General features: G+C 68.8%; 56 protein-coding genes (2 of these 56 only partly in view). 30 read left to right on the forward strand and 26 right to left on the reverse strand.

Going from position 1 to position 55887, the window contains the following annotated elements:
* The 5 genes from WJ12_RS14920 to WJ12_RS14940 form a co-directional block, all read left to right on the forward strand.
* A protein-coding gene (locus tag WJ12_RS14920; protein ID WP_049029326.1) for an EAL domain-containing protein crosses the window boundary here: on the forward strand, positions 1 to 617 show its 3' end. Its footprint begins 1222 nt before the window's first position; only the last 617 of its 1839 coding nucleotides appear in the window; the start codon falls outside the window, past its left edge; it ends in the stop codon at positions 615 to 617.
* A 364-nt stretch (positions 618 to 981) separates the two neighbouring features.
* Positions 982 to 2001 carry a LacI family DNA-binding transcriptional regulator gene (locus WJ12_RS14925; RefSeq protein ID WP_034189125.1) on the forward strand — a complete coding sequence of 340 codons (1020 nt, stop codon included), beginning with the start codon at positions 982 to 984 and terminating at the stop codon, positions 1999 to 2001.
* Complete coding sequence (locus tag WJ12_RS14930) at positions 1998 to 3278, forward strand: AGE family epimerase/isomerase (RefSeq protein ID WP_049031812.1); 1281 nt, start codon at positions 1998 to 2000, stop codon at positions 3276 to 3278. The genes WJ12_RS14925 and WJ12_RS14930 overlap by 4 nt, the downstream gene beginning before the upstream one ends.
* The gene (locus tag WJ12_RS14935; protein ID WP_049031811.1) at positions 3275 to 4183 is read left to right on the forward strand and encodes a carbohydrate kinase family protein; all 909 of its coding nucleotides are present in this window, start codon (positions 3275 to 3277) and stop codon (positions 4181 to 4183) included. The genes WJ12_RS14930 and WJ12_RS14935 overlap by 4 nt, the downstream gene beginning before the upstream one ends.
* A gap of 113 nt (positions 4184 to 4296) precedes the next feature.
* Entirely contained in the window at positions 4297 to 4518 is a 222-nt protein-coding gene (locus tag WJ12_RS14940) for a hypothetical protein (RefSeq protein ID WP_021163760.1), read from the forward strand.
* Positions 4519 to 4544: 26 nt separating this feature from the next.
* Here WJ12_RS14940 and WJ12_RS14945 read toward each other — a convergent pair whose 3' ends face one another.
* The gene (locus tag WJ12_RS14945; RefSeq protein WP_006477606.1) at positions 4545 to 4739 is read right to left on the reverse strand and encodes a DUF2905 domain-containing protein; all 195 of its coding nucleotides are present in this window, start codon (positions 4737 to 4739) and stop codon (positions 4545 to 4547) included.
* A 12-nt stretch (positions 4740 to 4751) separates the two neighbouring features.
* Positions 4752 to 5942: a class I SAM-dependent methyltransferase gene (locus tag WJ12_RS14950; protein WP_034189122.1), complete on the reverse strand. Its 1191-nt coding sequence runs from the start codon at positions 5940 to 5942 to the stop codon at positions 4752 to 4754.
* Positions 5943 to 5955: 13 nt separating this feature from the next.
* Between WJ12_RS14950 and WJ12_RS14955 the strand changes: the two genes are divergently transcribed.
* From WJ12_RS14955 to WJ12_RS14985, 7 genes are all read left to right on the forward strand, one after another.
* A complete protein-coding gene (locus WJ12_RS14955) occupies positions 5956 to 6699 on the forward strand; it encodes an SDR family oxidoreductase (RefSeq protein ID WP_034189121.1) in 744 nt (247 codons plus the stop codon).
* 75 nt (positions 6700 to 6774) lie between these two features.
* Positions 6775 to 7179 (forward strand): dihydroneopterin aldolase, encoded by a 405-nt coding sequence (locus WJ12_RS14960; RefSeq protein ID WP_034189120.1) that lies wholly within the window; start codon positions 6775 to 6777, stop codon positions 7177 to 7179.
* A complete protein-coding gene (gene ttcA, locus WJ12_RS14965) occupies positions 7176 to 8168 on the forward strand; it encodes a tRNA 2-thiocytidine(32) synthetase TtcA (protein WP_034189119.1) in 993 nt (330 codons plus the stop codon). Before WJ12_RS14960 ends, ttcA begins: the two co-directional genes overlap by 4 nt.
* A gap of 135 nt (positions 8169 to 8303) precedes the next feature.
* Entirely contained in the window at positions 8304 to 9665 is a 1362-nt protein-coding gene (gene glmU / locus WJ12_RS14970; protein ID WP_069245718.1) for a bifunctional UDP-N-acetylglucosamine diphosphorylase/glucosamine-1-phosphate N-acetyltransferase GlmU, read from the forward strand.
* A gap of 54 nt (positions 9666 to 9719) precedes the next feature.
* A complete protein-coding gene (glmS, locus tag WJ12_RS14975; protein WP_059558882.1) occupies positions 9720 to 11537 on the forward strand; it encodes a glutamine--fructose-6-phosphate transaminase (isomerizing) in 1818 nt (605 codons plus the stop codon).
* A gap of 91 nt (positions 11538 to 11628) precedes the next feature.
* Positions 11629 to 12081, forward strand: coding sequence for a hypothetical protein (locus tag WJ12_RS14980; protein ID WP_034189116.1), 453 nt, complete (start codon positions 11629 to 11631; stop codon positions 12079 to 12081).
* Positions 12081 to 12299 (forward strand): hypothetical protein, encoded by a 219-nt coding sequence (locus WJ12_RS14985; protein ID WP_034189115.1) that lies wholly within the window; start codon positions 12081 to 12083, stop codon positions 12297 to 12299. The genes WJ12_RS14980 and WJ12_RS14985 overlap by 1 nt, the downstream gene beginning before the upstream one ends.
* A 106-nt stretch (positions 12300 to 12405) precedes the next feature.
* Here WJ12_RS14985 and WJ12_RS14990 read toward each other — a convergent pair whose 3' ends face one another.
* Together WJ12_RS14990 and WJ12_RS14995 are read right to left on the reverse strand one after the other, a co-directional pair.
* Complete coding sequence (locus tag WJ12_RS14990; RefSeq protein ID WP_034189114.1) at positions 12406 to 13242, reverse strand: FTR1 family iron permease; 837 nt, start codon at positions 13240 to 13242, stop codon at positions 12406 to 12408.
* 12 nt (positions 13243 to 13254) lie between these two features.
* The gene (locus tag WJ12_RS14995; protein WP_011353437.1) at positions 13255 to 13587 is read right to left on the reverse strand and encodes a cupredoxin domain-containing protein; all 333 of its coding nucleotides are present in this window, start codon (positions 13585 to 13587) and stop codon (positions 13255 to 13257) included.
* A gap of 334 nt (positions 13588 to 13921) precedes the next feature.
* On the opposite strand from WJ12_RS14995, the gene WJ12_RS15000 reads away from it, so the two are divergent.
* A complete protein-coding gene (locus WJ12_RS15000) occupies positions 13922 to 14122 on the forward strand; it encodes a heavy-metal-associated domain-containing protein (protein WP_011353438.1) in 201 nt (66 codons plus the stop codon).
* Positions 14123 to 14182: 60 nt separating this feature from the next.
* Here the strand turns inward: WJ12_RS15000 and WJ12_RS15005 are convergent, their stop codons facing one another.
* On the reverse strand, positions 14183 to 15673 hold the full coding sequence (locus WJ12_RS15005; RefSeq protein ID WP_059558887.1) for an aldehyde dehydrogenase: 1491 nt from the start codon (positions 15671 to 15673) through the stop codon (positions 14183 to 14185).
* Positions 15674 to 15756: 83 nt separating this feature from the next.
* Complete coding sequence (locus WJ12_RS15010; protein ID WP_034189292.1) at positions 15757 to 16308, reverse strand: cupin domain-containing protein; 552 nt, start codon at positions 16306 to 16308, stop codon at positions 15757 to 15759.
* 413 nt (positions 16309 to 16721) lie between these two features.
* Here WJ12_RS15010 and WJ12_RS36760 point away from each other — a divergent pair, with 413 nt between their 5' ends.
* The 11 genes from WJ12_RS36760 (at position 16722) to WJ12_RS15060 (ending at position 29644) form a co-directional block, all read left to right on the forward strand.
* Positions 16722 to 16946, forward strand: coding sequence for a hypothetical protein (locus WJ12_RS36760; protein WP_072437498.1), 225 nt, complete (start codon positions 16722 to 16724; stop codon positions 16944 to 16946).
* Positions 16947 to 17229: 283 nt separating this feature from the next.
* Positions 17230 to 18015: a gamma-glutamyl-gamma-aminobutyrate hydrolase family protein gene (locus tag WJ12_RS15015; protein WP_059558890.1), complete on the forward strand. Its 786-nt coding sequence runs from the start codon at positions 17230 to 17232 to the stop codon at positions 18013 to 18015.
* A 30-nt stretch (positions 18016 to 18045) separates the two neighbouring features.
* Positions 18046 to 19383, forward strand: a complete 1338-nt coding sequence (locus WJ12_RS15020; RefSeq protein WP_034189111.1) for a glutamine synthetase family protein — start codon at positions 18046 to 18048, stop codon at positions 19381 to 19383.
* Between the two features lie 37 nt (positions 19384 to 19420).
* Positions 19421 to 20854: an aspartate aminotransferase family protein gene (locus tag WJ12_RS15025; RefSeq protein ID WP_069245719.1), complete on the forward strand. Its 1434-nt coding sequence runs from the start codon at positions 19421 to 19423 to the stop codon at positions 20852 to 20854.
* A gap of 61 nt (positions 20855 to 20915) precedes the next feature.
* A complete protein-coding gene (locus tag WJ12_RS15030; RefSeq protein ID WP_034190333.1) occupies positions 20916 to 22031 on the forward strand; it encodes a polyamine ABC transporter substrate-binding protein in 1116 nt (371 codons plus the stop codon).
* Positions 22032 to 22219: 188 nt separating this feature from the next.
* Complete coding sequence (locus WJ12_RS15035; RefSeq protein ID WP_034190332.1) at positions 22220 to 23374, forward strand: ABC transporter ATP-binding protein; 1155 nt, start codon at positions 22220 to 22222, stop codon at positions 23372 to 23374.
* Between the two features lie 10 nt (positions 23375 to 23384).
* Entirely contained in the window at positions 23385 to 24371 is a 987-nt protein-coding gene (locus WJ12_RS15040) for an ABC transporter permease subunit (protein ID WP_034190331.1), read from the forward strand.
* Complete coding sequence (locus WJ12_RS15045) at positions 24368 to 25207, forward strand: ABC transporter permease subunit (protein WP_034190330.1); 840 nt, start codon at positions 24368 to 24370, stop codon at positions 25205 to 25207. Before WJ12_RS15040 ends, WJ12_RS15045 begins: the two co-directional genes overlap by 4 nt.
* A gap of 113 nt (positions 25208 to 25320) precedes the next feature.
* Positions 25321 to 26913: a DUF3138 family protein gene (locus WJ12_RS15050; RefSeq protein WP_034190329.1), complete on the forward strand. Its 1593-nt coding sequence runs from the start codon at positions 25321 to 25323 to the stop codon at positions 26911 to 26913.
* A gap of 99 nt (positions 26914 to 27012) precedes the next feature.
* Entirely contained in the window at positions 27013 to 28317 is a 1305-nt protein-coding gene (locus WJ12_RS15055; RefSeq protein ID WP_049033422.1) for an NAD(P)/FAD-dependent oxidoreductase, read from the forward strand.
* A gap of 25 nt (positions 28318 to 28342) precedes the next feature.
* Entirely contained in the window at positions 28343 to 29644 is a 1302-nt protein-coding gene (locus WJ12_RS15060) for an NAD(P)/FAD-dependent oxidoreductase (protein ID WP_034190327.1), read from the forward strand.
* 81 nt (positions 29645 to 29725) lie between these two features.
* Here WJ12_RS15060 and gor read toward each other — a convergent pair whose 3' ends face one another.
* From gor to WJ12_RS15080, 4 genes are all read right to left on the reverse strand, one after another.
* A complete protein-coding gene (gene gor / locus WJ12_RS15065) occupies positions 29726 to 31081 on the reverse strand; it encodes a glutathione-disulfide reductase (protein WP_059561568.1) in 1356 nt (451 codons plus the stop codon).
* Positions 31082 to 31322: 241 nt separating this feature from the next.
* The gene (locus WJ12_RS15070) at positions 31323 to 31547 is read right to left on the reverse strand and encodes a hypothetical protein (protein ID WP_027788932.1); all 225 of its coding nucleotides are present in this window, start codon (positions 31545 to 31547) and stop codon (positions 31323 to 31325) included.
* A 374-nt stretch (positions 31548 to 31921) separates the two neighbouring features.
* Positions 31922 to 33043, reverse strand: a complete 1122-nt coding sequence (locus WJ12_RS15075) for a porin (RefSeq protein WP_059561566.1) — start codon at positions 33041 to 33043, stop codon at positions 31922 to 31924.
* Positions 33044 to 33358: 315 nt separating this feature from the next.
* A complete protein-coding gene (locus tag WJ12_RS15080) occupies positions 33359 to 34057 on the reverse strand; it encodes a YoaK family protein (protein ID WP_059561563.1) in 699 nt (232 codons plus the stop codon).
* 300 nt (positions 34058 to 34357) lie between these two features.
* On the opposite strand from WJ12_RS15080, the gene WJ12_RS15085 reads away from it, so the two are divergent.
* Positions 34358 to 34696: a hypothetical protein gene (locus WJ12_RS15085; protein ID WP_059561560.1), complete on the forward strand. Its 339-nt coding sequence runs from the start codon at positions 34358 to 34360 to the stop codon at positions 34694 to 34696.
* 19 nt (positions 34697 to 34715) lie between these two features.
* Here the strand turns inward: WJ12_RS15085 and WJ12_RS15090 are convergent, their stop codons facing one another.
* Positions 34716 to 35243, reverse strand: coding sequence for a chromate transporter (locus WJ12_RS15090; RefSeq protein WP_034190322.1), 528 nt, complete (start codon positions 35241 to 35243; stop codon positions 34716 to 34718).
* Positions 35240 to 35896: a chromate transporter gene (locus WJ12_RS15095; RefSeq protein WP_049028234.1), complete on the reverse strand. Its 657-nt coding sequence runs from the start codon at positions 35894 to 35896 to the stop codon at positions 35240 to 35242. The genes WJ12_RS15090 and WJ12_RS15095 overlap by 4 nt, the downstream gene beginning before the upstream one ends.
* Positions 35897 to 35992: 96 nt before the next feature.
* On the opposite strand from WJ12_RS15095, the gene WJ12_RS15100 reads away from it, so the two are divergent.
* Complete coding sequence (locus WJ12_RS15100) at positions 35993 to 36877, forward strand: transcriptional regulator GcvA (protein WP_059561555.1); 885 nt, start codon at positions 35993 to 35995, stop codon at positions 36875 to 36877.
* 39 nt (positions 36878 to 36916) lie between these two features.
* On the opposite strand, the gene WJ12_RS15105 is transcribed toward WJ12_RS15100, so the two are convergent.
* From WJ12_RS15105 to flgB, 13 genes are all read right to left on the reverse strand, one after another.
* Entirely contained in the window at positions 36917 to 38224 is a 1308-nt protein-coding gene (locus WJ12_RS15105) for a solute carrier family 23 protein (RefSeq protein ID WP_049031340.1), read from the reverse strand.
* Between the two features lie 260 nt (positions 38225 to 38484).
* Complete coding sequence (gene flgL, locus WJ12_RS15110) at positions 38485 to 39726, reverse strand: flagellar hook-associated protein FlgL (protein ID WP_034190318.1); 1242 nt, start codon at positions 39724 to 39726, stop codon at positions 38485 to 38487.
* Between the two features lie 22 nt (positions 39727 to 39748).
* Positions 39749 to 41731 (reverse strand): flagellar hook-associated protein FlgK, encoded by a 1983-nt coding sequence (flgK, locus tag WJ12_RS15115; RefSeq protein WP_059561552.1) that lies wholly within the window; start codon positions 41729 to 41731, stop codon positions 39749 to 39751.
* 195 nt (positions 41732 to 41926) lie between these two features.
* Positions 41927 to 42682, reverse strand: a complete 756-nt coding sequence (locus WJ12_RS15120) for a flagellar brake protein (RefSeq protein WP_034190316.1) — start codon at positions 42680 to 42682, stop codon at positions 41927 to 41929.
* A gap of 244 nt (positions 42683 to 42926) precedes the next feature.
* Positions 42927 to 43916, reverse strand: a complete 990-nt coding sequence (gene flgJ, locus WJ12_RS15125; RefSeq protein WP_034190315.1) for a flagellar assembly peptidoglycan hydrolase FlgJ — start codon at positions 43914 to 43916, stop codon at positions 42927 to 42929.
* Complete coding sequence (locus WJ12_RS15130; protein WP_034190346.1) at positions 43917 to 45101, reverse strand: flagellar basal body P-ring protein FlgI; 1185 nt, start codon at positions 45099 to 45101, stop codon at positions 43917 to 43919.
* Between the two features lie 5 nt (positions 45102 to 45106).
* Entirely contained in the window at positions 45107 to 45796 is a 690-nt protein-coding gene (gene flgH, locus WJ12_RS15135) for a flagellar basal body L-ring protein FlgH (protein ID WP_059561548.1), read from the reverse strand.
* Between the two features lie 21 nt (positions 45797 to 45817).
* Entirely contained in the window at positions 45818 to 46606 is a 789-nt protein-coding gene (flgG, locus tag WJ12_RS15140; RefSeq protein WP_006477564.1) for a flagellar basal-body rod protein FlgG, read from the reverse strand.
* A 34-nt stretch (positions 46607 to 46640) separates the two neighbouring features.
* Positions 46641 to 47399 carry a flagellar basal-body rod protein FlgF gene (gene flgF, locus WJ12_RS15145; protein ID WP_034190313.1) on the reverse strand — a complete coding sequence of 253 codons (759 nt, stop codon included), beginning with the start codon at positions 47397 to 47399 and terminating at the stop codon, positions 46641 to 46643.
* 19 nt (positions 47400 to 47418) lie between these two features.
* A complete protein-coding gene (flgE, locus tag WJ12_RS15150; protein WP_034190312.1) occupies positions 47419 to 48663 on the reverse strand; it encodes a flagellar hook protein FlgE in 1245 nt (414 codons plus the stop codon).
* A 27-nt stretch (positions 48664 to 48690) separates the two neighbouring features.
* The gene (locus WJ12_RS15155) at positions 48691 to 49440 is read right to left on the reverse strand and encodes a flagellar hook assembly protein FlgD (RefSeq protein ID WP_034190311.1); all 750 of its coding nucleotides are present in this window, start codon (positions 49438 to 49440) and stop codon (positions 48691 to 48693) included.
* A gap of 46 nt (positions 49441 to 49486) precedes the next feature.
* Positions 49487 to 49912, reverse strand: coding sequence for a flagellar basal body rod protein FlgC (gene flgC, locus WJ12_RS15160; RefSeq protein WP_034190310.1), 426 nt, complete (start codon positions 49910 to 49912; stop codon positions 49487 to 49489).
* Positions 49913 to 49949: 37 nt separating this feature from the next.
* On the reverse strand, positions 49950 to 50438 hold the full coding sequence (flgB, locus tag WJ12_RS15165; RefSeq protein WP_034190309.1) for a flagellar basal body rod protein FlgB: 489 nt from the start codon (positions 50436 to 50438) through the stop codon (positions 49950 to 49952).
* A 204-nt stretch (positions 50439 to 50642) separates the two neighbouring features.
* On the opposite strand from flgB, the gene flgA reads away from it, so the two are divergent.
* From flgA to WJ12_RS15185, 4 genes are all read left to right on the forward strand, one after another.
* Complete coding sequence (gene flgA / locus WJ12_RS15170) at positions 50643 to 51857, forward strand: flagellar basal body P-ring formation chaperone FlgA (RefSeq protein ID WP_059561546.1); 1215 nt, start codon at positions 50643 to 50645, stop codon at positions 51855 to 51857.
* A gap of 118 nt (positions 51858 to 51975) precedes the next feature.
* Complete coding sequence (gene flgM / locus WJ12_RS15175; protein WP_034190307.1) at positions 51976 to 52305, forward strand: flagellar biosynthesis anti-sigma factor FlgM; 330 nt, start codon at positions 51976 to 51978, stop codon at positions 52303 to 52305.
* A gap of 73 nt (positions 52306 to 52378) precedes the next feature.
* Positions 52379 to 52819 (forward strand): flagella synthesis protein FlgN, encoded by a 441-nt coding sequence (locus tag WJ12_RS15180; RefSeq protein ID WP_034190345.1) that lies wholly within the window; start codon positions 52379 to 52381, stop codon positions 52817 to 52819.
* A gap of 161 nt (positions 52820 to 52980) precedes the next feature.
* Entirely contained in the window at positions 52981 to 54336 is a 1356-nt protein-coding gene (locus WJ12_RS15185) for an SGNH/GDSL hydrolase family protein (RefSeq protein ID WP_059561543.1), read from the forward strand.
* A 19-nt stretch (positions 54337 to 54355) separates the two neighbouring features.
* Here WJ12_RS15185 and WJ12_RS15190 read toward each other — a convergent pair whose 3' ends face one another.
* Positions 54356 to 55887, reverse strand: partial view of a M24 family metallopeptidase gene (locus WJ12_RS15190; protein WP_059561587.1) — the 3' portion only. It continues 319 nt past the right edge of the window; only the last 1532 of its 1851 coding nucleotides appear in the window; its start codon lies off the right edge, out of view; it ends in the stop codon at positions 54356 to 54358.

Below are 55887 nucleotides of genomic sequence, written 5' to 3' on the forward strand. Positions count from 1 at the left end.
GCATCGAGGCCGCGCGCTACGCGAATCCGCTGACATTCCTGCCCGGCAACATCCCGATCAGCGCGCACATCGACCGCCTGCTGCAGCGCGATGCCGGCTTTCACGCGTGCTACGTCGACCTGAACCAGTTCAAGCCGTTCAACGACCAGTACGGCTACTGGCAGGGCGACGAGGTGCTGAAGTTCGCCGCGACGGTGCTGGCCGGCGTGTGCGATCCGCAGCGCGACTTTCTGGGCCACGTCGGCGGCGACGATTTCCTCGTGCTGTTCCAGCGCGACGACTGGCGCGAACGCGCGGCCGACGCGATCGCGCGCTTCAACGACGGCGCGCGGCTCTTCTACACGCAGGCCGACCGGCAGGCGGGCGGGCTGCACGGCGAGGACCGCCACGGCAACCCGGCGTTCTTCGGCTTCGTGACGATGGCGATCGGCGCGGTCGGCGTACCGGCCGGCGCGCATGGCGCCAAACGGTACGGCAGCGACGAGATCGCATCGGTCGCGGCGCTCGCGAAGCGGCGCGCGAAACAGCAGCCGGACGGGCTGGCGGTCGTCGATCTCGACGCGGGCCGCGCCGCGCTGCGCCATCGCGGCGAACCGCCGGCCGCGGCGGCAGGCTGAGCGGCACGCGGCCGGCGGTTCGCGGCGGCACGGCCGCGTCTCGGGCGATGGCGACGGAGGTCCGCCCGCCGCCGTTGCACCGACCGTGGCGCACCGGCTGCCGGCCTGGCCGTGCAAGCCGTCGCGCATGCCGCCCGGACGTGCGAAGCCCGTTCGCTTCCGGCCCGCCTCCCGGCCGTGGCGCCTCGCACGCGCGCCTTGCCTTTTGCACGTTTTGTTTAGTATTTTTAGTAACGGCGTTTTCGCAGATTAGCCCTTAAAAACCCGTTATTTGCGGGTATTCCCCGGTTATCCGGCCCGAATTCCGCATCGGGTTTTACTATACAATCGCCCCCACCCTAAACAAACCGGACCCGAACGAACGATGGGTACGACCATTCGCGATGTGGCGCGAGCGGCAGAGGTCTCGATCGGCACCGTCTCGCGCGCGCTGAAGAACCAGCCGGGCCTGTCCGAAGCCACGCGGGCGCGGATCGTCGAGATCGCGCAGCGGCTCGGCTACGATCCCGCGCAGTTGCGGCCGCGCATCCGCCGGCTCACCTTCCTGCTGCATCGCCAGCACAACCGCTTTCCCGCCAGCCCGTTCTTCTCGCACGTGCTGCACGGCGTCGAGGACGCGTGCCGCGAGCGCGGCATCGTGCCGACGCTGCTCACGGTCGGCCCGAACGACGACGTGCTGCGCCAGATGCGCCCGCACGCGCCCGACGCGATCGCGGTGGCCGGCTTCATCGAGCCCGAGACGATCGAGGCGCTCGCCGCGACCGGCCGGCCGCTCGTGCTGATCGACCTGTGGGCGCCCGGGCTGCGCTCGGTCAACATCGACAACGCGACGGGCGCCGCGCTCGCGATGCGCCACCTGCTCGCCACCGGCCGCACGCGGATCGCGTTCATCGGCGGCTCGCCCGCGCACTACAGCATCGCGCAGCGCGCGATCGGCTACCGGCGCGCGTTCTTCGAAGCCGGGCGGCTGTTCGACCCCGCGTACGAAGTGACGATCGACGCGGGGCTCGATCCCGACACGGGCGCCGCGCGCGCGATGGAGCAACTGCTCGACGCGCCGGGCCCGCGCCCCGAAGCCGTGTTCGCGTACAACGACGCGGCCGCGCTCGCCGCGCAGCGCGTGTGCACCGCGCGCGGCCTGCGGATTCCGGACGACATCGCGATCGTCGGCTTCGACAACATCCCGGCCGCCGCGCACGCAAGCCCGCCGCTCACGACGCTGTCGGTCGACAAGGAGGCGCTCGGCCGCCGCGGCGTCGAGCTGCTGCTCGCCGAGTCGCCCGAGCGCACCGAGATCTCCCTGCCCGTCGAGCTGATCGTGCGGGCCAGCAGCCAGCCCGCCGGCTCGCCGGCACTCGATACCGCAACGGTCACCGAATCATGAACATGCCCCCGGTCCAACCCTGCACGGCCGCACCGGCCGCCCACACGCCAGACGCACCGTTCGTCGCGAGCTTCCGCGATCCGTCGTTCCTGCTGTCGCACATCGAGGACACGCTGCGCTTCTACGCGACGAACGCATTCGACCCGACGGGCGGCTTCTACCATTACTTCCGCGACGACGGCAGCATCTACAACCGCACGTCGCGCCACCTCGTCAGCAGCTGCCGGTTCGTCTTCAACTACGCGATGGCGTACCGGCATTTCGGCGACCCGCGCCACCTGGAATACGCGCGCCACGGGCTGCGCTTCCTGCGCGACGCGCACTGGGACGACGAACTGCAGGGCTACGACTGGGAACTCGACTGGCGCGACGGCGGCAAGCGCGCGACGCTCGACGGCACGCGCCACTGCTACGGGCTCGCGTTCGTGCTGCTCGCGGCCGCGCATGCGACGATGGCCGGCATCGACGAGGCGCGCCCGCTGATCGCCGCGACCTACGAACTGGCCGAGCACCGCTTCTGGGATGCGGCCGCGGGCCTGTACGCGGACGATGCGACGCCGAACTGGATCGTGTCGTCGTACCGCGGCCAGAACGCGAACATGCACATGACCGAGGCGCTGCTCGCGGCGTACGAGGCGACCGGCCACCTCACATACCTCGATCGCGCGGAAAAGCTCGCGAGCCACGTCACGCAGCGCCAGGCCGCGCTGTCGGGCGGGCTCGTGTGGGAGCACTACCATGCGGACTGGTCGGTCGACTGGGATTACAACAAGGAAGACAGCTCGAACATCTTCCGCCCGTGGGGCTTCCAGCCCGGACACCAGACCGAATGGGCGAAGCTGCTGCTGATCCTCGAACGGCACCGCCCGCTCGACTGGCTCGTGCCGCGCGCGGCCGAGCTGTTCGACGCGGCGCTCACGCATGCGTGGGACGCCGACCACGGTGGCCTGTACTACGGTTTCGGCCCCGACTTCACGATCTGCGACCACAACAAGTACTTCTGGGTGCAGGCCGAAACCTTCGCGGCGGCCGCGATGCTCGGCGCGCGCACCGGCAGCGAGCGCTTCTGGGACTGGTACGACGAGATCTGGCGCTACAGCTGGGCCCATTTCGTCGATCACCGCTACGGCGCGTGGTACCGGATCCTCACCTGCGACAACCGCAAGTACAGCGACGAAAAGAGCCCGGCCGGCAAGACCGACTATCACACGATGGGCGCGTGCTACGACGTGCTCGCGACGCTCGCGCGCGCGCAACGCGGCGAACCGACGCAATGAGCGGCGGCACGTTTCCGGCTTTCGTGTCGGCGGGCGACATCCTGACCGACATGGTGCGCGCGGGCGATGCGCAATGGACCTCGGTGCCGGGCGGCGCCGGCTGGAACGTCGCACGCGCGGTCGCGCGGCTCGGCGTGCCGAGCGCGCTCGCGGGTTCGATCGGCGAAGACTGCTTCTCCGACGAACTGTGGCGCACGAGCGAAGCGGCCGGGCTCGACCTGCGCTTCCTGCAGCGGGTCGCGCGGCCGCCGCTGCTCGCGATCGTCCACGAGACCCGCCCGCCCGCCTATTTCTTCATCGGCGAAGCGAGTGCCGATCTCGCGTTCGATCCCGCACGGCTGCCGGCCGGCTGGGCCGACCACGTGAAATGGGCGCATTTCGGCTGCATCAGCCTCGTGCGCGAACCGCTCGCGGGCACACTGGCCGCACTGGCAGCCGAGCTGCACGCGCGCGGCGTGAAGATCAGCTTCGATCCGAACGTCCGGAACCTGATGACGGACGCGTACCGGCCGACGCTCGAGAAGATGGCCGCGCTCGCCGACCTGATCAAGGTATCCGACGAGGACCTGCGGCACCTGTTCGGCGGCGACGGCCCCGATGCGATCGCGGCGGTGCGCGCGCTGAACCCGCGCGCGGCCGTGCTCGTCACGCGCGGCGCGCAGGCGGCAACGCTCTACGCGGGCGGCGACGTGCTCGAGGCCAGCCCGCCGCGCGTCGAGGTGGCCGATACCGTCGGCGCGGGCGATGCGTCGATCGGCGGCCTGCTGTTCAGCCTGATGGCCGCCCCGCAGCGGTCGTGGCGCGAGCATCTCGTGTTCGCGCTGGCGGCGGGCGCCGCCGCGTGCCGGCATACGGGCGCGCACGCGCCGACGCTCGACGAGGTCGTCGCGCTGATCGAGCGCTGATAGCGGAACGGTGACCGGCCGCCGCGACCGGACGCCGTTCGGTCACCGATAAGCGACGCTGTACATGCTGCGCCGCAGTGCTACGATGAAGTGTCCTTTTGCGGGAGAGCACGATGGACACGAACACGTTCACGAAAGGCATCTACACGGCCAAGGCGCATACCCAGCATGCGGGCAACGGGCAGTTTCAGGGTTACGTGATCCTCTCGCGCGACGACGGGGACGACACCGAGAACACACGTTACGACGTCCACTCGACGAGCCCCAGCGAGGAAGAAGCGTTCGACGAGGCGAAGGCGCTCGCGCACCGGATCCTCGGCGAGATCGAGCTGTAGCGCGCGCCCCCTCTTTCAGGCGCGGCTCAGAGCAGCCGCGCCACCATCGACAGCAGCATCGTCAGCACCAGCGTCGACATGAACGGGAACGGGTAGCGCCGCCCGCCGAGCGTCAGCGTGACGTCGCCCGGCATCCGCCCGATGCCGAGCTTGCCGAGCCACGGCCAGCAGCGCGTCAGGATCATCACCGCGATGAACGTCGTCAGCAGCCAGCGCAGCATGTCCGCCCTCGCTCAAAGCGCGTGCGAGCGGTCGCCGCGCGCGAACGCGTCGAGCGTGCCGTCGATGCCGCGCGAGAACGCGATCACCTTGAACAGCTCGCCCATCTCGGCTTCCGAGATCAGCTTCTGCACCGCGTTCGCGGCCGGCAGGAACGCGCGGATGTCGGACGGATCGATCGCGGCCAGCGCGTCGGTGATGCCGGCGTTCAGCAGGAAGCGCGCCTGCGACGTGTAGCCGAGCAGGTCGGCGCCGGTCGCGACGGCCGCGTCGTAGATGCCGGTGAATTCGACGTGCGCGGTGATGTCCTGCAGCCCCGGGTACAGGAACGGGTCGTCGTGCGCCTGGTGGCGGTAGTGGCACATCAGCGTGCCGCGGTCGCGCTGCGGATGGTAGTACTCGTGCGCCGGAAAGCCGTAGTCGACCAGCAGCACCGCGCCGCGCGCGAGCATCGTGCAGACGGTGCGCGTGAACGCCAGCGCGGCCTCGTGCGTCTCGGTCACGTAGCCGTCGCCGACGTCGAGCCCCGCGAGCGCCGGCGGCAGGCCGGCCGCGTCGGCGGGCCGGTCGTCGAACACGAACGCCTGGCGCGCGTCGAGCGCGACGCCGCGCTCGTGCCACGCGCCGCCCGCCTTCGCGAACAGCCGCACCGGCATCGCGTCGAGCACCTCGTTGCCGACCACGACGCCGTCGAACCGCTCGGGCAGCGCGTCGAGCCAGCGCACCTTCGCGGCCAGCGCCGGCGCGGCGGCCGCGATCGTGTCGCGCTGCCGTTCGCGCAGCTCGCCGGACAGGTCGACGATCAGGTATTCGTCGAGTTCGACGCGCTGCGCGTCGAGGGCGGCGAGCAGCCCGGCCGCGAGCTTGCCCGTGCCCGCGCCGAATTCCATCACGCGGCGCGTGTCGCTCGCCGCGAGCGCCTGCGCGACCGGTTGCGCGAGCGTTTGCGCGAACAGCGGCGACAGCTCCGGCGCGGTGACGAAGTCGCTGCCATCGTCGGCGCGGCGCCCGAACTTGCGGGCGCCGCCGCTGTAATAGCCGAGGCCGGGCGCATACAGCGCGCGCTCCATGAAACGGTCGAACGGCAGCCAGCCGCCGGCCGCCGCGATCTCGTCGCGCAGTTGCGCGGCAAGGGTTTCGGACTGCGCGAGCGCGTCGGGGCCGGGAGCAGGTAAACTAGCGGGTTCGTGAGCTTTCGGGTTCATCCCGGCATTGTAAATGACCGTTTCAGCCGATACGTCGACCCCGCGCGTGGTGCTCGTCACGGGCGCCCTGGGCAGCGCGGCCGACGCCGCGTCGATCGGCCGCGCGCTCGCGACGGGGTTCGCCCGCCGCGGCTGGGACGTCGCGCTGCAGCGCGGCCAGGGCGCGCCGCGCGCGGCCGCCGATGCGCTCGTCGCCGACGTCGCCGCGCTCGGCCGCCGCGCGGTCGTGCTGGACGCCGATCTGGCCCTGGAAACCGATGCGGCCGCGCTCGTCGCCGCGTGCGGCGAAGCGCTCGGCCGGCCCGCGTGCGCGGTGTTCGTCAGCGCCAGCGCGGGCGCCGACGACGCGCGGACGATCGACGGCGCGTCGCTCGCCGGCGCGCTCGCGCGCAACGTGACGGCGCCGCTCGCGCTGGCCCGCGCGCTCGCCGATGCGACGCCCGACGCCGCGCGCGAGCATGAAGCGCTGCGCGCGTGCGCGATTCACGTGCTGGATCAGGCCCTGTTTCACCCGGCACCGGCGCAGCTGTCGCACGCGCTGATGCAGGCCGCGCTGAACCGCGCGACGTCGGCGCTGGCGCTGGCACTCGCGCCGAAGGTGCGGGTCGCGGCGCTCGTGCGCGGTCACGCGCCGCACGCGGACGACATCGCGGCGGCCGCCTGCTATCTCGCGAGCGCGCCCGGCGTCACGGGCGCGACGCTGACCGTCGACGGCGGCGAGCACCTCGTGCCGCCCGCCGCCGGCCCGAATGAATGAACCGCGCGGGCGCGGCCTGACCGCCGCCACCCGCGCCGCTTTGCGTGCGCGCACGCCAATTTGACTGGGACGACCATGTTTTCCGCTCTCCTGCACCCCCGCCTCGCGGATTGCCGCAGGCTCTACCTGCGCGACTACGAGGTGCACATCAACATCGGGGCCTTCGAACACGAGAAGCGCGGCGAGCAGCGCGTCGTCATCAACGTCGACCTGTTCGTGCCGCTCGCGCTGTCCACCCCCGTCGACGACCGGCTGCATGAAGTCGTCGACTACGATCTGATGAAGCAGAGCGTCGCGCAATGCGTGGCGCGCGGCCACATCCACCTGCAGGAAACGCTGTGCGACGCGATCGCCGCGCACCTGCTGGCGCACGACACCGTGCGCGCGGTACGCGTCTGTACCGAGAAACCGGACGCCTATCCGGACTGCGACGCCGTCGGCGTCGAAGTCTTTCGCATCAAGGACGAGGAGCGCGCATGAACGCCCCCCACACGAATGACACGGCGGCCGCGGCCGCCACCCTCGACGACGCCGCGCCGGCCGGCCGCCAGGCGCTGACGCGCCGCGAGCAGAAGGAAGCGTACGAGAACAACAAGCTGTACAAGCGGATCGTGCGCCAGGTCGGCCAGGCGATCGGCGACTACAACATGATCGAGCACGGCGACAAGGTGATGGTGTGCCTGTCGGGCGGCAAGGACAGCTACGCGATGCTCGACGTGCTGCTGCGCCTGCGCGAGCGCGCGCCGATCGACTTCGACATCGTCGCGGTGAACCTCGACCAGAAGCAGCCGGGCTTCCCCGAGCACGTGCTGCCCGAGTACCTGAAGCAGGTCGGCGTGCCGTTCCACATCGAGAACCAGGACACCTACAGCATCGTCAAGCGGCTCGTCCCCGAAGGCAAGACGACCTGCTCGCTGTGCTCGCGGCTGCGCCGCGGGATCCTGTACCGTGTGGCCGGCGAGCTCGGCGCGACCAAGATCGCGCTCGGCCACCATCGCGACGACATCGTGCAGACGCTGCTGCTCAACATGTTCTACGGCGGCAAGCTGAAGGGGATGCCGCCGAAGCTGCAGTCGGACGACGGCAAGAACATCGTGATCCGCCCGCTCGCGTACGTGAAGGAAACCGATCTCGAGAAATACGCGGAGTTGCGCGAATTTCCGATCATCCCGTGCAACCTGTGCGGCAGCCAGCCGAACCTGAAGCGCGCGGAAATGAAGGCGCTGATCCGCGAATGGGACAAGCGCTTCCCGGGCCGCGTCGACAACATGTTCAACGCGCTCGCGAAGGTCGTGCCGTCGCACCTGATGGACACGACGCTGTACCCGTTCCAGTCGCTGCGCGCGACCGGCGAGGCCGATCCGCAAGGCGACATCGCGTTCGACGAGGAACCGTGCGCATCGGGCGACGATACCGCCGCGCCGGGCGCCGCCCGGCCGATCTCGATCGTCCAGTTCGACGACCTGTAAGCAGGGCCCGAACCCAGCCGGAACAAGGGCTCGCGGCCCCTGTTCCGGCGCTGTCGCCCCGCCGCGACAGGCCCGGAACGGCGGGGGCCGCATGCTAAAATGGACGGCTTCGAACTCCTCAGACAAGCTGGCGCCATGAATATCGTGATTTTGGCGGCAGGCACCGGCAAGCGCATGCGTTCCGCGCTGCCGAAAGTGCTTCACCCCCTGGCCGGCAGGCCGCTTCTCTCCCACGTCATCGACACCGCGCGCACGCTGCAGCCGTCCCGGCTGGTCGTCGTCGTCGGTCACGGTGCCGAGCAGGTCGAAGCCGCCGTCACCGCGCCCGATGTCCAGTTCGCGGTGCAGGCCGAGCAGCTCGGCACCGGCCACGCGGTGCGCCAGGCCCTGCCGCTCCTCGATCCCGCGCAACCGACGCTCGTGCTGTACGGCGACGTGCCGCTCACGCGCGCGTCGACGCTGCAGCACCTCGTCGATGCCGCGCGCGAGGGCCGCTACGGGATTCTGACCGTCACGCTCGACGATCCGACCGGCTATGGCCGCATCGTGCGCGATGCGTCGGGCTTCGTCACGCGCATCGTCGAGCAGAAGGACGCCTCGCCGGACGAGCTGAGGATCGCCGAGATCAACACGGGCATCATCGTCACGCCGACGGCCCAGCTGTCGATGTGGCTCGGCGCGCTGAAGAACGAGAACGCGCAGGGCGAGTACTACCTGACCGACGTCGTCGAACTCGCGATCGAGGCCGGCTTCGAGGTCGTCACGTCGCAGCCCGACGAGGACTGGGAAACGCTCGGCGTCAACAGCAAGGCACAGCTCGCGGAACTCGAGCGGATCCACCAGCGCAACGTCGCGGACGCGCTGCTCGCCGACGGCGTCACGCTCGCCGATCCGGCGCGCCTCGACGTGCGCGGCACGCTGCGCTGCGGCCGCGACGTGTCGATCGACGTGAACTGCGTGTTCGAAGGCAACGTGACGCTCGCCGACAACGTGACGATCGGCGCGAACTGCGTGATCCGCAACGCGTCGGTCGGCACCGGCACGCGCATCGACGCGTTCACGCACATCGACGGCGCCGAGCTCGGCGCGCACACCGTGATCGGCCCGTACGCGCGGCTGCGCCCCGGCGCGCAGCTCGGGGACGAAGCGCACGTCGGCAACTTCGTCGAGGTGAAGAACGCGGTGATCGGCCACGGCTCGAAGGCGAACCACCTCACCTACATCGGCGACGCCGACATCGGCGCGCGCGTGAACATCGGCGCGGGCACGATCACCTGCAACTACGACGGTGCGAACAAGTTCCGCACCGTGATCGAGGACGACGTGTTCGTCGGCTCCGACACGCAGCTCGTCGCGCCCGTGCGCGTCGGCCGCGGCGTGACGATCGCCGCCGGCACGACGATCTGGAAGGACGTGGCCGACGGCCTGCTCGCGTTGAACGAGAAGACCCAGACCGCGAAGAGCGGCTACGTCCGCCCGGTCAAGAAGAAGAGCTGAACCTTTTGCGGGTGCCCCGGCGGCGCCCGCGTCGACTTACAGGATTGACCATTCATGTGCGGCATTGTCGGCGCAGTTGCGCAGCGTAATATCGTTCCGGTGCTGATCGAAGGATTGCGGCGCCTCGAATACCGTGGCTACGACTCGTGCGGCGTCGCCGTGCTCGAGCCGGGCGCGCCGAAGCGCGCGCGCAGCGTCGCGCGCGTCGCCGATCTCGACACGCAGGTGCGCGAGTCGCATCTCGAAGGCACGACGGGCGTCGCGCACACGCGCTGGGCGACGCACGGCGCGCCCGTCACGCACAACGCACACCCGATCTTCTCGTCGAACGCGCTGGCGCTCGTGCACAACGGCATCATCGAGAACTTCGAGCCGCTGCGCGAGGCGCTGCGCGCGAAGGGCTACGAATTCGTGTCGCAGACCGACACCGAGGTGATCGCGCACCTCGTGCACAGCCTGTATCGCGGCAACCTGTTCGACGCCGTGCGCGAAGCCGTGCAGCAGCTGCACGGCGCGTATGCGATCGCCGTGATCCACAAGGACCAGCCGCATACCGTCGTCGGCGCGCGCCAGGGTTCGCCGCTCGTCGTCGGCCACGGCGACGGCGAGAACTTCCTCGCGTCCGATGCGCTCGCGCTCGCGGGCAGCACCGACCGCTTCACGTTCCTCGAGGAAGGCGACGTGTGCGAGCTGTCGCTCGACGGCGTGACGATCGTCGATCGCCACGGCGCCACCGTGCAGCGCGAGATCCGCGTGGTCAGCGCGTACGGCGGCGCGGTCGAGCTCGGCCCCTATCGCCACTTCATGCAGAAGGAAATCTTCGAGCAGCCGCGCGCGATCAGCGATACCGTGCCGCAGACGGAAGCCTTCGACGCGACGCTGTTCGGCGACGCCGCGCCCGCCGCGTTCGCGGAGATCGACAGCCTGCTGATCCTCGCCTGCGGCACGAGCTACTACTCGGGCCTCACCGCGAAGTACTGGCTCGAATCGATCGCGAAGATCCCGACGCAGGTCGAGATCGCGAGCGAATACCGCTACCGCGAATCGGTGCCGAACCCGCGCCAGCTCGTGCTCGTGATCTCGCAGTCGGGCGAGACGGCCGACACGCTCGCGGCGCTCAAGCACGCGCAGTCGCTCGGCCACACGCACACGCTCGCGGTGTGCAACGTCGCGACGAGCGCGATGGTGCGCCTGACGGAAATGCAGTTCCTCACGCATGCGGGCACCGAGATCGGCGTCGCATCGACGAAGGCGTTCACGACGCAGCTCGTCGCGCTGTTCGTGCTGGCCGCGACGCTCGGCAAGCTGCGTGGGCACGTCGACGCCGCGCAGGAAGCGCAATTCCTGAAGGAGCTGCGCCACCTGCCGGCCGCGCTGAACAGCGTGCTCGCGCTCGAGCCGCAGATCATCGCGTGGTCGGAGGAGTTCGCGCGCAAGGAAAACGCGCTGTTCCTCGGCCGCGGGCTGCACTACCCGATCGCGCTGGAAGGCGCGCTGAAGCTGAAGGAAATCTCGTACATCCACGCCGAGGCCTATCCGGCCGGCGAACTGAAGCACGGGCCGCTCGCGCTCGTCACGGAAGCGATGCCGGTCGTCACGGTCGCGCCGAACGACACGCTGCTCGAGAAACTGAAGTCGAACATGCAGGAAGTGCGCGCGCGCGGCGGCGAGCTGTACGTGTTCGCCGATGCCGATACGCAGATCGTCAACGACGACGGCCTGCACGTGATCCGGATGCCGGAACACTACGGGCAGCTGTCGCCGATCCTGCACGTCGTGCCGCTGCAGCTGCTCGCGTATCACACCGCGTGCGCGCGCGGCACCGACGTCGACAAGCCGCGGAACCTCGCGAAATCGGTGACGGTGGAGTAACGCAGGACGACCGGGATGGCCCGCGCCGGGCCACCCTCATCGCGCCGCGGTGCGAAGCAGGCCATTCGGCCAGGTCGAAGACGGAGAGACAATGGTAAGACTGATTGGATGCGGATTGCTGGCGCTGACGTTCGCGTCGACGGGCTGGGCCGCCGAGCATTACGTCGAGGTCTGGAACCCGCCCGAGGCACGACATCCGGCGGCCCGTACGCCGGCCGCGCGCACGGGCGCCGACGCGCGTACCGGCAAGAGCGCGGAGAAGCACGCGAGCGTCACGCCGAAAGCCCCCGCGAAGCCGCACAAGCGCCGTGTCGCGCAAGCCGTGAAAGCCGGCCCGCATCACCCGGCCGCCACCGCGACCGAAACGCCGGCGGCGCCGCGCCCTGTCGCACAACCCGCGCCGGGCCGCCTCACGGTGATGCACCCGGCCGGCTCCGACGAGACGCACGCGCTGGGCTTCTCCAACATCCCGCGTCAATACACGCCGGACGGCAACGTGCTGCAGGTCGGCACGCAGGGCCGCGCCGCGGAGGTGACTCGATAATGGAAGCGCAAACCTACCACGGCTACCAGATCTGGGGCCATGCGATCCTGCAGCAGGAGGAGATCATGCAGCCCGACCGCTTCGCGGCGAGCGGCACGATCACGCAGAACAACAAGCTGGTCGAGGCATCCGGCGTGCTCGGCGTCTTCGATACCGAGGACGAGGCGCGCGAAGCGGGGCTCGAATGGGCCCGCGCCTGGATCGACAGCCACCGCTGACCGGCCGCGCCACCGTACGCGTGCCGTGACGGTCGCGGCGCTCACGCATCGCACATGAAAGAAGGGGCGTCGACGACGCCCCTTCTTTCATTCGAACCCGCAACGCTCAGGCGGTCGCGCGCGGCGGCCTCGCCACCTGCCGCGGCCGGCCGACGAGCCGGGCCAGCACGAGGATCGCCGCCAGCGTCGCGACGTACGCGGCGATCTGGATGCCCGCCGGACGCGCGGTATAGCCGATCAGCGTATGGAGCGCCTTGCCGACGATGCTCGATTCCTTGAGCAGCCACGACGTGTCCCAGATCGCGTCGCCCCACGACGGCACGAGCCCCGCGGCCAGCAGGAAGCCGACGCACTGGCTCGCCATCCCCGCCGCGAGCAGCACGATCAGCGCATTGGTGACGGAGAACAGGCGCTTCAGCGGAATCTGCAGCAGGCCCGCATACATCGCATAGCCGAGCCCGGCGCCACCGAGCACGCCGAGCAGACCGCCGACGATCATCTGCGGCGTCTGTCCCGGATCGCCCGCCGCGATCCCGTAGAGGAACAGCACGGCCTCGGAGCCTTCGCGCAGCACCGCGACGCCGACCACGATGGCGAGACCCGTCAGCGGCCGGCGGCCGGCCGCGACGGCCCGGCCGACTTCGCCCATGTGCAGCGCCATCTCGCGGCCGTGCCGGCTCATCCAGATGCAGTGCCACGCCAGCATCAGCGTCGCGACGAACATCACGCCCGCGTTGAAGACTTCCTGCCCCATGCCGGACGCCCATTGCGAGATCACGTCGGCGAACGCCGCGATCAGGCCGGCACCGATCACGCCGCCGACCAGCCCGCCGCTCACCCACCAGCCGCGCCGCGGCACGCCCTTCGTGGCGGCCATCACGATCGACACCACCAGCGCGGCCTCGAGCACTTCACGAAAGACGATCAGGGCAGTCGACAGCATGTCGGTTTCCGCTTACTTGACGGTCAGGTGCGTCTTCGACTGCGCTTCGTGATACTCGTCGTGGAACTCGTAGGTGCCCGCCTTCAGCGGCCCGACGAGGATCTCGACCGACTTGCCGGCCGGCACGACCTTCTCCGCCTTGAAGTCGTCGCTCTCGAATTCCGCGGGCGTCGCGTCGAGGTTCTTCACGACGAATTTCACCTTCTTGCCGGCGGGGATCGTCACGCCATCGGGCGAAAACTTGTGGTCCTTCAGGGTCAGGTTGACGACGTCGTCGGCAGCGAATGCGGACGTTGCCGATGCGCCCAGCAGGGCCAGCGCGAAGCCGAAAGCAAAACGATTCATGGTCGGAAACGGAGAACGGATCTTGAGGGGAATCGATACTAAGAGCGATTCGCATTTCCACAACGAATGCCCACGTTTTCAATATGGAAATAATGCCCCACATCGTTTCACGGCATGTTGTCCGGAAAGGCTTTTCCCGACGCGCGACGCCGCGCGGCCACGGTCAATCGGGCCAAACACCGACCGGCATGCGCGGCGCCGCGCCGATTCGTCCGACCACCGCCTGACGCGTCATCCATCGGCCGCGCGGTATCCTGCACACAGTGCTTGACCTTCCCACCATGGCAAACTTCATGTTGACGGTGTTCGTCAATCATCCATTCAGGAGAACACGATGGAATTCGAAGTGCAGGACATGACCTGCGGCGGCTGCGCCAATGCGATCACGCGTGCGGTGACGGCCGCCGATCCCGCCGCGAAGCTCGACATCGACGTCGCGGCGAAAATCGTCAAGGTCGAATCGGCGCAAGGCGCCGAGCGCGTGCAGTCGATCATCGAGGCCGCCGGCTTCCATCCCGCGCTGCGCGCCGCCTGACGCGCCCTCGGAAAGGCGGGCGCACCGCCGCACGGCGATGCGCCCGCACACGGCAGCGCGTCAGCGCAGCCGGATCAGCGTCGACTTCAGCTCGGTGTATTTCTCGAGCGCGTGCAGCGACTTGTCGCGGCCGTTGCCCGACTGCTTGTAGCCGCCGAACGGGAAGTTCATGTCGCCGCCCTCGTCGTAGCAGTTCACCCACACGGTACCCGCACGCAGCCGGCGCGACACGTCGTGCGCGGTCGTCAGGTTCGACGTCCACACGGCCGCGGCCAGCCCGTATTCGGTGTCGTTCGCGATCCGCACGGCCTCGTCGACGTCGTCGAACACGATCACCGACAGCACGGGCCCGAAGATTTCCTCGCGCGCGATCCTCGCATCGGGCGTCACCTCGAACACCGTCGGCTCGACGTAAAAGCCGCCCGTCTCCTCCTTCACGCGCGCCCCGCCCGTGACGAGCCGGCCTTCGCCGCGCCCCGCCTCGATGTATCCGAGCACGCGTTCGAGCTGGATGCCGTCGACGATCGCGCCCATCGACACCGACGGGTCGAGCGGGTTGCCCGGCACGTACGCGCGGGCGGCCGCGACGAGCTTCTCGATGAAGGCGTCCTTGATGTCGCGATGCACGAGCAGCCGCGACCCGGCCGTACACATCTCGCCCATGTTGTAGAAGATCGCGCCGGCCGCCGTTTGCGCGGCACGGTCGAGATCGGGGCAATCGGGCAGCACGATGTTCGGCGACTTGCCGCCGAGCTCGAGCCATGCGCGCTTCAGGTTCGACTGCGCCGCGTACTGCATGATCAGCTTGCCGACGGCCGTCGAGCCCGTGAACGCGATGCAGTCGACGTCGCGATGCAGCGCGAGCAGCTTGCCCGGTTCGCCAGCGCCCGGCACGACGTTGAACACGCCGGCCGGGATGCCGGCTTCGAACGCGAGCTGCGCGACGCGGATCGCGGTCAGCGGCGATTTCTCCGACGGCTTCAGCACGACGCTGTTGCCGGCCGCGAGCGCGGGGCCGAATTTCCACGCGGCCATCAGGATCGGGAAATTCCACGGCACGACGGCCGCCACCACGCCGACCGGCTCGCGCGTGACGAGACCGACCAGATGATGATCGGCCGGCGCGACCTCGCCGCCGACCTTGTCGATCGCTTCCGCGAACCATTCGACGCAGTACGCGGCGCCCGGCACGTCGACCGTCGTCGTGTCGCCGATCGGCTTGCCCGCGTCGAGCGTCTCGAGCAGCGACAGTTCGTCGAGATGCTCGCGCATCAGCGCGGCCCAGCGCAGCAGCACGGCCTTGCGTGCGCGCGGGTTCAGGCCGGCCCATACGCCTGCGTCGAACGCCCGGCGTGCCGCCGCGACGGCTGCGTTCACGTCGGCTTCGCCGCAGTCGGCGACCTTCGCGAGCACGCGGCCGTCGATCGGGCTCACGCAGTCGAACGTCTTGCCGCCGTGCGCGTCGCGCGACGCGCCGTCGATGAATGCGCGCCCTTCGATCCGGAGCGACGCCGCCTTGTCCTGCCAGTCAGCCAAAGTCAACTTGTTCATCAGGATGCCTCAATGTTTTGACATTCGCGGTGCGCCGCGCGCCTGACGCGCGGCCGGCCTGCAGCGAATGCGATGACGCGCGGTCAGAAGGTCGCCGGCGAATTGGCCGAGACGACCTCGCAGATCAGTTCCGCGCTGGGATTGCGAAAACGGTGCGGCAAACGGCTTTCGAAGTAGTAGCCGTCTCCGGGGTCGAGCAGCCACGTCGCGCCGTCGACGGTCAGCTCGAGCCGGCCCGACACGACGACACCGCCCTCGTGCCCCGCATGCACGAGCATCTCGGGGCCCGTGTCGGCGTGCGGCTGATAGATCTCGCGCAGGATGCACATGTTGCGGTCCTTCACGCTCGCGCCGACCAGATGAAACGCGAGCGTGTCGTTGCCGAGGTTCGGCATCTCGTCACGACGCGACACGACCGAGCGCGACTCGACGAGCTCGAACGTGAAGAACTCCGCCAGACTCATCGGTATGCATTCGAGCAACTTCTTCAGCGATCCGACCGACGGGCTCACGCGCCCCTGTTCGATCAGCGAGATCGTGCCGTTGGTCACGCCGGCCCGCTTCGCGAGTTCGCGCTGCGACAGGCCATGCTTGTTGCGCACGAAGCGCAGGCGCTCGGCGACTTCGGTGGACATCGATTCGGTTTCGGACACGATAGGTGCGATGACAAAGTGAAACGACGCAGTGGACAGCCGTTGAATATTCTAATCACTTTATGCCGCAGATCAGCGGGGAAAACCCTGAAAGGCGTTCGAAATAATGAACACCTCGCCGACTATTCCGTTTGCGAATCTTTTGTTCGCACTGCTCGGGAAAGCCCTGATGCAGGACCGTTAAAAAACATTTGACGCCGTTTTTGGCTCGTATATGCTGGCTCTCAGGTCAGCGTCATTTTGTTTTCACAGGCAGCAAAAAGCGTTATTGCAACGCAAAAATTGATGCCCATCAATGTAAATGACGCATAACCGGCGCCTTGATTATTTTAAACGCCCAGCGCGTTGAAAAGATCGGGTGTTCAATACTTTCAACAACCCAGTCGAGTGTAATCGTGAGAGTCCGTGGCCCTCTGGTGAGGTGGGATCGTAGCGTGGCGCGAAGTTCGCGCAGCGCGGCATCCCCTTCCGATGGCAGTTGCGGCTGGCATAGTCCTCGCCTGCAGCATCTGTCGATCTACACCATCCTGTCTCGTCGTTCCGTTCGGCGCCACAACGCCGTATCCGCACGCGCATTCGTCGCCGTCGATACCGACGAAGTGGCGTCGCTGCTGCCGTAGCGCCTCTCCTTTCTTTACGCCGTTCGTTTCATCCGCTGATTCGCCAACCGCATGGTCCGTGCGGTGACGGAACGCGTTCGCGCATTCGTTGCCGCGTCGCGTGTCGCAATGAAACGAACGACGGCCTGATCGTCGCGCGCAGCGCGGATCGCCACGCCATCCCGTTGCGCCCATTCACCAGCGGCCTTGCGCCTTGCGCCAGGCTGCGGGGCTGTTGCACGCCCGCGTTTCGCGCCGTCCGGCGAGCCGCACGCAACAACCCTCTGGATAGCTGATAGACGTCATGGAAAGGAAACCCCTCGTCGGCATCACCGCCGACCTCACGCAAATCGGCGCACACGCGTCGCACACGGTCGGCGACAAATACGTCGCCGCGATCGTCGACGGCGCGCACGCGTTCGCGATGGTGCTGCCTGCACTCGGCGAGCGCCAGTCGGTCGACGACGTGCTCGCCACGGTCGACGGGCTGCTGTTTACCGGCAGCTATTCGAACGTCGAGCCGCACCGGTACGGCGGCGAACCGAGCGCACCCGGCACGAAGCACGACCCGGCACGCGACGCGACGACGCTGCCGCTGCTGCGCGCGGCGATCGCCGCGGGCGTACCCGTGCTCGCCGTCTGCCGCGGCTTCCAGGAGCTGAACGTCGTCTGCGGTGGCACGCTGCACCAGCGCGTGCATGAAGTGCCGGGCCTCGCCGATCACCGCGAGGACGACGACGCGCCGATGGACACGCAATACGGCCCCGCGCACGTCGTGCGCCTGACGCCCGGCGGCCGGTTGCATGCACTCGCCGGCGGCCGCGACGAAGTGCACGTGAACTCGCTGCACAAGCAGGGCATCGCGCAGCTCGGCTCCGGCCTCGCCGTCGAAGCCGTCGCGCCGGACGGCCTGATCGAGGCCGTCAGCGTCGTCGACGCACCGGCTTTCGCCCTCGCCGTGCAATGGCACCCCGAATGGCGCCATGCGCAGGACCCGCTGTCGAGCGAGATCTTCCGCGCCTTCGGCGATGCCTGCCGCGCCCGCCGCACTGCCCGCACGCGCGCCATGGCCGCCGCCGCGCTCGCCTGAGCGCGCCGCCCCAAACCCACGAGAACAGACATGCAAGACATCGAAGATTTCCTGAAGCAGCACCGGATCACCGAGATCGAAGCGATCATCCCCGACATGGCCGGCATCGCGCGCGGCAAGATCACGCCGCGCAACAAGTTCACGTCCGGCGAATCGATGCGCCTGCCGCAGGCCGTGATGGTGCAGACCGTCACCGGCGAATATCCGGAAGACGGCTCGCTGACCGGCGTGACCGACCCCGACATGGTGTGCGTGCCCGACACGTCGACGATCCGCCTGATCCCGTGGGCCGTCGACCCGACCGCGCAGGTGATCCACGACTGCGTGCACTTCGACGGCTCGCCGGTCGAGATCTCGCCGCGCTACGTGCTGCGCCGCGTGCTCGACCTGTACAAGGCGAAGGGCTGGAAACCCGTCGTCGCGCCGGAGCTCGAGTTCTATCTCGTCGACATGAACAAGGACCCGGACCTGCCGCTGCGTCCGCCGGTCGGCCGCACGGGCCGCCCCGAAACGGGCCGCCAGTCGTATTCGATCGAGGCCGTCAACGAGTTCGATCCGCTGTTCGAGGACATCTACGAGTACTGCGAATCGCAGAACCTCGACATCGACACGCTGATCCACGAAGTCGGCGCCGCGCAGATGGAGATCAACTTCATGCACGGCGACGCGCTGTCGCTGGCCGACCAGGTGTTCCTGTTCAAGCGCACGGTGCGCGAGGCCGCGCTGCGTCACAACATGTACGCGACCTTCATGGCCAAGCCGATGGAGGACGAACCGGGTTCAGCGATGCATGTGCACCAGAGCATCGTCGACGAGGAAACGGGCCAGAACCTGTTCACGTCGCCGGAAACCGGCGGCGCGACGTCGATGTTCTACAACTACCTCGCGGGCCTGCAGAAGTACACGCCGGCGCTGATGCCGATCTTCGCGCCGTACATCAACTCGTACCGCCGCCTGTCGCGCTTCATGGCCGCGCCGATCAACGTGCAGTGGGGCTACGACAACCGCACGGTCGGCTTCCGCATCCCGCACTCGGGCCCGTCGGCACGGCGCATCGAGAACCGCATCCCGGGCGTCGACTGCAACCCGTACCTCGCGCTCGCCGCGACGCTCGCGGCCGGCTATCTCGGCATGACGCAGCGCCTGGAGCCGACCGAGCCGCTCGTCAGCGACGGCTACGACCTGCCGTACCAGTTGCCGCGCAACCTCGAGGAAGGGCTGACGCTGATGGCCGCGTGCGAACCGCTCGGCGAGATCCTCGGCCACAAGTTCCTGAAGGCGTATTTCGCGTTGAAGGAAACCGAATACGAAGCGTTCTTCCGCGTGATCAGCTCGTGGGAACGCCGCCATCTGCTGCTGCACGTCTGAACGTGCGCGCAACCGAATACGGAATCACGGAGGAAACATGACTTACCGCAACGAATCTGCCTGGATCCAGCCGGCCGCGCCGGCCGCCGCGCCGCGCGCGACGCAGGCACGCTCGACCGCCGAATACCGCGCGCTCGACGCCGCGCACCACATCCACCCGTTCTCGGACATGGGCGCGCTGAACCGCGCCGGCAGCCGCGTGATCGTGAAGGCCGACGGCGTCTACCTGTGGGATTCGGACGGCAACAAGGTGATCGACGGGATGGCCGGCCTGTGGTGCGTGAACGTCGGCTACGGCCGCAAGGAACTCGCCGACGCCGCGTATCGCCAGCTGCAGGAACTGCCGTTCTACAACACCTTCTTCAAGACCACGCACCCGCCGGTGATCGAGCTGTCCGCGCTGCTCGCGGAACTGACGCCGGCCGGCTTCAACCACTTCTTCTACTGCAACAGCGGCTCGGAAGGCAACGACACCGTGCTGCGCCTCGTGCACCAGTACTGGCGCGTGCAGGGCAAGCCGCAGAAGAAGTTCGTGATCTCGCGCAAGAACGGCTACCACGGCTCGACCATCGCGGGCGGCACGCTCGGCGGGATGGGCTACATGCACGAGCAGATGCCGTCGAAGGTCGAGCACATCGTGCATATCGACCAGCCGTATTTCTTCGGCGAAGCGCAGCCGGGCGAGACGCCGGAAGCGTTCGGCCTCGCGCGCGCGCAGCAGCTCGAGGCGAAGATCCTCGAACTCGGCGCGGAGAACGTTGCCGCGTTCATCGGCGAGCCGTTCCAGGGCGCGGGCGGCGTGATCTTCCCGCCGTCGACGTACTGGCCGGAAATCCAGCGGATCTGTCGCAAGTACGACATCCTGCTCGTCGCCGACGAGGTGATCGGTGGCTTCGGGCGCACCGGCGAATGGTTCGCGCATCAGCACTTCGGTTTCGAGCCGGACCTGATCACGATGGCCAAGGGCCTCACGTCGGGTTATGTGCCGATGGGGGCGGTCGGCATTCACGAGCGCGTGGCGCGGCCGATCATCGACAACGGCGAATTCAATCACGGCCTCACGTACTCGGGCCATCCGGTCGCGGCGGCCGTCGCGGTCGCGAACCTGAAGCTGCTGCGCGACGAAGGCATCGTCGAGCGCGTGAAGACCGACACGGGCCCGTACTTCCAGGCGCTGATGCGCGAGACCTTCGCGCGTCACCCGATCGTCGGCGAGGTGCATGGTCACGGCCTCGTCGCGAGCCTCCAGCTCGCCGAATCGCCGGCCGATCGCCGCCGCTTCGCGAACGGCGGCGACGTCGGCACGATCTGCCGCGACTTCTGCTTCAACGGCAACCTGATCATGCGCGCGACCGGCGACCGGATGCTGCTGTCGCCGCCGCTCGTGATCACGCGCCAGGAAATCGATGAACTCGTGTCGAAGGCGAAGAAAGCCGTCGATGCAACCGCCCAGCAACTGGGTATTTCGTAACGGCTTTGCCTACAGGCGTGCGGCGGGCGCCGCACGCCGCCATAACCAGGGGAATTCCACCATGCGTGCCAGCTTTCTTCGCCAAGCCTGTTCTGTTGCCGCCCTTGCCGCCGCGGCCGCGTTCACGTCGGTCGCCAGCCCGACGGCGCGTGCCGACGAGCTGAATGTCTACAACTGGTCCGACTACATCGCACCGGACACGATCCCGAACTTCCAGAAGCAGACGGGCATCCACGTCAAGTACGACAACTACGACAGCGACGACACGCTTCAGGCGAAGCTGCTGGCCGGCAGCTCGGGCTACGACATCGTCGTGCCGACGTCGAACTACATGGCCAAGCAGATCCAGGCCGGCGTGTACCAGAAGCTCGACAAGTCGAAGATTCCGAACCTCGCGAACCTCGACCCGCTGCTGATGAAGATGATTGCCGACGCCGATCCGGGCAACCAGTACGGCGTGCCCTGGGCCTACGGCACGGACGGCATCGGCTACAACGCGCAGGCGGTGAAGAAGGCGCTCGGCGACAAGGCGCCGGTCGACAGCTGGGCGCTGGTGTTCGACCCGGCCAACATGGAAAAGCTGAAGAGCTGCGGCGTGTCGTTCCTCGACCAGGCCGTCGACGTGTTCGCCGCCACGCTGCAATACATGGGCAAGAACCCGAACAGCACGAACCCCGGCGACTACCAGGCCGCATTCGAAGTCCTGAAGAAAGTCCGCCCGTACATCACCCAGTTCAACTCGTCCGGCTACATCAACGACCTCGCGAACAACGACGTGTGCGTCGTGCTCGGCTGGTCGGGCGACGTCGGCATCGCGCACCGCCGTTCGGCGGAAGCGAAGCGTTCGTACGACATCAAGTTCTCGAACCCGAAGGAAGGCGGCCTGCTGTGGTTCGACGTGATGGTGATCCCGAAGGATGCGCCGCACCCCGAGGCCGCACTGAAGTGGATCAACTACGTGTCCGATCCGAAGGTCAACGCGGCGATCACCAACACGGTGTTCTACCCGACCGCGAACAAGGCGGCGCACCAGTTCGTCACGCCGGCCGTCGCGCAGGATCCGACCGTCTACCCGCCGGAAGACGTGCTGAAGAAGATGGTGCTGATGAAGCCGATGCCGGCCGACATCCTGCGCCTCGAGAACCGTCTGTGGGCCCAGCTGAAGACGGGCCACTGATCGTCATGCATTACGGCGGCGCAGGCATCGCATCACGCCTGCCCGCCTGAGATTCGCGGACCTCCGTCCGCCCGCGCGCGCCGCGCGCACTGTTCCATCCGGCACGAGCCGTTGTCCGCGAGTCGCGTTGCGCGCCTCGTGCGGGGACGCTCACGCCTGCAATCCGTGAAGAACGAATGGTGACTCCCATGCAATCGATACCCTCTTCCGCTGCTGCACGACAGACCCAACCGGCCGCCGCGGCCCGTCCGCAAAACGACGCGTTCGTACGCATCGAAAACGTCGTGAAGAAGTTCGGCGACAGCACGGCCGTCGACAACGTGAACCTGACGATCGCGAAGAACGAATTGTTCGCACTGCTCGGCAGCTCGGGCTGCGGCAAGTCGACGCTGCTGCGCATGCTCGCCGGGCTGGAAACGGCGACCTCCGGCAAGATCTTCGTCGACGGCGAGGACCTCGCGTCGCTGCCGCCGTACCGCCGCCCGGTCAACATGATGTTCCAGTCGTACGCGCTGTTCCCGCACATGACGGTCGAATCGAACGTCGCGTTCGGCCTGAAGCAGGAAGGCACGCCGAAAAACGAGATCAAGGAGCGCGTGGCCGATGCGCTCGCGCTCGTGCAGATGGGCAAGTACGCGCAGCGCAAGCCGCACCAGCTCTCCGGCGGCCAGCAGCAGCGCGTCGCGCTGGCCCGCTCGCTGGTCAAGCGCCCGAAGCTGCTGCTGCTCGACGAGCCGATGTCCGCGCTCGACAAGAAGATCCGCCAGAAGACCCAGCTCGAACTCGTGAACATCATCGAGAAGGTCGACGTGACCTGCGTGATGGTCACGCACGACCAGGAAGAGGCGATGACGATGGCCAGCCGCCTCGCGGTGATGAGCGAAGGCAAGATCGTGCAGATCGGCGCGCCGGGCGAGGTGTACGAGTTCCCGAACAGCCGCTTCTCGGCCGAATTCATCGGCTCGACCAACCTGTTCGAGGGCCGCGTCGTCGAGGACGAACCCGATCACATCTTCGTCGAGAGCGACGACCTCGAGGCGCGCATGTACGTGAGCCACGGCGTCACGGGCCCGCTCGGCATGCCGGTCGGCATCTCGGTGCGCCCGGAGCGCATCCACGTGTCGCGCGAGAAGCCGGGCTCGAAGCACAACTGGGCGCGCGGCGTCGTGACCGACATCGCGTACATGGGCAGCTACTCGCTGTACCACGTGCGCTTGCCGAGCGGCAAGACGGTCGTGTCGAACCTGTCGAGCTCGCACCTGATGAACGACAACGCGCCGGCGTGGAACGACGACGTGTTCGTGTCGTGGTCGCCGGCCAGCGGCGTCGTGCTGACGCAATGAGGGCGACGCGATGAGAACCTCTGCTTCCACGCCTTCCACGCCGGTGTCGGCCGGCGCCTCGAGCATGGCCGCCGGCCGCTCGCGCCCGGGCCGCTTCGCCGCGCTGTCGCGCTTCCTGCCGTCGGGCCGCAGCGTCGCGATCGGCGTGCCGTTCCTGTGGCTCGCGGTGTTCTTCGCGCTGCCGTTCGTGCTGGTGCTGAAGATCAGCTTCGCCGACCAGGTGATGGGCATTCCGCCGTACACGTCGCTCGTCGAAATCAAGGACGGCGTCGTGCACTTCGCGCTGCAGCTGTCGCACTACGCGTTCCTGCTGCAGGACGACCTGTATATCGCGACCTACCTCAGCTCGCTGAAGATGGCCGCCGTGTCGACGGTGCTGTGCCTGCTGATCGGGTACCCGATGGCGTACTACATCGCGCGCTCGGAGCCGAACCGCCGCAACGTGCTGATGATGGCCGTGATGCTGCCGTTCTGGACGTCGTTCCTGATCCGCGTGTACGCGTGGATCGGGATCCTGAAGGACGACGGCCTCCTGAACCACACGCTGATCGCGCTCGGCATCATCCACACGCCGCTGCGGCTGTACCACAGCGACGCGGGCGTCTACATCGGGATGGTCTATTCGTACCTGCCGTTCATGGTGATGCCGCTGTACGCGCACCTCGTGAAGATGGACCTGACGCTGCTCGAAGCCGCATACGACCTGGGCGCGAAGCCGTGGGTCGCGTTCACGCGGATCACGCTGCCGCTGTCGAAGAACGGGATCATCGCCGGCAGCCTGCTGGTGTTCATCCCGGCGGTGGGCGAGTACGTGATTCCGGAGCTGCTCGGCGGCGCCGACACGCTGATGATCGGCCGCGTGATGTGGGATGAATTCTTCAACAACATGGACTGGCCGATGGCGTCCGCGGTGACGGTCGCGATGGTGCTGCTGTTGCTGGTGCCGATGGCGCTGTTCCAGTACTACCAGGTCAAGGAACTGGAGGAAGCGAAATGATCAAGCCGAGCAAACCGCTGTCGACGGGCGTCCTCGCCTTCGGCTTCCTGTTCCTGTACATCCCGATCATCAGCCTGATCGTGTACTCGTTCAACGAGTCGAAGCTGGTGACGGTGTGGTCGGGCTTCTCGCTGAAGTGGTACGCGGCGCTGCTGGAGGACGACGAGCTGCTGACGGCCGCGTGGCTGTCGCTGAAGATCGGCCTCCTGACGGCGACCGCGTCGGTCGTGATCGGCACGTGGGCGGGCTTCGTGCTCGCGCGCTTCGGCCGCTTCAAGGGCTTCACGCTGTACACGGGGATGATCAACGCGCCGCTGGTGATTCCGGAAGTGATCCAGGGCATCTCGCTGCTGCTGCTGTTCGTGGCGCTGGAGCAGATGTTCGGCTGGCCGAAGGGCCGCGGGATGCTGACGATCTGGATCGGTCACGTGATGCTGTGCGTGTCGTACGTGGCGATCATCGTGCAGTCGCGCGTGAAGGAGATGAACAAGTCGCTGGAAGAAGCGGCGCTCGATCTCGGGGCAACGCCGCTGAAGGTGTTCTTCGTGGTGACGCTGCCGCTGATCTCGCAGGCGCTGCTGTCGGGCTGGCTGCTGTCGTTCACGCTGTCGATCGACGACCTGGTGCTGTCGGCGTTCCTGTCCGGGCCGGGCTCGACGACGCTGCCGCTGGTGGTGTTCTCGCGCGTGCGGCTGGGGCTGAACCCGGAGATGAATGCGCTGGCGACGCTGTTCATCACGGCCGTGACGATCGGCGTGATCGTCGTGAACCGGATGATGATCGCCCGCGAGCGGCGCCGCATGGCCGACCTGAAGGCGGCGTTCGCGGCGGCATGACGGCCCACCCGCTTCGAGGATAACAAGCACGGCAGACAAGCAAGACGCGCTGCCCCAGGGGGGGCGCGCGATTCGATCCCGATTTGACAGGCGCACGACAAGGAGAATCCGCAATGAAGAAGAAACTGATCTGCCTGCTGGTGGCCGGCGCGTTGCCGGGCATCGCGCTGGCCGGTTCCACATCCGCCGAGATCAAGGCGCTGCAGGCGCAGGTCGCGGCACTGCAGAAACAGATGAAGGCGATGCAGGCGCAGCTCGCCGCGAAGCCGGGCGGCACGGCGGTCGCGACTGCCGGCGCGGGTGCAGGCGCCGGCACGGGCGGCGGCGGCAAGGTCGTCGCGGTGGCCGCCGATCCGGGCTCGCCGGATTACGGCAAGGCACAGGCCACGCTGACCAACGACGAGGTCAGCGAAATGAAGCAGCAGATCGCGAACCAGCAGCTGAAGGTCGATTCGCTGACCGACGCGGCCAACACGGGCCCGCTGGCCGGCCTGTCGGTCACGGGCTACATCGACCCGACCTACATCTACAACCGCGCGGCCGGCACGTCGTCGTTCCTGTTCGCGAACCACGAGAACGCGTACAACTACTTCAACAGCACGTTCGGCGATCTCTACCTCGACATCAAGAAGACGTTCGGCGTCGGCCCGATGGCGCCGTCGGCCGAGATCACGCTGATGCCGAACCGCGGCAACGGCATCACGCTGCTGCAGAACTCGCGCGGCTCGATCACCGACAACCTGCTGAACACGGCGGTCGTCAACGTGCCGATCACCGCCACGACGACACTGGTCGCCGGCCTGATCCCGAGCTTCGGCGGCTACGAGGTGCAGCAGTCGAACCAGATGCTCACGCTCACGCACAACCTGCTGTACGATTTCTCCGATCCGGGCAGCTACGTCGGTGTCGGCGCGAACTACACGAAGGGCAACTGGGCGTGGAAGTTCTTCCTCGGCAACGAGCAGTACCGCACGTACGGTTCGGTCACGCAGACGGGCACCAATGCGCTCGGCGATCCGATCACCACCAGCAACAAGGTGCCGACCTTCACCGCGCGCGCGGACTACACGTGGTCGAGCGCGCTCGATATCGGCGGTTCGTTCAACATCGGGCGGCAGACGCTGTCGAGCGCGATCGATGACAACGGCGTCGTCCACTACGGCCCGGGCGGGGCGGCACCGAGCGCATACGGTTCGTTCTTCTTCGGCGAACTCGACGCGACCTACACGCTCGCCGATATTCAGTACAACGCGGAAGTCGACTACGGCCGGCAGCAGCACGCGGCGTTCAACGGCGGGCTCGCGCAGTGGTACGGCCTGTCGCTGCTCGCGCACCGCAAGTTCAACGCGCCGGTGGTCGGCCGCATGGGCGTGACGCTGCGCTACGACCTGCTCGCCAACTCGAAGAACGGCGGCGGCGGCGGCGGCATCGCGCTGAACGGCAACGGGATGGATCCGAGCAACGGCTTCGGCGTCGACGCGGACTGCCTCGCGCAGTCGAAGGCCGGCGGCGGCCTCGGCTTCGAGTGCAAGGGGGCGGTACGCCAGGACGTCGCGCTCGACCTGCTGTTCTATCCGACCCAGCAGATCACCGTGAAGGTCGAATACCGGCACGACTGGGCGAACAACAAGGTGTTCCTGCGCAACGACGGTTCGTACGGCAAGTCCAACGACCTGCTCGCCACGCAGTTCATCTATTCGTTCTGACGCACCACACGCGGGACGCCGTGCCGCGCGCACGGCGTCCCGTGCCGTTTTCAGGGGTGGCTGCGCGCAGCTTGCCGCCTTTTCGAAGGAGACGTTTTGATGACGCAGTCTTTCACCCGCCGCGCGGATGCGCTCGCGCGCGACTCGTACTACGAAGCAACGGTCGCACGCCCGGTGGCGGACGATCCGGTGCTCGAGGACGCGATCGACGTCGACGTGTGCGTGATCGGCGCCGGCTTCGCGGGCCTGTCGACGGCGCTCGATTGCCGCGCGCGCGGGCTGTCCGTCGCCGTGATCGATGCGCACCGGCCCGGCTGGGGCGCGTCGGGCCGCAACGGCGGCCAGGCGATCACGGGCTTCGCGAAGGACGAGGTGATCGAGCGGCAGCTCGGCGCCGACGGCGCGCGTGCCGCGTGGTCGCTGTCGCTCGACGGCGTCGCGCTGATCGCCGAACGGATCGCGCGCTACGGGATCGACTGCGACTTCACGCGCGGCTACCTGACGGTCGCGACGAAACCCCGCCGCATCGACGACCTGCGCGCGTGGATGGAAGCCGCGACGTCGCGATGGGGCCATCCGTCGCTCGCATGGCTCGATACCGGCGAGATCCGCGCACGCATCGCATCGACACGCTACCTGGCCGGCGTGCACGATCCGCTGTCGGGCCACCTGCATCCGCTCAAGTACTGCCTCGGCCTCGCCGACGCGGCGCGCCGCGAAGGCATCGCGCTGCATGCGCACACGCCGGCGCTCGACATCGTGCGCGGTGCGCGGCCCGTCGTGCGCACGCCGTCGGGCGAGGTGCGCTGCCGCTTCGTCGTGGCGTGCTGCAACGCGGGGCCCGGCGGCATTCTCCCGGCCGCGACCGCCGCCCGCATCGCGCCGATCGCGTCGTACATCATCGCGACCGAGCCGCTCGGGCAGACGCGCGCCGACGCGCTGATCGCCCGCCGCGAAGCCGTGTGCGACAACAACTTCTTCCTCGACTACTTCCGGCTGTCGGCCGACCACCGGATGCTGTTCGGCGGCCGCGCGAACTCGGCCGGCGCCTCGCCCGCCGCGCTCGCCGAAGCGATCCGGCAGCGCATGGTCGGCGTGTTCCCGCAGCTCGGCGACGTACGCGTCGACCACGCGTGGGGCGGCTTCGTCGACGTCACGCGCAACCGCGCGCCGGACTTCGGCGCACTCGATCCGAACTTCTTCTACGTCCAGGGCTTCAGCGGCCACGGCGTCGCGCTCACCGGCATCGCCGGACGCGCGATCGCTGGCGCGATCGCGGGCGACACGCACGCGTTCGACCTGTTCGCACGCTTGCGTCACCGGCGCTTTCCCGGGGGCGACGCATGGCGGCAACCCGCGCTCGAACTCGGGATGCTGTACCACCGCGTGCGCGAGCTGTTCTGAACTCCTTTTCTCCGTACTCCCGATCATGCAGACCTTCGCCAACCAGCCGCACGTCGCGTCGTACTACGCGGCAACCGCCAACGATACGACCCGCCACCCGCCGCTCGCCGGCACGATCGACGCCGACGTGTGCGTGATCGGCGCGGGCCTCACGGGCCTCTCCGCCGCGCTCAACCTCGCCGAGCGCGGCCATTCGGTGGCCGTGCTCGAAGCGTCGCGGGTCGGATGGGCGGCGAGCGGCCGCAACGGCGGCCAGCTGATCGGCGGCTTTGCGTGCGACATCGACACGTTCGGCCAGTTCATGCCGGAAAGCGACGTGAAGCGCATCTGGGACATGGGGCTCGAAACGCTGTCGCTCGTGAAGTCGCGTATCGCGCAGCACGACATCGACTGCGCGCTGGTGCCCGGCTACCTGACCGCCGCGAACACCGAGCGCGACGCCGATTCGCTCAAGCGCTGGCGCGACGACGCCGCGAAGCGCTTCGGCTACGACCGCTTCCACTTCGTCGAAGCCGACGAACTCGGCGACTACGTGCAGTCGGCCCGCTATTGCGGCGGGCTGTACGACCCCGACAGCGGCCACCTGCATCCGCTCAACTACACGCTCGGCCTCGCGCGGGCGGCGACCGGCGCGGGCGTGCGCATCCACGAGGACAGTTGCGTGACGCGCGTGCGCGACGTAGCGGGCGGCCACGTCGTCGAGACGCGCGGCGGCAACGTGCGCGCGCGCTTCGTCGTGCTCGCGTGCAACACCTACGTCGGCACGCTCGCGCCCGCGCTGGCGAGGAAGATCATGCCGGTCGGCACCTACGTGATCGCGACCGAGCCGCTCGGCGAAGCGCGCGCCGCCGCGCTGATGCCCGCCCGCGCGGCGATCTGCGACAGCCGCTTCGTGCTCGACTATTTCCGGCCGGCGCCCGACACGCGGCTCGTGTGGGGCGGCAAGGTCAGCTATTCGACGCGGGAACCGCGCGACCTGGCCGCGGCGATGCGTGCGGACATGCTGAAGACGTTCCCGCAGCTCGCGGACGTGAAGGTCGACTACGCGTGGGGCGGCTTCGTCGACATCACGATGAACCGCGCGCCGCACTTCGGCCGCATCGCGCCGACGATGTACTTCGCGCAGGGGTTTTCGGGGCACGGCGTCAACACGACCGCGCTCGCGGGCAAGCTGATCGCCGAAGCGATCGACGGACAGGCGAGCCGCTTCGACCTGTTCGACAAGATCCGGCATCGCGACTTCCCCGGCGGCGAAGCGCTGCGCACGCCGGCGCTGGTGCTCGCGATGAGCTGGTACCGGCTGCTCGACGCGTTCGGCGTGCATTGAGCGGCATGCGCGCCCGCGACGAACGGCTGCGCGCGGACGCCGCCGGTGCCCACGCGCCGGTATAAATGCGCGCCGGGCCCGCTACTCGGCCACCTTCTGCCGCATCGTCACGAATTCCTCCGCCGCGGTCGGGTGAATGCCGATCGTGTCGTCGAACTGCGCCTTCGTCGCGCCCGCGCGAATCGCGATCGCGATGCCCTGGATGATCTCGCCCGCGTCGCGGCCGACCATGTGCGCGCCGACCACGCGCTGGCTGTCGCGCGCGACGACGAGCTTCATCATCGTGCGCTCGTCGCGCCCCGACAGCGTATGGCGCAGCGCCTTGAACGACGTGCGGTAGACGTCGACCTCGCCGTGCGCGTGACGCGCATCGGCCTCGGTCAGACCGACCGTCGCGACCTCGGGCTGACTGAAGACGGCCGACGGCACGCAGGCATGATCGGCCGCGACGCGCGACCCGCCGAACAGCGTGCGCGCGAGCAGCCCGCCGTCGCGCGTCGCGACCGGCGTGAGCTGCGGCCGCGACGTGACGTCGCCGATCGCGTGGATCGACGGCACCGATGTCGCCGAATACGCATCGACGGCGATCGCGCCGCGCGCGTCGAGCATCACGCCCGCCTGCTCGAGCCCGAGCCCGTCGACGTTCGGCACGCGGCCGGTCGCATAGAGCACCTGGTCGTACGGCCCGTGCCATGCATCGCCGACGCGCACGCTCAACGTGCCGTCGTCCGCGCGCTCGATCGACTCGACCACCGCGCGCGCGTGGATCGCGACGCCCTGCTTCGTCATCTCGTCGGTCAGGAACTGGCGCACGTCGTCATCGAAGCCGCGCAGGATCTTCTCGCCGCGATAGAACAGGTCGACCTGGCTGCCGAAGCCGTTGAAGATGCCCGCGAACTCGACCGCGATATAGCCGCCGCCGACCACCGCGATGCGCGCGGGCAGCGCCGGGAGCGACAGCGCCTCGCGCGACGTGATCGCGTGCTCGATGCCGGGACGCGGCGGCAACGACGGACGCGAGCCGGTCGCGATCGCGATGTGGCGCGCGCGGAGCGTGCGGCCGCCGATCGCGACGGTATGCGCATCGACGAGCGTCGCGCGCCCCGCGTGCATGTCGACCCCCGACTGCGTCAGCAGGTTGATGTAGATGCCGCTGAGCCGGTTGATCTCGCGATCCTTCGCGGCGATCAGCGCGGGCCAGTCGAGCGTGCCGGCGCCGAAGGTCCAGCCGAAGCCCTTCGCGTCCTCGACTTCCTGCGGATAGTGCGATGCGTAGACGAGCAGCTTCTTCGGGATGCAGCCGCGCAGCACGCAGGTGCCGCCGATCTGCTCTTCTTCCGCTATGCCGACGCGTGCGCCGTATGACGCGGACATCCGCGCGAGCCTCACGCCGCCGGAGCCGGCGCCGATGACGAACAGGTCGTAGTCGAAATCCATCGCATTGCCTCATCGCAGTTCGGATGAACGGACGATAGCAAGATTCGGGGATGCGTGCGGCGCGCGGCGCCGGGCGCGCGCCCAATAAAAAACGGCGAGAGACGTGGCCTCTCGCCGATCAAACCGGCTGCCGGGTGTGCCATGCGTCACCGATCGACCGCATGCCCGACCCGCCGGCCGCGCGGCACCGGTCCGCCCGGGCGCGCGAAGGGCGCGCCCGCGGCCGGACCGGCCGCCATGCTCATGCCTGCGACGTGTCGCTGCCGTCCGTCGCCTGCGTGTCGTCTGCCTGCTGCGGCTGCTCTTCCTTCTTCTCGAGCATGCCTTCGATCGCTTCGGCGCCCTTGAAGCCGGCCACGGCCGCGGCCGCCTTGGTCAGCAGGCCCGCATCCGGATCGAGCTTCTCCGCGCCTTCCACGGCTGCGATTGCGCCGGCGATTTCACCCACGGTGTTCAGGATACCCATCGTCGTCCCCTTCAAGAAAATCGTGAGCGCACCGTCCCACGAAAAAAACCGGCGGACCGCGATTGTCATCGCCGGATACACAAGTTACGCACCTGGCCGGCCGCGCTCGACGCGCGCCACCGGAACGACGCACGCGCGGGCCTGACGGCACGCAACGGGCGATGCACGCAGCGTAGCGGAAAGCCTGCGCGCGTACTGTAAAAGTATGTTCTGGAATGCCGACGGATCGCTTACGGCGCGGGAGTTCGGCAATGGAGCGATTACCGAATAGTCGTGCGCGCGTATGAAGGTCGCGGATCGAAAAAAAAGAGGCGCCTCGCGGCGCCTCTTCGATGCGCGCCGGGCGAATGCCGGCGCATGCGTTCCGACGTTCGTCAGAAGATATTGCGCAGGCCGATCGCGATGCCCGTCTGGTTGCTGCGCCCCGGCAGCTCGACGTTCGCCGCGCCGTTCGTCTTGTTGAAGTCGACGGTGCCGTAGACTTCGGTGCGCTTGCTCAGCGCGTACTCGGCGATGCCGACGATCGCATAGCGGTTGCCGCTCGCGAGCGTGCCGTTCGTGGTCATCGCGTTGCGCATGTGGTCGTAGTAGAACGCGCCCGTCAGCGTCAGCGGTGCGCTGACCTGCCAGCTCACGCCCGCGAACGGACCGTCGTCGATCCGGCCCGTGCCCTTCGCGACCGGAATCGTCTGCTGCGCGAGCAGGCTGTCGACGAAGCCGGTGTCGTCCTTCGAACGCAGGTAGCCCGCGTAGATCTTCGCCTTGCTGAACGCATACACGATGTTCGCGTGGTAGATCGTCTGCTTGCGTGCCGAGTTGTCGCTGTTCTGCTGCGCGCCGGCCGCGATGCTGAGCGGCCCCATCACGTACGACAGCGACACGCCCCACGCATTGCCCTTGCCGAGCGAGCCCGGAATCTGGCCCGAGAAGCCGCCGGCGCCGGTCGATTCGTAGTTGGTGCCCGTCGAGTACATCGCCTTCGCGGTCAGGCCGTCGAACTTGCCGGTGTACTTGATCTGGTTGTCCGCATACAGGCCGCCGCCGAGTGCCACCGGCAGCCATGCGTTTTCGAGGTAGTTGCCGACCGTGAGCGGATCGTAGGTGTCCGACAGCAGGTCGAACAGCGGCGTCTTCTGGCGGCCGAGGGTCACCGTGCCGTACGGGCTCTGCAGGCCGACGTACGCTGCGCGGTTGAACAGGCGGCCGCTGTCGGCGAATGCGCCGTTCTGCAGGTTCACGCCGCTTTCGAGGTTGAACACGGCCTTCAGGCCGCCGCCGAGGTCTTCCGTGCCGTAGATGCCGAAGCGGCTGTTCGTGATCGCGCCGTTGGTCATCGACAGCAGGCCGTCGTTCTTGGCGTTGGCGTTGGTCAGGTAACGGATGCTGGCGTCGGCGACGCCCCAGAGCGTGACCGAGCTTTGCGCGGCCGCGTACTGGCTGGCAAATGCGAGCGCGGCGCCCCCTGCGATGGCTGCGAGTCGGGTGGTCTGCTTCATGAGCTTTCCTGTTTGTTGGAGTCTCCATTCATGGCCGGCCGCGTGCGCAGCCGGGTGGCGATCGCTCGCGTTTTTGGCGCGCGCGATGTGGCCTGAATCATATGACGAGTGCAATCGCTGAAAGAAATTGAAATGCGCGGTAATCGCGGAACTGTCGCCCGCGCACAACGTTACGGGCGTGATGCTTGTCCGGCGGGCGGCGAGCGTCGCGCGGCGGCAACCGGCCGCGAGTTTACGGTGCGTCGGGTTTGTTAGGATCGCGTGACAGGCGCCCCGGAACGGATCGGCGCACGCAAGCGTGCGCCGTGTACGGGGTCACGCCGCCGCCGGCCCGCCGTCGGCCGTATGCCGGCGCCACGCGCGCCGCACGATTTCCGCGAACGCGCCGACGAGCAGCAGCACCGCGCCCCACAGCGCGAGGTCCGGCATGAGCCGCGTCACGAGGCCGCCGGCCACCGCGCCGGCCAGGAAGCAGAAGCTGATCGTCGCGAGCAGCGCCGAGTCGTGCAGCGCGCCCGCGTCGTAGCGCGGGATCAGCCCGACGAACAGCTTCTGCGCGGCGCGCCGCAGGTTGCCGGTCGTCATCACCGACGTGTACGACAGTTCCTCGAGATGGGTGAACGACAGCGTCTGCAGCGTCGCGACGAACGAGATGCCCGGAATCAGCCACGCGCTCGACGCGCCGACGAGCCCGCTCGCGGCGATGCCGAGAAACGCGATCTCGACGAGCAGGCTCGTGAACGCCGTGTGCCGCATCCAGCCGCGCTGCGCGGCAAGGCCGAGCAGGTGCGCGACGAACACCGCGATCACGAAGCCGACGAGCGGCGGCACGTGATGCAGCGCGGCGGCCCATTCGCCGGCCGACAGGTTGATGCCGAGCAGCGCGACGTTGCCGGTCATCGTGTTCGCGAACACGTGGCCGTGGCCGACGTACGTGTACGCGTCGAGGTAGCCGCCGGACAGCGTGAGCAATGCGGCGACGGTGAGATTGCGGCTGGCGCCGTCGAGATCCATCGATCCTCCCGTGGTGCGCGCCGCCCGGCCACGCGCGGCGGGCGGTGCGAAATTCAGTCCTGCCGGCCGGCGCGAACGCCGCCGGCGCCGCGCGGCCGGGCCTCGCCCGCGTGCCGCGCGCCAATATGATGCTGGCCGTCGGGGGGCCGATTCCCGGCGCGCATCGTCGCGCGCCGGAGCCTCGCGACCGGGCGGGTTGCGTCGCCGGAAGACCGGCCGAGTATACCGGGCCGACCGGCTCCGATCGCGCCACGACTGCCCCCCCGAGCGCCGCCCCGCGCCGCTTCACCGAGCCTTCGAATGACACTCGCGAAGTTCTTCCTGCGCCATACCGTGATCCCGTTCGCCGCGATCGTGCTGGTGGCCGTCCGGGCGTTCCACCGCGAATCGGGCGAGATCGATGCGCGCCAGTACGCGGCGCGGGTGGCCGCCTATCCGTCGTTCACACCGAAGCTGAAGCACGAGGTGGCCGACGCGTTGCGCGGCGGCAAGGTCGGCAAGGCCGATTACGGCGCGATCATGCGCGACGCGCTCGACGCGGGTTTCGTGGTCGACTGGCCGGCGGTGACGGACGACGTCGGCAGCGCACGCGGCCGGCTGCTCGGCCTCGTGAACGGCGACCTGCCGGCGTCGCGCTAGCCGGCCGGCCGCGGGCCGCTCACTGCCCGATGCCCGTGAGGCCGATCAGCGCGCCGCCGGCGAGCAGCCACAGCGGATGGATGCGCGTGCGCCACGCCAGCACCGCGCACGCGGCCGTGATGCCCCACTGGATCGCCGTGCGGTTCGACGCCTCGGAGATCAGCAGCGCGCTCGCCGCGACGAGCCCGGCCGTGACGGGCATCATCCCCTGCTGCACGTAGCGGCGCCACGGCCGGTCGCGAAAGCGCTCCCACGCATGCAGCGCGAGCACGGTGACGATCGACGACGGCCCGAACTTCGCGAGCGACGCGACCAGCAGCCCCGCCCAGCCGGCCACGTGCCAGCCGACCAGCGACACGATCATCATGTTCGGCCCGGGCGCCGCCTGGGCCAGCGCGAACAGCGCGGTGAACTCGTGCGCGCTCATCCAGTGATGCACGTCGACGACCTGCCGCTGCATCTCCGGCAGGATCGTGTTGCCGCCGCCGAATGCGAGCAGCGACAACTGGCTGAAGATCGTCGCGATGGCGATCAGCGTGTCGTTCATGGCCGGCGCTCCGGTTGCGAGTCGGGCGTGCCCTGCGAATCGTGCGCGCCCCGCGCGGCGGCCGGCGCCGGCTGTGGCGTGCCCGCGTCGCGGCGGCGCGACGCGAGCCACACGCTGACGGGCGTCAGCACGAGCATCGTGGTCAGCAGCGGCAGGCGCACCACCGCGATCGCGACGAACGCCAGCGCCGCGATCGCGGCCGCCGAGCGCGGCGCCCGCAGCAGCGGCTTCGCGACCTTCACGGCCATCGCGACGAGCAGCCCGGCGGCCGCGGCCGCGAGCCCCGCGAACAGGTGCTGCACGTGCGGATCGTTCTGCGTCTTCGCGTACAGCACGCCGAGCGCGACGACGACGAGCGTCGGGCCCGCGATCAGCCCGAGAATGCCGGCGAACGCGCCGGCAACGCCGCGAAAGCGCATGCCGACCGCGACCGACAGGTTGATCACGTTGCCGCCCGGCAGGAACTGGCACAGGCCGAGCAGATCGGTGAATTCGTCGGCGGAGAGCCACTTGCGCTCGTCGACGATGGTGCGCCGCGCGAACGGCAACGCGCCGCCGAACGACATCAGGCCGAGCGACAGGAAACCGGTGAACAGCTCGGCGAGGCCGACGCGGCGGGGCGTCGCGGCGGACGGCGGGGAAACGGATTGCATGGTGCTCCTCACTAAACGGTGAACCGAGGTTACCGCCGTTCGGGAGGATGGCAAAACGATTTTATCGGTGCGCCCTTGTGATCTAGAATCACAAGCATGGCACGCGATCTCCCGCCCTTTTCCGCGCTTCGGGCCTTTGAAGCCGCGGCACGACATGAAAGCTTCAGCGCCGCCGGCGACGAGCTGCATGTGACCCATGGTGCCATCAGCCGGCAGATCGCCGGATTCGAGGCGTGGCTCGGCAAGCCGGTGTTCCACCGCTACGGCAAGCGCGTGAAGCTCACCGACGAAGGCCGCCGCTACCTGGACACCGTGCGGGCGGCGTTCGACAGCATCGCGCACGCGACCGAGCAGTTGCGCCATACCGGCGCGGCGCGCGTGCTGCGCATCAACGCGCTGCCGACCTTCGCGATGAAATGGCTGCTGCCGCGCCTGTCGCGGTTCCAGCGCGACGTGCCGAACGTCGAGCTGAAGCTGTCGACGTCGAATGCGCCGCTCGACACGCTGAACGGCTTCGACGTCGCGATCCGCCGCGGCCCCGGCCACTGGCCGACCTGCACGAGCGGCCACTTCCTCGACGAAAGCGTGATCCCGGTCTGCAGCCCGGCGCTGCTCAGGCGCGCGCCGATTACCCGCGCGGACGATCTCGCGCGGCACGTGCTGCTGCATTCGGATACGCGGCCGGAAGGCTGGCGCGACTGGTTCGCGGCGGCCGGCGTGACGATGAAGGGGCGCAAGCGGCAGTCGTTCGACCACTTCTACCTGGCGCTGCAGGCCGCCGTCGACGGGCTCGGCGTCGCGCTCGGCCCGCTGCCGCTGATCGACGACGAGCTCGCGAGCGGACGGCTCGTGATGCCGCTGGCCGGGCCGCGCATCGCGACGCGCAGCTACTGGTGGATCACGCCGCACGCGCCGGCCGACGATCCGCTCGTCGCGCAGTTCTGCGCGTGGCTGCAGGCGCAGTCGAATACCGGCGCGTGAAGGCGCGCCGGCGGGCGGCAGCGCGCCGCCCGTCCCCGGTCAGACCACCGGGCCCGGTTCCTTTTCCTTGCGCAGGATCGCATACAGGATGATCGCGCCGAACGTCGCGGTGCCGATCCCGCCGAGGCCGAAGCCGCCGAACTTCAGCGAGAAGTCGCCGGCGCCGAGCACGAGCGTGACGGCCGCGACGATCAGGTTGCGGTTGTCGGAAAAGTCGACCTTGTTGACGACCCAGATCCGCGCGCCCGTCACCGCGATCAGCCCGAACACGACGATCGACACGCCGCCGAGCACGGGGCCCGGGATCGTCTGGATCACCGCGCCGAATTTCGGCGAGAAGCCGAGCCCGATCGCGATCAGGGCGGCGAGCGCGAACACCAGCGTCGAGTAGATCCGCGTGACGGCCATCACGCCGATGTTCTCCGCGTACGTCGTGACGCCCGTGCCGCCGACGCTGCCCGACACGATCGTCGCGAGGCCGTCGCCGATGAACGCGCGGCCGACGTAGCGGTCGAGGTTGTGCCCCGTCATCGCGCTGACGGCCTTGATGTGGCCGAGGTTCTCGGCGACGAGGATCACCGCGATCGGCGCGAGCATCAGCATCGCGTGCGGGTCGAACACCGGGGCGCGGAAGGCCGGCACGCCGAACCACGCGGCCTGCCCGACGATCGAGAAGTCGATCGGCTTGCCGAGGCCCATCCCGTTGGTCGCGATCGCATGGATCGCGTAGGCAATCGCGAGCCCGACGAGGATCAGCAGGCGCTGCATCATCCCGCGCGCGAACACCGCGACGCCGCCGACGCACAGCACCGTGACGAGCGCCATCACCGAATCGAAGGTCGACGCCGAGACGCCCTTGACCGCGATCGGCGCGAGGTTCAGCCCGATCACCGCGACCACCGCGCCGGTCACGACCGGCGGCATCAGCGTCTCGATCCAGCGCGTGCCGATCGCCTGCACCAGCGCGCCAAGCGCGACGTAGACGACGCCGCACGCGACGATCCCGCCGAGCGCGACCGGAATGTTCGGGTTCGGGCCGCTGCCGCCGTAGCCCGTCACCGCGATCACGAGGCCGATGAACGCGAAGCTCGAGCCGAGGTAGCTCGGCACGCGGCCGCCGACCAGCACGAAGAACAGCAGCGTGCCGATGCCCGACATGAAGATGCACAGATTCGGGTCGAAGCCCATCAGCAGCGGCGCGAGCACGGTCGAGCCGAACATCGCGACCACGTGCTGCACGCCCATCGCGATCATCTGCGGCCACGCCAGGCGTTCGTCGGGGCCGACCACGCGCGATGCCGCGCCGGTCGATTGGACCCGCCAGCGCGGGAAGTAGGAATCGGACATGGGGAAAGGGCTCCTGTCGGTCGCCGGCTGCCTGGGATGCGCCGGTCTGGAATCTGGCGCGAGTTTACGGAGCGGAGATGGGGCTGGCAAGCGCGCCGGCACGCGCGGCTGACGGGCGTGGGACGGGGTGTCCCGCCCGCGCGGACCGGTGCGCGGCCGCGCGGCCCGGCGAAGCGGCCGCCCGCGCGGGGCACGCGGGCGGCGGAGGGCGCCGGCGCGGACGTAAGCGTGCGCTCACATCGCCGCCGGCGCGCGGTGCATCAGGGGTTGATGTACTGGAACAGCGACATGTTCTGCAGTTGCACGTAGGCCTTCTGCGCGCCGGTCAGCGCGTTCTGCACCTGCAGGTACTGGCTGATCGTCGTGACCATGTTGGTGCTGGTCAGGTCCGACAGGTTGCTGGTCGTCTGCAGCGACGCCGTCTGGTTGACGGCCTGCATCGCCTTGACTTCCTGCTCGCGGCCGCCGACCGATGCCTGGATCGTCGTGACGTTGCGCATCGTGTTGCCGAGCTTGGTCGAGCCGGTCATCAGCGCGTTCTTCAGCGCCGCGCCCGCCACCGCATTCGCCGTCACGGGCGTCTTCAGCGCCGAGATCATCGCGTCGAGCGTCGAGAACACGTCGGAGCCGCCGCTCGCCTGCGGCGCGGGCGAGACCGCGAACGTGTCGCCGGCGGCCGGCGTGCCCGATACGGCCACCGTCATCCCGCCGCCGAGCGAGATCGCCGAGCCCGCCGAATAGGCCTGCGCCGGCGTGGTGGTCGGCGGGCTGGCCGAATTGTCGGTCACCGTGTAGGTCGGCGCGGCGGCCGTGCCGCCGAACGTGATCGAGAACTGATGGCCGTTCGTCGCGATCGACGGGTTCGTCACCGTGACCGCGCCGATCGTGCCGGTGCCCGTGTTGCCCGCGCCGGCCGACGGCACCGGCGAGCTGCCGATCGCCGGCACCGACATGAAGACGGCCGCGCCCGTGTCGCCCTGCGCCACGGTGCTCGAATCGGCGATCTGCACCTGGCGCGTCCCCGTGTCGCCGACATAGGTGACGCTGCCGCTCGGCGTCGTCGAAAACGGCGCCGCCGAATTCTTCGTGCCGGCGAACAGGTAGTTGCCCGCGCCGTCGTTGGTGTTCGCGAGCGTCATCAACTGGTCGCGGTAACCCTGCAGCTGCGTCGCGAGCGCCGAGCGGTCGCTGTCGGACAACGAACCGTCGCCGGCGCGCACGAGCAGCGTCTGCGCGCTCGTCAGCACGCTGCTCACGCTCTGCAGCGTCTGGTCCTCGGCCTGCAGCGACGCGAGCGCGGTGTTCTGGTTGGTCGCGTACTGCGACAGCGTCGCCGACGTCATCGACAGCTGCACGGCCTGCGCCGCGCCGGCCGGGTTGTCGGCCGCCGTCTGCAGGCTCACGCCGCTCGAGATCTGCTGATACAGCTGCGCGAGCTGGGCCTGCTGATCGTTCATTTGGGAAACGTTCAGCTGGAAGAACTGGGCGCTGGAAATCCGCATCGCTTCTATTCCTCGAATCCGGTCAGTTGAACAGGCCGAGCACGGTCTGGAACAGCGTCGCCGCCGTCTGGATCACCTTCGCGTTCGCCTGGTAGAGCTGCTGGTACTGCATCAGGTTGGCCGCTTCCTCGTTCTGATTCACGCCCGACACCGACTGCTGCGCCTCGGTGATCTGGCCGATCAGCCCGGTCTGCGCGGCGCTCGACGATTTCAGCTGGGTCGTCGTGTTGCCGATGCCGTTCACGTAGCTCGCATACGCGCCCGTGAGCGTCGTCGTGCCGTTGCCGAGCGCCTTCGCGTTGACCAGCTTCGACAGCGCGAGCGCGTTGGAGCCGTCGCTGGTGCCGCCCGCGTACGGCCCGATCGTGAACGAGTCGCCGGTCGCCGGTGCGCCGGACAGCGTGACGCTCACGCCGTTGAGCGCGCCCGCGGCCGTCCCCGACATCGTCAGCGTCGCGCCGGCCGCCGGGTCGTACGGCACGGTGTCCGTCGGGTTGTTGATCGTGACCGACGTCGGCGGCGTGGTGCCGATCGTCACCGTGGTGCCGACCGGGAAGCCCGTCAGCGTCTTCGCCGTCGCGTCGTAGGTCAGCTTGGTCGTCGGCACCTGGTAGCCCGCGGTCACGCCGCCGAGCGTGATCTTGCCGGTGCCGGTGTTGGTGCTCGCCGCCGACGTGACGGCCGGCGACGCGGCCGCGATCGCCGACGCGCTCGTCGTCGCGAGGCCGAAGCCGTTCAACGCGCCGCGCGTCGGCAGCACGGTGAACTTGTCGCCGGCGTTCATCGTGCCGGACGGGGTCGAGAAATTCAGCCCGCCGAGCGAGACCGGCATCGGCCCCGCCTTCTGGTCGACCACCGCGCCGCTCGCGCGGTCGGTCAGCGTGTAGTTCGTGCCGTCGAACGAGAGCGTGTAGTCGCTCGTCGTCGGCTGCGACGCGTTCGCGAACGATACGGACAACGACGCGTTGCCGGTATTGCCCTGGTTCGAGTACACGGTCGGCGACGGCATCGTGAACAGGTTGCCGCCCGGGTTGCCCGACAGGTCGATGCCGAGCGCGTTCTGCGCGTTGACCTGCGCGGCGAAGCTGGTCGCGATCGCGCCGAGCTGGGCCTGCGCGGGATCGAGCGTCTGGCTGCGGAACGCGAGCAGGCCGCCGAGCGTGCCGCCCGACAGCGACGAATCGGGCAACGCCTGGTTCGGCCCCTGCGGGTTCGCGCCGGCGATCCCCTGCGACACGACGGTCAGCTCGCTCGGATCGGACGACGACGTGACGGCCGCGAGCTGGTAGCTCTTGTCGGCGACGACGAGCGGCTGGCCGCCCGACAGGAACACGCTGTAGCCGCTGTCGTTGCGCACGACCTGGATGCCGGCGAGGCCCGACAGGTTCGACACCGCGAGGTCGCGCTGGTCCATCAACTGGTTCGGCGGCTGCCCCTGGCTGCTCGCCGCCGCGATCTGCTGGTTCAGCTGCGCGATCTGCGCGGTGTACGTGTTGATCTGCGACACGGTGCTGGTGAGCTGCGTGTTCACGCTCTGGCGCAGCGCGTCGTACTGCTGGCCGGCCGCGTTGATCTGGTTGGCCAGCGTCTGCGCGTTGCTGATCGCGGTCTGGCGCACCGACGGGTCGGACGCGTTGTTCGCGACGTTCTGCAGCCCGGTGAAGTAGCTCGTGATCCCGGTCGAGATCCCCGCCGTCGGGCTGCCGATGTAGTTGTTCAGCTGCGCGACGAGCGTGTACCACGTCGACAGCGCGCCGCCCTGCGTCTGCGCGGTGTTCAGCTGGTCGCTCAGGTACTGGCTGTACTGGCGCTGCACGGTGACGGTGCTCACGCCTTGCGGCATGTAGCCGCTGCCCGTGTACTGGCCGCTCGTTTCGGCATAGACCGGCCGCTCGACCGAATAGCCGGGCGTCGCGGCGTTGCTGATGTTGTTGCCGGTCGTCGTGAGGCCCCAGAGCGCGGCATTCAGGCCGCTGACGCCGAGGTTCATGAGTGTGTTGGACATGCGCGATCCTGATGAGCCGGCCGCGCTGCGGCCGCCGGGTTGCGTGACTCCCGGTATAACGGCCGCCGATCGAAAAAATTGAGGAAAAAATGCACGCGCGACGCGCGCGTGCGCGTCGCCGGTCGAAGCGTCCGGCGGGCAGGGCCGGCGGCGGGTCGCGGGGCGCGCCGGGCAAGGCCGGCGGCCGCGGGCGCGTCAGGCCCGCGCGAGCGAGCGGCGCTTCATTTCGAGCTGCGTGATCAGCCGTTGCAGCGTGTTTTCCGCGCTGCCCGGCAGCGACATGTAGCGAAAGCCGAGCTGGTAGCGCCGCGACCCGTTCGGCATCTGCGTCGAGCGCTGCGACACCAGCTGCAGGTCGAGCGACAGCTTGCCGTGGCCGGTCAGCTCGAGCTCGACGTCCGGCAGCAGCGTGCCGACCTCGAGCGCCTCGACGCGTTCGTCGGCCGTGCGCAGCCCCACGCCGCCGAGCGACAGGTTATGCACCTCGAACAGGAAGCTCTCGCCGTCCGGCAGCTTGCCGCGGCACAGGAACGGATCGACGATCGGCGCGTCGACGCGGAAATATTCGCGGCGCTGGATGCAGACCAGCACGTCGGGGAAATCGGCGACGAACGCGGGCAGCCCCTCGAAGCGCGTCTCGCGCGGCGTGCCCGTGGTGAATTCGACGCGCACGCCTTCCGGCGAGGCCGCGAACGTGCAATGCGACGCGCCGAGGATGCCGGCGTTCTGCTCGGACAGCGCACCCCAGTCGAACGTGAACGTCCGCGCACCGACGTCGACCTCGAGCAGGCGCGTGACGAGCTGGCCGCCCGGGTACTGGACGGTCAGGAAATCGCCGCGGTTCACGAGGTTGCGCAGCTGCACGCCGATTTCCAGCGGATTGCGGCGGGCATAGTCGGGCCCGGAGTGGCCTGCATCCAGGCTGGGGTCCGTCGACGTTTCGATATTCATGGCTAGCCGGTCTTTCTTGTCATGAGCGCCCGGACAACCGGTGCGCAGTAAAACCGGGCCAGATCACGAGCCCGGTCACAGGTCTCTCACACTTAGCGGCAGTGCTGACCGAAAGTTTAGATCGAATTGGCGAATTTTTTCGCGCAAACGTTGAAACCGCGCGCGGCGAGTTGCCGGGCGCGGTCCGAAAGGGGCGAGCGGAGGGCGGCGGGCGCCCGTTTCCGGCGCAACCGGGCGCGGGCCGTCAGCCGATCTGCTGCATGATCGAGATCAGCTTTTTCGCGTAGTTCGGGTCGGTCGCGTAACCGGCCTTCTGCATCCCGTGCGCGAAGCCTTCGACGCTGCGGCTCGCGCTGAGCACGCCCGAGTAGCGCGGGTTGTTCTTCAGCAGGTTCGCGTAGTCGGTCATCGCGTGCTCGTACGAGTCGTACGCCCGGAACTTCGCGACCACGCGGCGCGGCGTGCCGTTCACGTATTCGGTCGTCAGCGCCGACACCGTGCGGCCCGTCCAGCTCTTGTTCGCCTTGATGCCGAACACGTTGTAGCTGGTCGAGCCGTCGGCCGCGCGGATCTCGCGCTTGCCCCAGCCCGACTCGAGCGCGGCCTGGCCGACGATGAAGCGCGCCGGGATGCCGGTCGTCGCGCTGGCCGCCTGCGCGGGGCCCGCGAGCCGGTCGACGAACGCGTCGGCGTCCTGCACGCCGCTCGCGCCCTTCAGCGGCGGCGTCAGCGCGCTGCCGGCCGAATAGCCGCGCGCGCCGGCGAGCCCGCCGTTGTTCGCCGCGTTCGCATAAGCCTTCGCCATCGCGTTCATCGCGGCGAGGCTGCCTTCGTTGCCGGCCGTGCCGAAGCCGGCCGCCCCCAGGCCGCCCGCGCCGGCGCCCACGTCGGCCGCCGTGTCGCTGCCGGCACCGGCGCCGGCGTTACGCAGCAGCTGCTTCATCAGCGCGTCGGCGACGCCCATCCCGCGCGTCGACATCTGCTGCGCGAGCTGCTGGTCGAGCATCGACGTGTACATCTTCGACGTATGCGAATCGAACAGGCCGCCGTCCGGCGACGCGTCGCGCATGCTCTTGAGCATCATCTGCGTGAACATCGCGTCGAACTGGCCCGCGACCGCCTTCGCGCCGGCCTGCGGCGACTGCCTCGCCTGCGCGCGCAGCGCATCGAAACCCTGCACGTCGAGCGCGAAGCGCTGCGTGAGGTCGTTCGCGTTCGGAAGGTTCGCCGCCATTTAGATGACCTCCAGGTCGGCGCGCAACGCGCCGGCCGCCTTCATCGCCTGCAGGATCGACATCAGGTCCGCGGGCGTCGCGCCGAGCGTGTTCAGCGCCTTCACGACGTCGGCGAGGTTCGCGCCGGCCGTCACCATCTTCAGCGCGCCGTTGTCCTGCTTCAGCTGGATCTGCGACTGCTGCGCCACCACGGTCTGCCCGTTCGAGAACGGCCCCGGCTGCGACACGACCGGCTGCGTATTGACGACGACCGACAGGTTGCCGTGCGCGACCGCGCAGCTCTGCAGCGTGACCATCTGGTTCATCACGATCGAACCGGTGCGCGCGTTCAGGATCACCTTCGCCGCGGCCTTGTCCGGACTCACGTCGAGGTTCTGCAGCCGCGCCATGAACGCGACCTGCTGCGCCGAATCGGCCGGCGCCGCGAGCTGGATCGTGCGGCCGTCGAGCGCCGTCGCGGTGCCCGGGCCGAAGCTCGAGTTGACCGCGGACACGATCCGCTGCGCGGTGCCGTAGTCCATGTCGTTCAGCTGCAGCTGCAGCACGCCGTTCATCTGCGCGATCGCGTTCGGCACCGCGCGTTCGACGATCGCGCCGCCGACGATCCGGCCGGCCGCGAGCTGGTTCACCTGCACGCGGCTGCCGTTCGCGCTGGCGCCCGCGCCGCCGACCGCCATGTTGCCCTGCGCGAGCGCGTACACCTGCCCGTCCGCGCCCTTCAGCGGCGTGAGCAGCAGCGTGCCGCCGCGCAGGCTCTTCGCGTTGCCGAGCGACGATACCGTCACGTCGAGCGCCTCGCCCGGCCGCGCGAACGGCGGCAGCGTGGCCGTCACCATCACGGCCGCGACGTTCTTCAGCTGCATGTTGTTCAGCGACGACGGGCCGCCGTTCGCCGAACCGTTGTTGATCGAGATGCCGAGGTTCGCGAGCATGTTCGCGAGCGTCTGCGTCGTGAACGGCGTCTGCATCGTCTGGTCGCCCGTGCCGTCGAGGCCGACGACGAGGCCGTAGCCGATCAGCGGGTTGTCGCGCACGCCCTGGATCTGCGCGAGGTCCTTCAGGCGTTCCGCCTGCGCGGGCGCCGCGCCGAACACGCAGGCCGCGGCCACGGCCGCGAACGCGACGGCGAGCCGCGCGGCGGCTTGCACGCGGGCCGACAGGCGGCGGATCGGGGTCGTCTGCATCGTCATCACCACGGCGCGATGTTGAGGAAGAAGCGCTGCAGCCAGCCCATCGTCTCGGCTTCGTTGATGTAGCCCTTCGACGAGTATTCGATCTTCGCGTCGGCGACCTGCGTCGAGTAGACGGAGTTGGCGCCCGAGATCGTGTTCGGGTTGACGACGCCCGAGAAGCGCACGAATTCGTTACCCTGGTTGATCAGCATCTGCTTCTCGCCGCTGACCACGAGGTTGCCGTTCGGCAGCACGTTGGTGACGGTCACCGTGATCGTGCCGTTGAACGTGTTCGCCGCGCTCGCGCCGCCGGTCGCCGCGAACTTGTTGGTGCCGGTGGCCGACAGGTTCGCCTTCGCGAACAGCCCGCCGAGGAAGCCGGCCGTCGGCACGTTGAAGTCGGTGTTGCCCTGCCGGTTCGTGTTCGCGCCCGACGACTTGGTCGCGTTGATGTTCTCCGCGATCATGATCGTCAGGATGTCGCCGACGTTGCGCGGCCGCTGATCCTCGAAGAGCGGCCGCCCCGCGTAGCCCGGGTTGTAGATCGAGCCGGGCGCCTGCATCGACATCGGCATCGGCGGCTGCGCCGTCATCGGCTGCTGGATGATCGGATCGCGCGGAATCTGCGCGCAACCGGCGAGCGCCGCCACCGCGACCGCGCAGGCTGCGCGGACGGGGGCTGACGGGAGGAGGCGGACCTGCTTCATGGCGACGGCGGGACTTTCCGGTTAGCTCTTCATCTGCGTGACGGTCTGCAGCATCTGGTCGGACGTCGTCACGGCCTTGCTGTTGATCTCGTAGGCACGCTGCGTCTGGATCATGTTGACGAGTTCCTGCACGACGTTCACGTTCGACGCCTCGACGTAGCCCTGGTTGAGCACGCCCGCGCCGTTCAGCCCCGGCTGCGACACGTTCGGCGCGCCCGACGACGTCGTTTCCGCGAACAGGTTCTCGCCCTTCGCCTCGAGGCCGGTCGGGTTGATGAAGGTCGCGATCTGCAGCGAGCCGATCTGTACCGCGTTGCTCGAGCCCGGCTGCGTGACCGACACGACACCGTCCTTGCCGATCGTCAGCGACTGCGCGTTCTGCGGCACGGTGATCGCCGGCAGCACCTGGTAGCCGCTCGACGTGACGAGCTGGCCCTGCGCGTTGGTCTGGAACGAGCCGTCGCGCGTGTACGCGTTGGTGCCGTCCGGCATCAGCACCTGGAAGAAGCCCGCGCCGTTGATCGCGACGTCCTTCGAGTTGCCGGTCTGCGTGAGGCCGCCCTGCGTGTACAGGCGCTCGGTCGCGACCTGCTGCACGCCGGTGCCGAGTTGCAGGCCCGACGGCAGCTCGGTCTGCTGCGTCGAATTCGCGCCGGGCTGGCGAATGGTCTGGTACAGCAGATCCTCGAATACCGCGCGCGACGCCTTGAAGCCGTTCGTGCTGGTGTTCGCGAGGTTGTTCGAAATCACGTCCATCTGCGCCTGCTGCGCATTCATGCCGGTGGCGGCGATGTAGAGCGAACGGTTCACTTGTCGATTCTCCTGCGTGGGCTGGCGCGGGCGCTCAGCTGAAGTTGAGCAGCTGGTTCGCCGACTGCTCGTTCTGGTCGGCCGTCTGGATCAGCTTCGACTGAAGCTGGAACGCGCGCGCGTTGTCGATCATCGCGACCATCGCGGTCACCGGGTTGACGTTGCTGCCTTCGAGCGAATTCGGCGTGACGACCACGTTCGGGTCGGCGTCGGCCGGATTGCCGTCGGCGGTGCGGAACAGCCCGTCGTTGCCGCGCGTGAGCGTGGCCGGATCGGGATTGACGAGCTTCATCTGGTCGACGATCGCGACGGCCGTCGGCGGATCGCCCGGCATCAGCGCGGACACCGTGCCGTCCTTGCCGATCGTCACTTCCGCGTTCGGCGGCACCGAGATCGGGCCGCCGTTGCCGATCACCGGCAGGTTGCTCGCGTTGACGAGCTGGCCGTTCTCGTCGACGTGCAGGTTGCCGGCGCGCGTGTACGCCTCGCTGCCGTCGGCCACCTGCACCGACAGCCAGCCGGCGCCCTGCACGGCGACGTCGAGCGGGTTGCCGGTGCGCGTGATCGGGCCCGGTGCGTAATCCGCGCCGGGCGTCGATGCGAGCACGTAGGTGCGCGTCGTCGTCGGGTCGACGTTGCTGCCGTCGCCGAAATTCATCGGCACCGCGCGATACGTCGCGAGCTGCGCGCGAAAGCCCGTCGTCGACGCGTTCGCGAGGTTGTTCGCGACGATCGCCTGCTGGTCGAGCGACTGCGACGCGCCCGTCATCGCCGTGTAGATCAGTCGGTCCATGGCTGCCGGTTATCCGCGCTTACAGGTTGATGAGCGTCTGGTCGACGGTCTGCTGCGTCTTGATCGTCTGCGCGTTGGCCTGGTAGTTGCGCTGCGCGGTGATCAGGTTGACGAGCTGCGACGTGAGGTCGACGTTCGAGTTTTCGAGCGCGCTGCCCTGCAGCGTGCCGTGGTTCGTGCTGCCCGGCGCGGAGATCTGCGGCACGCCCGATGCGGAGGTTTCCGCGTACTGGTTGCCGCCGAGGTTCACCAGCCCGTTCGGGTTGTTGAAGTTCGCGAGCGCGATCTGGCCGAGCACGGCGGTCTGGCCGTTCGAGTAGTTGCCGGTCAGCTTGCCGTCGGCGCCGATCGAGTAGGTCGTCAGCGTGCCGCTCGCATAGCCGTTCTGCGCGAGGTTGTTCACGCCGTCCTTGCCGCCGTACTGCGTGGTGCCGGTCAGGTCGAGCGTGAGGCTTTGCGGCGTCGCCGAGCCGTCGGTGTTCGGCACGGTGAACTGGAACTGGCCGAGCGACGTGGTCGGCGTCGGCGGCGTGCCCGTCGTCGTGCTCTTGATCGCGCCCGACGTATCGAACGTGACCGTGCCGAGGTCGGTCGCCGTCGCGGCGCCCTGCACGCCCGCGTACGCTTCCCACGTCCCGGCCGACGACTTCACGAAGTACATGTTGACCGCCTGCGAACCGCCGAGCGAGTCGTACACCTGGATCGACGTCGAGTAGTTGTACGTCGTGTTGTCGGTCGGGTCGAACGGCGTCTTGGTCGGCGTCTTGTCCTGCGAGTTCAGGTTGAACTGGCCGGTGATCTTGGTCGTCGCGGTCGGTGCGATGTTGGTCGTCGGCGCCTGCAGCGCCACGGTCTGCGCGGTGTTGATCACGCCGCCCGCGTTGGCCGCGTAGCCCATCAGGTTGCGGCCCTGCGAGTCGACGATGAAGCCGTTCTTGTCGCGCTGGAACGTGCCGTCGCGCGAGTACGTCGTCACGCCGTTGTTCGACATCTGGAAGAAGCCGTTGCCGTTGATCGCGACGTCGAGCGACGAGTTCGTCGTATTGATCGTGCCCTGGCCGAACTGCTGCTGCACGGCATTCAGCGACGTGCCGATGCCGATCTGCGTGTTGACCGACGTCGCGACCGAGTTCGCGTACATGTCGGCGAACTGCGCGGTGCTCGACTTGAAGCCGACCGTGTTCGCGTTCGCGATGTTGTTGCCGATCACGTCGAGTGCGTTCGAGGCACCGGCGAGGCCGCTCAGACCCTGTTGATAACCCATTTCGATCTCCGTTTCGTGAAAGCTCGATCAGTTGGTGGTGGTGTCGCCGGCCGTGGACGACGTCTTGACGTTCGGGAAGATCGACGCGACCTGGGTGAGCCCGACCGTCGTACCGTTCGACAGCACCAGCCCCGCGGTGCCGTCCGCCTGCTTGATCACGCTCTGCACCGTGGCGGCCGCCAGCACGGTCGGCGCGTAGTTCTTGCCGTCGGTGCCCGTGTACTGCGCGCTGACCGTGTACGCGCCGTCCGGCAGCGCGTTGCCGGCCGCGTCGGTCGGCGTCCAGTTGAACGGCACGGTGCCGGCCGACTGCTTGCCCGCGTTGATCGTGTTGACGACGACGCCCGCGCTGTTCTTCACGGTGATCGTCAGGTTCGACACGTCGCTCGTGAGCGACACGCCGAACGGCGACGCCGCGCCGCTCTTCACCGCGACCGAATTGCCCGGCGCGAGCACGTTCGTGCCGATCAGCAGCGCGGCCTGCGTCTGCTGGCCGGCCGTGAGCTGCGTCGACAGCGACGTCAGCGACGTGTTCAGCTGCGCGATGCCGCTCACCGTGTTGATCTGCGCGAGCTGCGACGTCATCTGCGAGCTGTCGACCGGGCTCGTCGGATCCTGGTTCTGCAGCTGCGTGACGAGCAGCTTCAGGAACGTCGCCTGCAGGTCGCTCGCCGACGTGCCGTTGGTCGACGACACGTTGTTGGTGTTCATCGTGTCGGTCGGCAGGTTCGACACGTTCGTGCCGTTGCTGCCGATCGTCGTGCTGGAGGAAGTCATCCTGGTTGGCCTTCTGTCGGGTCTGTGAGGTCGGCGGGCGAACGGCTTACGAGCCGATCGTCAGCGTCTTGAGCATCAGCGTCTTCGCGGTGTTCAGCGTCTCGACGTTGGCCTGGTACGAGCGCGACGCCGAGATCATGTTCACCATCTCCTGCACCGGATCGACGTTCGGCATCTGTACGTAACCGTTCGCGTCGGCGGCCGGGTTCGCCGGGTCGTAGGTCGACTTCATCGGCGACGGGTCGTCCATCACCTTCGTCACGCGCACGCCGCCCACGCCCTGGCCGGACGCGGTGCGCGCGCCGCCGATCGGGTCGGTCGCGAACACGACCTGCTTGGCCTTGTACGGCTTGCCGTCGGGGCCGGTGGCGCTGTCGGCGTTCGCGAGGTTCGACGCGGTGACGTTCAGGCGCTGCGATTGCGCGGACAGCGCCGAACCGGCGACGCCGAAGATGTTCATCAACGAAGGCATGGTGGCTCCTGGTGCGTGTGCTCGGGTACGGTTGCGCTTACGAGTTCGTCGAGATCGCGGCGATCATCGCCTTGATCTGCTGGGTCATCACGGTCATCCCGGTCTCGTAGTGCAGCGCGTTGTTCGCGAACTGCACGCGTTCGACGTCGAGATCGACCGTGTTGCCGTCGAGCGACGGCTGCAGCGGCATCCGGTATTGCGCGCGGCCGTAGTCGTCCGACGGGCCGCCGGTCGGGATCAGCTTCGCGGTGCCGGCCATGTGGCCGGCCGCCGTCGACACCATCGACATGCCGCTCGTCACGCCGGCCGGCTGCGTCATCGGCAACTGCGCGGCGTTGCTCGGCGCCAGGCCGCCGCTCGTCTGCTTCAGCGAGCGCGCGAGCGTCGACGCGAAATCGACGTCGCGGGCCTGGTAGCCCGGCGTGTCGGCGTTCGCGATGTTCGACGACAGCAGTTCCTGCCGGTAGGCGCGCACGTCGAGCGCCTGTCGGCCGAACGCGAATTCCGCATCGAGTTTGTCCAGCATGTGTGCGTCTCTCCGTATGAAGCGCTGCACGCCCCTCGCGCCGGATGGCGACCCGAGAGGCTTTTTTCCATGACAGCGATGGTAGGCGTCGGACGCAACCGGCAATCGGGCGAATAACGCGGCAAAGGCCCCCTCTATTCATCGTTTGCGCGACGGCCCGGCTCCCTAGAATGCAACTCGGATCAACGGATCGAGGACACGGCGATGACGGACAGCGCACTTCGCGGCGGGAACGGGCGGCTCACGCGCGTCCGGCGTGCGTGCGTGCTCGCCGCGGCGCTGTGGATCGCCGCACCGGCCGTGCACGCGGAAGACGGGATGATCGTGATTCCCGGCCGCGGCGAGACGGCGGAAGCCGCGCTCGCGCACGCCAACGCGGCGAACGGCGGCCAGTTCGGCGGGCCAACGGGAATGGCCTCGGGTGCGGGCATCGCGCCGGAAGCGGGCCGCGCGGTTTCGGGTGCGGGTGCCGCGGCCGGCTACGCGGCGCAACCGGCCGGCGCGATGGTCGTGACGACCGTCCCGCCGCCGGCGCCCGCGCCCGTTCGTGCAGCCGCCCGTGCGAACGCCGGCTACGGCGCGCAGCCGCGCGCCGCCGACCCGACCGCGATCGCGACGGTCGTCGCCGGCACGGCCGAATCCGCGTCGAATCCCGTGCGGCCGGCGCCCGCGCCTGCCGCCGCCGCCCGTTTCGCAGCGGCCCGCGCCGCGTCAGCCGCACCGGCGCCGCGCGCAGCAGCGGCTTCCGCGCCTCCGGCCCCGGCCGCCGCCGCGGCGCAGCCCGCGACGACGCCCGGCCAGCAGGATCCCGAGACGATCCGCCGCGCGGCCCTCGCGTTCCTGCAGCAGCAGATCGCCGGCCTGCCCGGCAAGACCACCGCGACGGTCACGACCGCGTTTCCGCGCGGGCTCGCCGCGTGCACGACGCTCGAGCCGTTCCTGCCGACCGGCGCGCGCCTGTGGGGCCGCACGACGGTCGGCGTGCGCTGCGCGGGCGAGCGGCCGTGGACCGTCTACCTGCAGGCGAAGGTCGCCGTGCAGGCCACCTATTACGTCGCCGCGCGCCAGATCGCGCCCGGCGAGCCGCTCTCCGCGGCCGACCTGGTCGCCCGCGACGGCGACCTGACGGTCATGCCGCTCGCGGTGATCACCGATCCCGCGCAGGCGATCGGCGCGACCGCGCTCGCGCGCATCTCGGCCGGCCTGCCGCTGCGGCAGGACATGCTGAAGAGCGCGGCGTCGGTATCCGCCGGCCAGACGGTGCGGGTCGTCGCGGCCGGGCCCGGCTTCACGATTTCGGCCGAAGGCAGCGTGCTCGCGAACGCGGCGCCGGGCCAGTCGGTGCGGGTGCGGATGGCGGCGGGCCAGATCGTCACGGCGATCGTCAAGGACGCCGGCACCGTGGAAATTCCGCTATAGGGACGGATCAAACGGCAAGAGTGTAAAGAATTGTTTATTCGGAGCATTTCGGGCTCGCGATGCTAAAGTTCGGGCCGACCCGGCCGTTATCTGGGTCAAACCGTACAGGAAACCCATCGTGAAGATCGATTCCACTCCGAACCCGAGCCCCCTGGCGCCGACCGGCAACGGCGCGTCCCGTGCGCAATCCGGCACGGCCCAGTCGTCCGCGCCGGCGGCCGACGCCGGATCGACCGGCGGCGACACGAGCGTGAACCTGTCGGGTCTGTCCGGCCAGCTGCGCTCGGTATCCGCGTCGGGCGACGCCGATATCGACACGGGCCTGGTCCAGTCGATCAAGGACGCGCTGAACAACGGCACGTTGACGATCGACGCGAGCAAGATTGCCGACGGCGTATTGAACACCGCCCGCGAGCTGCTGCAGCAGCAGCGCCCGCAGGGTAACTAAGCCGGCCCAGGCCGGTTCCACCGGTTTGCCGGCGCGCGCCCACCGCGCGCACCGGCGCGACGAGCATGACGCGATGAGAGAAGAGCTGCTGGCCACGGTCAACGACGAACACGCGACGGTCGAAGCGTTCGCGTCCCTGCTCGTCTACGAGGAAAAGGCGCTGACGACGGCCGAGCCGCTCGAGATGCTGCCCGGCATCGTCGAAAGGAAAAGCGCGCTGATCGACCGGCTCGCGCAGCTCGAACGCACGCGCGACACGCAGCTTTCCGCGCTCGGTTTTCCGGCCGGCAAGAAGGGCATGGACCAGGCCGCCGAGCGCGATGCGCGCCTCGCGGGCCGCTGGCAGTTGCTGCAGCAGGCCGCCGAACGCGCGCGCCAGGCCAATGCGAACAACGGAATGCTGATCCGCATCCGGATGGACTACAACGAGCGCGCGCTCGCGGTGCTGCGCTCGGCGCCCGCACCCACCGGCGTCTACGGCCCGGACGGGCGCGTCTCGGCGCTGGCCCGCTGACCGGCCGCCGCCGCACTCACCGCCTCTCACCGCCTCTCGCCGCCGTTCGCGGCCACTCACGATTCGACAGACCGGGCCCGAGCCCGGCACCCACGGTCCCTTCCGATACACGGCCACGCAACCGCGCCGCCGTCCCGTCACAACAATCAGAAGAGGGCCGCATGCCGTATTTCCGTATTCCGTTGTTTTCCCGTATCGTCGCCGTTTCCGCTGCCGCGGCGCTGGGCGCCGCGCTGACGCTCCCCGCCGCGCGCGCCGCCGGCCCCGCGCCGCTGCCCACGCCGACGGGCGACATGTCGTTGTCGCCGGCCGGCCCCGACGTCGCGCCGCCGGCCGCGTCGGGCACGCCCGGCGCGACGGCGCGCGCCGCGCGCCGCGGGTCCGACACCTACACGTACCTGCGCTGCTGGTACCGGATCGACGCGGATCCGCTGAAGCCGGCCGCGACCTACGAATGGGCGCGCGACCCGGCCGGCGGCGACTGGTATCGCGTGCCCGGCTACTGGTGGGCCGACGGCGTCACGCAGTGGAAGAACATGTTCTACAGCACGACGCCGCAGGACACGCTCGCCGACGTGTGCCGCAAGACGCTGGCCGCGAAAGGCATCCAGGCCGGCCTCACGCAGGCGGTCGCGGCCAACAACGCGCTGTCGTTCAACTACACGGTGTGGACCCTCGACGACGCGCGGCAGGATGCGCGCGTCAACAAGCTGATCGTGTTCGGCGACAGCCTGTCCGACACCCAGAACATGTTCAACGCGAGCCAGTGGAAGCTGCCGAACGGCACGAGCTGGCATGCGGGGCGCTTCAGCAACGGCCCGGTGTGGGCCGAATATCTCGCCAACGCGCTGCGGCTGCCGTTCTACAACTGGGCGATCGGCGGCGCGGCGACCGACCAGCACCTCGTCGTGCCGGGCCTCGTGCAGCAGATCGACTCGTGGCGCGAATACATGGATCGCGCGCCGGACTACCGGCCCGCCAACACGCTGTTCGCGGTGTTCGCGGGCGGCAACGATCTCGTGAACTACGGGCGCTCGCCCGAGCAGGCGGCGAATGCGGTGCGCGACAGCCTCGAGCAGCTCGCCGCGGCCGGCGCGACGCGGATCATGCTCGTCACGCTGCCGGACGTGTCGCGCGCGCCGGTGTTCGCGACCCGCGCCGACACGGCGAGCGTCGCCGCGCAGGTCAGGGACTACAACCGGCGGCTCGTCGACGCGGCCGCCGCGCTGCGCGATCGCTACGGCGCGGCGCTGCGGCTCGAGGTGTTCGACGCCTATGCGCCGTTCGACGACCTGCTGAGCCACCCGGCCCGGTACGGCTTCGACGACGCGACGCGCGCGTGCCTCGACATCCCGAAACCGTCGTCGCTCACCTACCTGGGCGCGCAGACGCCGCGCGCGGACTGCCGCGACCCGGCGCGCTTCGTGTTCTGGGACACGCTGCACCCGACGACGCGCACGCATGCGTGGCTCGCCGAGCGGATCGCGCCATTCGTGCGCGCGCGCCTGCTGAACTGACCGCCGCGGGCGGCGGTGCCTACAGCAGCGGACACGCGGTGACCTGCGTGCCGCGCTCCACGCACAGCCGCTCGTAGTCGCGCAGGTACGCGCGCTCGCCGTCGTCGAGCAGGTCGAGATCGATCAGGTCCCAGTCGTAGCCGACCGTCACGATGTTCTCGAACGTCACGGTATCCGGCTGCGTGTCGTCGGGCCGGATGATCACGATGTTCTCGATCCGCACGCCGCCCTTGCCCGCCAGGTAGATGCCCGGCTCGACCGAAATCACCGCATTCGGCACCAGCCCGTACTTCGCGCCGGGCGCGAACCGCACGCCGCCCTCGTGCACGTGAATCCCGACGCCATGCCCGGTGCCGTGGCCGAAATCGTGGCCGTGGTCGCGGCACACCTGCCGCACGAGCGCATCGACGTCGGCGCCCGTCGCCGTGCTCGGGAAGCGCGCGACGAGCCCCTTGATGCAGGCCTTCAGCGCGACGGTGTAGATCTCGCGCTGCCACGGCTGCGCCACCGTATCCGGACGCGTGCGGCGCAGCACGACGCGCGTGCAGTCCGTCGCGAAGCCGGCTTCGTAGTAAGCGCCGCTGTCGAGCAGCACGAGCTCGCCTTCCGTCAGCTCGACGCCGGCGCTCGCCGCCGTGTAGTGCGCGAACGCGCTGTTCGCGCCGTTCGCCGCGATCGACGGAAACGTCAGCGCGACGGCCGAACGCGCGCCGTACGCGTCGTTGATCGTGCGCGCCAGGTCGTATTCGGTGTGGCGGGCGCCCGGCTCGCCGGTCTTCGCCCAGCGCATCGTCTCGGCGATCGCCGCGGAGCTGCGCGCGAATGCGTCGCGGAAGCGCTCGAGCACCGCCGGCGTCTTGCTCGCCCGCATCGCCTCGACCGGGTTGAAATCGGCATGCCGCGCATGCGGCCACACGCGGCTCACCGCGTCGACAAGCGCGCAATTCACCGATTCGAAGCCGTAGCACACGTGCTCGACCGCGAACCGCGCGAGAAAGCGCTCGAGCGCCGCGACATCGCGGCGGATCACGTGCAGCGCCGGATACGAATCGAGCGCGACCGGGCAGCGATCGCAGCCTTCCGGCAGGAACAGCACGACCTGGCCGCCGACCGCGAACAGGAAACCGAGGTGCGACGACGCATTCGGGATGTGATAACCGCGGCTGTTCAGCAGATACGCGAGATCGTCCGACGCGCACGAGAAGAACGCGGTCTTGCCGTCGGCCGCGCCGGTGTGCGCGGCGAGCCGGCGGTTCAGCGTGTCGAGGTTCTGCGCGACGCTCAGGCCCGTCATCGATTCCGGCACCTCGAAGATCGGCCGCTCGACGATCCAGCCCGGCAGCGCGATCGCGCGGTCGATCTCGCGATCGGCGAGGCCCGTCCAGTCGAGCGACGCGGCCTGCGTCTGCGCGAGCAGCCGGTCGCGCTGCGCGACGCTGATCCGCAGCGCGTCGTAGCCGACCCGCGCGAGCCGGCTCGCATGCGCGACCAGCCAGTCGGCCATCGCCTGCCAGATCGTCACGTTCATCCCGAGCTTCTCGATATGCACGC

The sequence above is a fragment of the Burkholderia seminalis genome, assembly GCF_001718535.1.
GTDB classification, from domain to species: domain Bacteria; phylum Pseudomonadota; class Gammaproteobacteria; order Burkholderiales; family Burkholderiaceae; genus Burkholderia; species Burkholderia seminalis.

Coding starts and splice junctions, on each gene's coding strand:
- WJ12_RS14925 (WP_034189125.1), top strand. CDS start 982: ATGGGTACGACCATTCGCGATGTGGCGCGAGCGGCAGAGGTCTCGATC.
- WJ12_RS14930 (WP_049031812.1), top strand. CDS start 1,998: ATGAACATGCCCCCGGTCCAACCCTGCACGGCCGCACCGGCCGCCCAC.
- WJ12_RS14935 (WP_049031811.1), top strand. CDS start 3,275: ATGAGCGGCGGCACGTTTCCGGCTTTCGTGTCGGCGGGCGACATCCTG.
- WJ12_RS14940 (WP_021163760.1), top strand. CDS start 4,297: ATGGACACGAACACGTTCACGAAAGGCATCTACACGGCCAAGGCGCAT.
- WJ12_RS14945 (WP_006477606.1), bottom strand. CDS start 4,739: ATGCTGCGCTGGCTGCTGACGACGTTCATCGCGGTGATGATCCTGACG.
- WJ12_RS14950 (WP_034189122.1), bottom strand. CDS start 5,942: ATGAACCCGAAAGCTCACGAACCCGCTAGTTTACCTGCTCCCGGCCCC.
- WJ12_RS14955 (WP_034189121.1), top strand. CDS start 5,956: ATGACCGTTTCAGCCGATACGTCGACCCCGCGCGTGGTGCTCGTCACG.
- WJ12_RS14960 (WP_034189120.1), top strand. CDS start 6,775: ATGTTTTCCGCTCTCCTGCACCCCCGCCTCGCGGATTGCCGCAGGCTC.
- ttcA (WP_034189119.1), top strand. CDS start 7,176: ATGAACGCCCCCCACACGAATGACACGGCGGCCGCGGCCGCCACCCTC.
- glmU (WP_069245718.1), top strand. CDS start 8,304: ATGAATATCGTGATTTTGGCGGCAGGCACCGGCAAGCGCATGCGTTCC.
- glmS (WP_059558882.1), top strand. CDS start 9,720: ATGTGCGGCATTGTCGGCGCAGTTGCGCAGCGTAATATCGTTCCGGTG.
- WJ12_RS14980 (WP_034189116.1), top strand. CDS start 11,629: ATGGTAAGACTGATTGGATGCGGATTGCTGGCGCTGACGTTCGCGTCG.
- WJ12_RS14985 (WP_034189115.1), top strand. CDS start 12,081: ATGGAAGCGCAAACCTACCACGGCTACCAGATCTGGGGCCATGCGATC.
- WJ12_RS14990 (WP_034189114.1), bottom strand. CDS start 13,242: ATGCTGTCGACTGCCCTGATCGTCTTTCGTGAAGTGCTCGAGGCCGCG.
- WJ12_RS14995 (WP_011353437.1), bottom strand. CDS start 13,587: ATGAATCGTTTTGCTTTCGGCTTCGCGCTGGCCCTGCTGGGCGCATCG.
- WJ12_RS15000 (WP_011353438.1), top strand. CDS start 13,922: ATGGAATTCGAAGTGCAGGACATGACCTGCGGCGGCTGCGCCAATGCG.
- WJ12_RS15005 (WP_059558887.1), bottom strand. CDS start 15,673: ATGAACAAGTTGACTTTGGCTGACTGGCAGGACAAGGCGGCGTCGCTC.
- WJ12_RS15010 (WP_034189292.1), bottom strand. CDS start 16,308: ATGTCCACCGAAGTCGCCGAGCGCCTGCGCTTCGTGCGCAACAAGCAT.
- WJ12_RS15015 (WP_059558890.1), top strand. CDS start 17,230: ATGGAAAGGAAACCCCTCGTCGGCATCACCGCCGACCTCACGCAAATC.
- WJ12_RS15020 (WP_034189111.1), top strand. CDS start 18,046: ATGCAAGACATCGAAGATTTCCTGAAGCAGCACCGGATCACCGAGATC.
- WJ12_RS15025 (WP_069245719.1), top strand. CDS start 19,421: ATGACTTACCGCAACGAATCTGCCTGGATCCAGCCGGCCGCGCCGGCC.
- WJ12_RS15030 (WP_034190333.1), top strand. CDS start 20,916: ATGCGTGCCAGCTTTCTTCGCCAAGCCTGTTCTGTTGCCGCCCTTGCC.
- WJ12_RS15035 (WP_034190332.1), top strand. CDS start 22,220: ATGCAATCGATACCCTCTTCCGCTGCTGCACGACAGACCCAACCGGCC.
- WJ12_RS15040 (WP_034190331.1), top strand. CDS start 23,385: ATGAGAACCTCTGCTTCCACGCCTTCCACGCCGGTGTCGGCCGGCGCC.
- WJ12_RS15045 (WP_034190330.1), top strand. CDS start 24,368: ATGATCAAGCCGAGCAAACCGCTGTCGACGGGCGTCCTCGCCTTCGGC.
- WJ12_RS15050 (WP_034190329.1), top strand. CDS start 25,321: ATGAAGAAGAAACTGATCTGCCTGCTGGTGGCCGGCGCGTTGCCGGGC.
- WJ12_RS15055 (WP_049033422.1), top strand. CDS start 27,013: ATGACGCAGTCTTTCACCCGCCGCGCGGATGCGCTCGCGCGCGACTCG.
- WJ12_RS15060 (WP_034190327.1), top strand. CDS start 28,343: ATGCAGACCTTCGCCAACCAGCCGCACGTCGCGTCGTACTACGCGGCA.
- gor (WP_059561568.1), bottom strand. CDS start 31,081: ATGGATTTCGACTACGACCTGTTCGTCATCGGCGCCGGCTCCGGCGGC.
- WJ12_RS15070 (WP_027788932.1), bottom strand. CDS start 31,547: ATGGGTATCCTGAACACCGTGGGTGAAATCGCCGGCGCAATCGCAGCC.
- WJ12_RS15075 (WP_059561566.1), bottom strand. CDS start 33,043: ATGAAGCAGACCACCCGACTCGCAGCCATCGCAGGGGGCGCCGCGCTC.
- WJ12_RS15080 (WP_059561563.1), bottom strand. CDS start 34,057: ATGGATCTCGACGGCGCCAGCCGCAATCTCACCGTCGCCGCATTGCTC.
- WJ12_RS15085 (WP_059561560.1), top strand. CDS start 34,358: ATGACACTCGCGAAGTTCTTCCTGCGCCATACCGTGATCCCGTTCGCC.
- WJ12_RS15090 (WP_034190322.1), bottom strand. CDS start 35,243: ATGAACGACACGCTGATCGCCATCGCGACGATCTTCAGCCAGTTGTCG.
- WJ12_RS15095 (WP_049028234.1), bottom strand. CDS start 35,896: ATGCAATCCGTTTCCCCGCCGTCCGCCGCGACGCCCCGCCGCGTCGGC.
- WJ12_RS15100 (WP_059561555.1), top strand. CDS start 35,993: ATGGCACGCGATCTCCCGCCCTTTTCCGCGCTTCGGGCCTTTGAAGCC.
- WJ12_RS15105 (WP_049031340.1), bottom strand. CDS start 38,224: ATGTCCGATTCCTACTTCCCGCGCTGGCGGGTCCAATCGACCGGCGCG.
- flgL (WP_034190318.1), bottom strand. CDS start 39,726: ATGCGGATTTCCAGCGCCCAGTTCTTCCAGCTGAACGTTTCCCAAATG.
- flgK (WP_059561552.1), bottom strand. CDS start 41,731: ATGTCCAACACACTCATGAACCTCGGCGTCAGCGGCCTGAATGCCGCG.
- WJ12_RS15120 (WP_034190316.1), bottom strand. CDS start 42,682: ATGAATATCGAAACGTCGACGGACCCCAGCCTGGATGCAGGCCACTCC.
- flgJ (WP_034190315.1), bottom strand. CDS start 43,916: ATGGCGGCGAACCTTCCGAACGCGAACGACCTCACGCAGCGCTTCGCG.
- WJ12_RS15130 (WP_034190346.1), bottom strand. CDS start 45,101: ATGCAGACGACCCCGATCCGCCGCCTGTCGGCCCGCGTGCAAGCCGCC.
- flgH (WP_059561548.1), bottom strand. CDS start 45,796: ATGAAGCAGGTCCGCCTCCTCCCGTCAGCCCCCGTCCGCGCAGCCTGC.
- flgF (WP_034190313.1), bottom strand. CDS start 47,399: ATGGACCGACTGATCTACACGGCGATGACGGGCGCGTCGCAGTCGCTC.
- flgE (WP_034190312.1), bottom strand. CDS start 48,663: ATGGGTTATCAACAGGGTCTGAGCGGCCTCGCCGGTGCCTCGAACGCA.
- WJ12_RS15155 (WP_034190311.1), bottom strand. CDS start 49,440: ATGACTTCCTCCAGCACGACGATCGGCAGCAACGGCACGAACGTGTCG.
- flgC (WP_034190310.1), bottom strand. CDS start 49,912: ATGCCTTCGTTGATGAACATCTTCGGCGTCGCCGGTTCGGCGCTGTCC.
- flgB (WP_034190309.1), bottom strand. CDS start 50,438: ATGCTGGACAAACTCGATGCGGAATTCGCGTTCGGCCGACAGGCGCTC.
- flgA (WP_059561546.1), top strand. CDS start 50,643: ATGACGGACAGCGCACTTCGCGGCGGGAACGGGCGGCTCACGCGCGTC.
- WJ12_RS15180 (WP_034190345.1), top strand. CDS start 52,379: ATGAGAGAAGAGCTGCTGGCCACGGTCAACGACGAACACGCGACGGTC.
- WJ12_RS15185 (WP_059561543.1), top strand. CDS start 52,981: ATGCCGTATTTCCGTATTCCGTTGTTTTCCCGTATCGTCGCCGTTTCC.